Source organism: Thiocapsa sp. C2-2m (assembly GCF_041903745.1).
In the GTDB taxonomy this organism is placed as follows: domain Bacteria; phylum Pseudomonadota; class Gammaproteobacteria; order Chromatiales; family Chromatiaceae; genus Thiocapsa; species Thiocapsa roseilacustris.
The window spans coordinates 1-43,447 of record NZ_JBBWVD010000045.1 but is presented as its reverse complement, the minus strand read 5'-3'; the positions used below and the strand labels follow the sequence as shown (position 1 = coordinate 43,447).

Here is a 43,447-nt window from a genome sequence, read left to right as displayed (position 1 = left end):
GTTCGGGGTTCGGGGTTCGGGGTTCGGGTTCGGGTTCGGGTTCAGCCGTGTAGGTTGGGCAAAGCGTAGCGTGCCCAACCCGCGCCGCCATCACAGGGAGCTGTTGGGCACGCTGCGCTTTGCCCAACTACCTGATTATGCTGATACCAGTTCATGCACCTCATCGCACTGACACCACACCCCGGGCGTCCACCCGAATGGTGGCGATGCGTCGGCGCTCGCCCAGACGGGTCAGGCTGATATCGCTGAACACAGCGCTCCCGTCACGGTGGAACACCCGCCCTTTCACCACCACCGGCTTGCGGGCATCCCGAATCCCGAAGAGCTTCACCTCGATCTTGTACTCGCCGGCCGGGGCGTCGCGAATCTCCCACACCTCGTTGCCGGGACCGATGATGCTGTCCTCGCTCAGCTCGCCCGGACGTCCCCGGATGGTCTTGTGTCCGTCCCAATAGAACTCGGCGCCACTCGGATCCACCACATGCAGATCGACGTCGTCCAGTGTATCCCAGCGGACGTACAGCACCAGGAAGGTCCGGGCCAGTTGCCGCGCCAGGCCCTCTGCGCGCTGCGCCTGACGCTCCGCTTCCGCCTCTGCCCGGCCGGCCGGCCTTCGCGTCGGACGCCGCCGCATCGGCCCGAGCGGAGCGCAGGGCCGCCTCGAGGTCGGCGGCGCCGCGCCGCAAGGCATCGATCTGCGCCGGCTGGTCGACCTCGGTCTTGTCCAAAGCGCAGCCGAAGGCGCAGATTTGCAGGCCTTCAATCCCCGCCTGCTGGTCGACCGAGGTCTTATCGTAGTACGGCAGCAGGATCACCATGATGATCAGGAAGGCGGCCATCGCCCCCGCGATCACGTCCAGCATCGAGAGGCTCAAGGTGTTGAGGTCGCGCCGCTGCGGCCTCATGGCGGCGCGTCGCCCGCCCGGACCCAGACCCCGATCGCCGTGTAATTGTCCTGACCCGCGCGATCCCGCGCGATCAGAAGCCGCTCCATGCTCGACAACCAGTGCGTCGGGTCAGCCGCCTTGGCCAGGGCGATCTCCATCTCGCCCTCCGTCACACACTCCCAGAAGCCATCGCTACAGAGCAGAAAGGCATCGCCGGCCATCAGGCACAGCGGCGTCTCGACCAGGGTCGGACGCGATGGCTTATCCTCGCCCAGCGTGCGCAGCAGTCGATTGCGGTCCTCGTGAAAACGCACCGCCTCAGGTGCCAGCTCGCCGGCCTTCACCAGCGCCTGCGGCACGCTGTGATCCTCGGTCTGCGCGCGAATCCGCCCGTCGCGAAACCAGTACAGCCGGCTGTCGCCCACATGCCCCCAAAGCGCAAGCGCCCCGTCGCTGACCAGGATCACCACCGTGGTGCGCATCCCGCTCAACGCCGGCTCGGCCTGCTGGCGATCGCGCAGCGCGTGCGCCGCGACGCGCAAGGCATCGGCCAGGCAATCCGGACCGAGCCCCGCCGCCGGATCGATCGCCCCGAGCAGCGCCTGCACCGCGATCCCCGCCGCGACCTCCCCGCCGCCATGCCCGCCCAACCCGTCGGCGACGATCCAGACCCCGCCACGGCCATCCTCCCGCACACCGCACGCATCCTCGTTGTCGGCGCGCGCACCGGGCTTGCTGAGGGTCGCGCTGGTGAAGCCGAGGCCGGTCATGGCGCCTGGGTCCTGTCGCCAGGACCGCCGCAACCATCGGGAAGCCTCAGGCGCTCTCCAAAAAAAACGAACCCCGTAGGTTGTGCTGACGCTAGGAAGCACAACATACCCCGGACTCTACCCCGACCGGAACGCTGATCACCGACCCGAAGCACCCAGGTTTGAGACCGGCGCACATCGCCGGATGCCTTGAGCCAGATCGAGACGATTGGTGTGCGCGGAAGGCTGAACCCGATCATCGATAGCCCACCTCGAAGCAAATCGCCGGCGTCGCCAGACAGAATCGGTCGCCCGGACGTAGGGTCTGTTGATGACCGGGCGCCAGCGCCGCCCCCTTGGCCTCGCCGCGCATCAAAAAGACCCCGTTCGTCGACCAGCAGTCGCGCACAAAGAAATCGCGCCGCGCCGGATCGTACCCCACCAGGGCATGACGCTGACTGATCGCCGCCTGATCGCCCGGAATCACCAGTTGGACCAGCGCGGGATCACGCCCGATCGCGACGGACCCGCGCCCCAACGGGATCACCTGCCCGGCATAGGGACCGGCGAGTCCGCGCAAGATCGGCTGAGACGCGCCTGATACCGGAGGCACCCCGGGCACCGCCGGCGCTGCACGCCCGGTGCGCTGGATTCGGGTCAATTGGTCACGCACCAAGGCCCGACCGGGCGCGGTCGCGATCAGTCCGAGCGTCCCGAGAGCGAGCACGGTCACCAGCACCATGGCGATCAGTAGCCCTGGCTCGCGATGCCAGAACCGGGTCAGGGCAAACGGCCGACCGGTGTCGACCCGATACCGAATCCCGGCCCGGTCGAGCATCGGTAGAAGGCTATCGCTCAGCACTGCCCAACCCAGGCCCTCGCCGCTCGACATCAAGCGCATCACAACCTCGCCGTCATCGCCGAGCGTCGGCACCGCAACCTGCGGCTTGAATGTGTTGACGCCGACCACCCGCCCCAAATCGTCGAACAAGGGCCCGCCCGAGTTGCCCGGATTGATGGCCGCGTTGATCTGCACCAGACGCGGAACTTGGGTCGGATCGACGGGCGGCGGCAGCAGACGCCCGACGACGCCCACCGTCATGGTTGCGTCGGCCAGGGCCGCGAACGCCGCCCAGTCATCGGCATCGCCGGGAAAACCAACTGCGACCACCGGATCACGCTGCCGCAGGGTGGCCGCCGTGGCGAATCGGGCATCCGGGCGATCGGCCCGGCGCGCCAGGCGTAGGATCGCAAGATCCTTGTTCTCGTCATGCACTTGAACCCATGCCTCGACGAGCCCGTCGGCACCCGCGCGCAGCAGCACTGACGCCGCCCCGCCAGCCGCAGTGCAGGCGACCACATGCCAGTTGGTCACCGCGTAGAGACCGCCGCCGACGATGAATCCGGAACCGGTAGAGACGAAGTCCGACTCCTGACGACAGAGCACCCGCACGGTCACGGCGTTCATTGCAGCCGTGAAGTCCGCGCCGTCGGCCAAGGTACAGGGCGACCATGGGAGCGCCAGGATGCACCCGGCAAACAGGCACTGCGGGGTATGGAATATGCGACTCATGTCGCCTCGCCCATGCGCCCGTCGACAAGGTTTAGCATCTTTGCAACCATAAGAGCCCACCGGCCTCGCACTACCGATGGAGCAATGCATCGAGCGCTTGCTGGGCTTCAGAATGACCCTGCTCGGCGGCCTTGCGATACCAACTGACCGCCTCCCGGTCGTCTTGCGCCACGCCGCGACCTTCCGCGTACATCCAGCCGAGATTGGTTTGAGCTTGGGAGTTTCCTTGCTCGGCGGCCTTCCGATACCAGCTCGCGGTTTGCCCGTTATCCTGGGGATCCTTTCGAGCCGCAGACGGCGGCGGTGCGCTAGCCGGAGGCTTCTCTTTCGCGGTCTCGACCTCCCGCCATCCCTCCTGCAAGCCTTGCAAGCTCGGATACCGCGCGTCGGCCTTCACCGCCAACGCCTTGAGCAAAACCGCCTCCTGCGCCGCCGTGATGGCGAGCCCGAGCCGGGACGGGGCGACCAGATCATCCTGATCCAGCCGATCCAGCCGATCCAGCGCCTCGGGCGGCACGGTCCCGGTGATGGCACGATAGAGTGTCGCGGCCAGACCATAGACATCCGTCCAAGGCCCCTGCTTGCCGCGGCTGCGGTACTGCTCCTCCGGTGCATAGCCGGGTTTAAGGATGATCGAGAGGCTCTTGCTGTGCTCTCCCGCGGCAAAGCGTGCCGCGCCGAAGTCCAAGAGCTTCACCCGCCCGTCGCGCGTGATGTAGATGTTGTCTGGCGCCAGGTCGCGATGCAGCAGACCATCCTTATGCACCGCACGCAGTGCGTCCATGACCGGTTGCAGCAACCGCCACGCCTGCGCGACCGGGATGCGCCCGCCGGGCTGGATCTCCAGGTATTGTTTGAGCGTCAGCCCCACGACATAGTCCATCACGTAGTAGCCGGTGCCGTGGGCACGGAAGAAGCTCTTGACGGTGACGATGCCGGGATGCTGATCGAACCGCGCGAGTGCGCGGGCCTCGTCCAGAAAACGCTCCAGCCCATAGGCAAACTGTTCGCCTGCCTGACCGGAGTAGATCGCCAGGCTCACCCCATCCGGGGCGCGCGTCGCACAGTCGCGTGGCAGGTATTACTTGATCGCCAGACGCAGTTGGAGGTTGTCGTCCCTGGCCAGGTAGGTGATGCCGAACCCGCCGTGTCCGAGCACCCGCCCGATGCGGTAGCGTCCGTCGAGCAGGGTGCCCAAGGCCAGCGCCGGCGGCGGGTTGTTCGCGCCCGGCTGCCAGCCGCAGTGTGGGCAGCCGGTGGCGCTCAAGTCTCCGAAACAGTTGGGGCAGGCTGCCATCTTCGCGGTATCCATCTGGGCAATTGATCCTGAACTCGAAGCCAGTCGGGGCAAAGGCGGTCAACCGAGACGCGGCGAATTTTACACAAAGCAGGTCATGTGCTCGTCGTCCTCGCGCGTGACCGGTGACCGATGCCGGGGCTCTGATGTTCCGTTCCAAGCGGTTTGGCGATGGGCTGGCGCGGCGGAAATGAAACGATAAGCTCGGGATGCTTGGCCTGCTTCGCCATCAGGTCTTCGAACATGGCATCAATGTCGTCGTTGAACTGACTTGCGTATTCGTCTCTGAGGGCGCGCGTCTCCGCGACGATCGGGTCTTGCCACATTGGATTGAGTCCTCCATCAGTTCGATCAGTGTACAGATCACAGGGGGTTCGTAGCCAAGCGCTCTACAGGTCGCCTCGATGAAGGGTCGAGTACGGGCATTGGCAATATACGTACAGTTCCACGTAAGCAAATCGTCGAAACCATTCACGGCAGCAAGAGCGACGACTCAGCCCATCGACCGATCGCGCGGAACCGGCCTTGCTCATCGCTCGGGCCAATCCGACACGGGGCGCAGAGTGCCAGGGATATGCGTGATACCGCGGAGCTGGTGTCACGAGTTCTTGAGGGTTTGGGTGGCCGGTCCAATGAGCTGAACCCACAGAAGCCGAAGGGATGACGTGGCCGCGTCAATCAATCCTGTCGTGTGGAATCCGCTGAATTGTCGTCGCCCGCATAGCGGCGAATCAGGGCATCGCCATGCGCCTTGACCTTCGGAATCGCGGCGAGCAGCGCCGGAGTCAAGGCGGCAACGGCCCGAAAGATGTCCGGCATCTGGTCGCTGACATATTCGTGTGCGATCAGGTTTCTCAGCTCTCGAATGCGCATCAACTGGCCGGACTCCTCGAACCAACCGCGTTTTTCTGCACCTTGAATGCGGTCAAGCACGCTGCCGCGAGGCGCCAACTCCAGGTCATCAATCAGTCGCAGCACGCGCTGCACGAGCAGATCAGCGAGACGCGCAAAACGACTGGTCAAGGATTCCAGACGCTCGAGCTCCTCGAGTGACCACACCGGCCGGTCGATCAGCTCGCGTGTGCGATCCAACGAGAACCTTAAGTGGGTCGCGGCCAATTCCAGGTTCACCATTTCGTCGCGCAGCCATTGGACTTGATCTGATTTCATAGACGTATCCCCGTCTCGACCGCGATGCGTGCCAACGGACGAGAGGTGTCCGGCTCGATCATCAGATCGATTTTTTGCTCGCCCAAACGACGATGCAAGCGCGCCAGGAGGTCGAGCTTGGCCATGAAGTCGATCCGGTTCGACAGGACGAGCAGATCGATATCGCCACCCCGGGCCTGATCGTCGACGCGGGATCCGAACAGATAAATCTCGGCATCCGGGTCAATCGCGGCAATCGAATCCTGAATCAGTTGTCGTTCGAAGGGGCTCAAGCGCATCGTCGGGACCTTTTCCGGAGCATTGAGATGAATGGTTTTTGGTCCAGTCGCCGAAGAACGAACATGGATGGGTAGCACCGCGCTCTCGGAAATGAACGAGGCCGCCGACATCCATGGAGATGGATGGCGGAAACAGGCCGAGAGCACGACAACAAAGCAAAGTCACTGTCCGCCGCGCACGAAACGCACATGCCCGACAGAGTACTTGTAGCCGAAGCTGTCCACATCGCCATAGTTGAAGTTGACGCTCCAGACGTAGTCGGGATCTTCGGCATAGGGCGACGCCGACCAAAACCAGGAGTCTGGCGTAGTCGGGAAGGCGACGTGGACGATCGTCGGCCGCGCATACTGACCTTGACACATGGTACCCGTATCATTCCATGTCTTGGGCCGGCCGTTGGAGCAATAGACCAGGGTCAGCAGCTCATCCTTCGTCGGCACGCGCCAGTCCGTGTATCCCGCAAACGACCATCCCCGAGCCTGCCGCATCGCCTCCTCCCAGGTCAGCCTCGCCGCCGCACCGTCACAGGCAACGCCGTTCCACTGCTGACCTTGGCTGCATCGCATCCAGTGCAACCCGGTGGTGAGGTCTTCGATGATGGCGCCGTTCGGACCCAGCGGTCGGTAGCGACCGGAAATCAGTTGGGGCGATGTTGGCGGAGTCGGTGCGCCGGCAGGAGGCTTCGCCGGCGCGCTCTGGCTCTCCCGCCATCCATCCAATAAGTCTTGCATACTCGGATAGCGCGCGTCCGCCTTCACCGCCAAAGCCTTGAGCAAGACCGCCTCCTGCCCCGCGGTGATCGCAATCCCGAGCCGGGACGGGGCGACCAGATCATCCTGATCCAGCCGATCCAGCGCCTCCGACGGGACGGTCCCGGTGATGGCGCGATAGAGCGTCGCGGCCAGGCCGTAGACATCGGTCCACGGACCCTGTTTGCCGCGTGAGCGGTACTGCTCCTCCGGGGCATAGCCGGGCTTGAGGATGATGGAGAGACTGCGACTGTGCTCGCCGGCGGCGAAGCGCGCCGCGCCGAAGTCCAAGAGCTTCACCCGCCCGTCGCGCGTGATGTAGATGTTGTCCGGCGCCAGATCGCGATGCAGCAGACCTTCCTTATGCACCGCCCGCAGCGCGTCCATCACCGGTTGCAGCAGCCGCCACGCCTGCTCGACCGGGATGCGCCCGCCGAAGTAGATCGCCAGGCTCACCCCGTCCGGCGCGCGGGTGGCACAATCGCGCGGCAGATACTCCTTGATTGCCAGGCGCAGTTGGAGGTTCTCGTCCCGCGCCAGATAGGTGGTGCCGAAGCCACCGTGCCCGAGCACCCGCCCGATGCGGTAGCGTCCGTCGAGCAGGGTGCCCCCGGTTAATCCGAAAACCATCGCATACCACGCCCGGCGTGGTTTAACCGTATCAAAGAAGGTTCCTGAATTGCTCCACTGTTAAGCCAGCATCTTTGACGATTCCCCCGAGCGTGAACGCATCAACAGGGTTGCCTCTGGGAATAGTCAAGATCCGTATCCCATTGGACATGATGATGTGCTTGATTTCCCGGACAACACGGAAACCCGCTTTCTCTAAGGCACGAACAGCATCGCGATGATTGACCCCGGGAACCTTCGGCATTGCTATGCGGCCACTTCGACTTCCCGTACCTCGGCACCTTCTATTGCAGCCAATTCTGCCTAAACAGCGAGGTATCCGGTTATCGCATCCGCAATGTTTTCCAAAGCTTCTTCTTCTGTTTTCCCCTGAGACCAACAGCCTGGTAAGCCCAGGCAGGAAACGCTAAAACCTTCGTCTGTTCTGCGGAGAGCAACCTTGTATTTCATTGTTTGCCTCATGGGATGGAATGAGGACGATCATGTCGTGGCGCCAACGAACCGCGTATTCTGCCTAGCCGATACCGAAGCACTCTGCTGATATCGCGCAACGTGCACTATAACGGAACACGATGGCGTATTCGGGGAGACGCTAGCAGATGGTGAAGGTGCAGACAACATCGATAGCAGGGGCCACGGGCACCGACGGACTCGATCGTAGGAATGCGGACGGAAACTCGGGCGCGAGACGGGGTTTGAAACCCCATCCCGAACGGCTGGAGACTCGCGAACAACGCCGGGGCCACGGGCTCCAACGAGCGCCGGAACGTTCCGGACGGAGCGAATGCCCCGTCCGGCTTAGGCGCGTGGCTGACCCGCGCCAGATCTTGCGGTCATGCCGAGACCCTTGGTGTTGTCGCCGACGGTCGACGGTCAGCGCCGGCAAGCCACCGGTGTCATTCCAGGTCTTGGGCTGGCCGCTGGAGCAATTGACCAGGGTCACCAACATCATCCTTCGTCGGCACGCGCCAATCCGTGTATCCCGCCAGGACGACCGTGTCATCGATGGCGAAACCGGCCCCGAAATGCTCTTTCAGGCGATAGTGGAATTCGTCGAAGCCTAACCCCGCAAGGGAAGCGGCAGCGCTGAAACTGATTTTCCTGGCCTGGTAGAGGCTGGCGGCGAGGAAGAAGTCGATGGCGCCGGCCCTCAAGGGATGCAGGATTGGAGCGAATTCGGGGTTGATCCGGGGCGTGGACATGGGGTTCTGATTCCGGTGGGGTGACCCGCGATGGGTCGATACGGTGCTTTTAGGAGATTTCCGCAAACTTCCATGCCCGTAGGTTGTGCTGACGATAGGAAGCACAACTCGCGCCGACGGTTGGTTGTGCCTCGCACGGCTCGGCACAACCTACGCCATTGGTATGAGGGTTTCCGGTATTCGCCTTGAGCGTCAGCCCCTCGACATAGTCCATCGCGCAATAGCCGGTGCCGTGCGCGCGGAAGAAGCTCTTGACGGTGACGATGCCGGGGTGCTGATCAAAGCGGGCGAGCGCGCGGGCCTCCTCCAGAAAACGCTCCAGTCCATAGGCAAACTGTTCGCCGGCCTGACCGGAGTAGATCGCCAGACTGACCCCCGTCCGGGGCACGCGTCGCGCAGTCGCGCGTCAGATACTCCTTGATCGCGATCCGCAGTTGGAGGATGGGGCGCCGGTGGCAAGATTGGTCATCCCGCAAACCGCGGAGGAATTGCGCGCCGCACTGAATGTGGTGGACACCCCTTAGCGGCCAAGCCACTCCCACAAAGTACGCATACCGTTCAGGAGGTCCGTGATGATGCCCTGACTACGGCCGTCCGCCGTCAGGCTCTCGAAGGGCATCCAGTCGGGGTCGATGCACAGCCGGATCGGCCCCAGGCGATCCAGGAACGCCCGCTCCTCGTCGCTGAGCACGAGCTCGCAGGTGCCGCTCGAGGCGGTCAGCGGGGCCAGAAACCAGCGCGCCTGCAGGCGAGCTCACTCGGCCTCGCCCATCGCCGCAAGTCCCTCGTCGATGATCGCGGTGGCCTCCGGCCAGTCGTCGCGCACTGCGAACACAAGATCCAGCGATTCGTTGAGATCGAACGCAAATTGCAGAAAGGGCCGGCCGATTCGATTGGCCCGATACGGCAGCGATCCGTTGTCGAAGGTGGCGTCGACGGCACCGGTGGTGACCGCCTCGATGACCGCATCGACCGTCTCGAGCTGCAGGATGCGGGCGCGCGGCAAGCCGCGGGCAACCTGCTCCTCGAACAGGTTGCCGCGATGGATCGCGATCGTGCGCCCGTCCAAGTCGTCGCGGCCGCGCAGGTTCAGCGGATTGCCCTTGGGCACCGCCAGGTACTTGTGAAGTCGGATTTACGGCGCGGAGAATTTCAGATGATCGGCACGCTCCGGATGCACGACACCGGTACTGAGCCCGTCGATCGCACGGAGCCGTGCCTGGTTCTGGCGCTCGCGCCAGTCGCCCGGCAGCAGTTGCACGCGCAGCCCGGTCAATGCCTCGATCCGGGCCAATACGTCGGCGTCGTAGCCGCTGATGGCACCGTCCGCGTCGACGATGACGTAGGGTTCCCAGCTATCGTTGGTGCCGAGCGTGATGACTGGATGGGCGCGGATGAAGGCTTGCTCGGCAGGCGTGAGCACGACCGGGTAAGCCTCTTCCGACCGTGCCTCGGCGGACGCGGCCTCGAGCGACGATAAGGGCGACGCGGCGATGATCGCGGTCGTCAGCCTTCGGTACAGAAGGCATTGAGATCCGAGCTTGCCGAACCGCCATAGTTCAAGGCAACGAAACATTGACTCATCTTGCTGCTGCGCCAGACGAACGGTCAGGGTCATTGGAGTCGAGACATCATCCCGATCATGGTCAGTGTAGAAGAGGTTCCGCTGATGCCCTGCACACCGAAAGAGAACAAGCGATTCCTTGAGCGCTTGGTCGCGGAGCGTGAGCTCCCCCTACCCTCGGTCTTCGCCATCTTCGCCGACCGCAAAGGGCGGATCAATCGCGACGCAGCGGAAACAACCCTTCGCGGTCTGCAGAACGGTGAGCTTTTCACCCTCCTGAACGCGGAAGGTCACGAAGTCTGGTGGGAAGACCCGGTGTTCGAGCACCCTGATGACTACAAGATCCGGTTCAACGGCATCGACGGGATCGAGAACCTGATGGCTAAAGGCTTCAGCGACCTGATCGACGCGGAGCGAAGCACCGAGATCGCGCCCGGCTATGTCTGGACGACAATGCGGCGGCCGGAGCAACTGCGGATCGTGGGTAGCCGGGAGGGCGCCGATGTGCTCGCCGAGCGCATCCGATCCTTCGCCCATCAGTTTGCGTTCCACCGGTGACCGGGCTGCATGATCGCATCCATGGGGTGTTCTCGAGCCGTGCAACCAAGGGTCAGACCCTCGACACCCTGCTGACCCGCATTGCGAACCTGGAGAAGCAGCTCGGCCCGTTCGACTACTTCGACCATGTCGAGGTTATCGCCGTCTATAACGGCGACGTCGCAGACGTCGATGCCAGCGCCCACATGAGATTACCGAAGGGCGTCCACCGGGACGAGCAGCGGGGCGACGCGAGGTTCCAGATCATCAGCGTCCGCACGCCGAACGGCATGTTCGTCAACGAATACACCGTGTCGCTGGCCATCATCGAGGAAGAGGGCTTCTTCCGCATCGTCGACGCGAGCGCCTTTTCCGGTTACTGAGACGCGCCGCAGGCGCAATGTTTGCCATTCTCACCCGGCGAGCCATCCAGCTGATCCGCGCGTGGGGGAGCCCGCATCAACTCGGCAGCGACCATGGCGGAGCCCAATGCCTCAATCGGAACAGGTGCATAGTAGCCGCTTGATTTCTCGGCGCACTCGTGGCTCTCTTTCAGTCTACGGCCGATTGGCGGCAGGTAGCGGTATTGCATGGTCGAAGCTTGTGATCCCGGCCGTCTTCGACCTTTCCAATCGACCTTGACGAGGACTCAGATGCAAAACCCCATGACAGCCCAAGATGTGTGCGATCTTCTTGCGCTTGAGCCCAACCAGACCTGTGGGTTCGTACGGTCGACCTATTGCAGCGGTCTGCAGGTCCCTCAGGGGGTCTTGCCCGGGCCTTTCGACGAGGCGCACCCCGCCGGTTCGGGCCTCTATTTCCTCGTCACGCCAACCGCTCCCGTTCGTCCGCACCGCATCCGAAACGATCAGCTTTACCACTATTATCTGGGCGATCCCATTGAGCTGCTGCTTTTAAAGTCCGACGGAACCCACGATCGCGTCGTGATCGGCCCGGCCCTGGCCGACGGACAGCATGTGCAGTTTCCGATTCCGGAGAGCACCTTTCACACCGCCAGGCTCGTTGGCGATGGTCGGTGGTTTCTCGGCGGCAGCACCGAGTGGCCTGGGGTGATCCCGTCCGACGTCGAGATCGGCGACGTGGAGGAGCTTGCTCGGCGCTATCCCGATGCGGCAGACATGATCCGATCCATTGCCCGGTCCGTCGCCTAGCGGGGTTCCGGCTTGGGTTCCGCCGGCATCCGACGGCCCGCGACGGGTTGCGATCCGATCTACCGGTCGGGCGGACCCGGCAGTGGTCCCGGTCGACCGGGGAAAGGTCGCGGTAGGGGCGCCAACGCCCGCCGGCCTACGCCGGAACTCTCGCCGCGGTTCAGATCCTTGCGGTTCCTGCCGAGCTGCGCATCAAGCGTCGAGGCTTGTCTGAACTTCCGTATTACCCGACCAACACCGGCGAGGCGCAGTCGGCTAGGTCGGTGCAATGCCCAGCTAAAAGCGCTCACTGTTCTTTAAGCGGCGGCACATCGATCTGACGGTCAGTACCATTTTGGTCTGTCCCGAATGGCACTACTTGTTGTACCTTTCAATTTCCATTGAACCGTGGAAAATGCCGAGAATTTCGACAGTATCCCGCCTGATAACATAGGCAATTCTGTAATGGAGCCATTTTACAGCCTCCTCCGTCCACCTAATTTACGCCATGCGCCAATCCTTCGCTTCATTTCGTCCTTCGAGATTGTCTTCCCCTCCCTTGAGTCGTTTAATCCCGACGACACCATTTTCTCAAACGCGAGCTCTCTGAGAATTTCTTCATTCGTTGCGTCGTCAGGCTGATTCCGGATCACATCAGCCATCCTTTCTTTCACAGCAGACATAGTTCACCTCTTTATGTCTCCGGCATTAGGAGAAGAGTCGAGCGACCCAAACGACGCTCCGGGACAACCTAGAGGATATCCGCGGAGCTGTGCGCGCGATTTTAGGTCGGCTTGTACCTGCCGATTAGTCATGTCTTTCTTTCGGCGATACGGGAGACCCTTATCTGTCACGCCATCTCTCGATCAGCAACACCGCCGGGAACGGAGTGCTGGACGGGACCTCGCCGGCAGCACCCAAATCCCCAGGCATCGGGGGCCGCGTCGGAAACCGTGGTACGTCCCCGATTATTCCTCCCCGATTATTCCGAGAAGACGCCGTCCAGCAGCAGGATTGGCGCTCGGATACCCGACTCGCGCAGCTCCAGCCCCTCCTCGACATAAGCGACCGCAAAACCGTCGGCCTCCTCGGCAAGGGCACGCGCGACCGCCACCGCACCGTGCCCGTAGCCGTTGGCCTTGACCACGGCGAGCGCCCGCACACCCGGCGCCAGGGCCTTGGCTTGACGATAATTATGGCGGACCGCATCCAGATGAATGCGGGCGCGGATCGGACGGGGCATGGCGGGCTCGGCGTGGCTTGTCGGCGTGGGTCGGGTTGTCGCGTCAAGCCCGATGGCTCAAACTTGGTTGCAGCTTATCGCACCGGAGTTGCTCGGATCCGCCTCAGCGTCGCCCCAGCCGCTCGATCCGAAGCTGCGGCGCGAACGCATACAGGTCGACAATGCGTACCGTAGGAGTTTTATCGCGCCGCGCACCGGTCTCGACAATCCCGAGATCCTCCAGTGTCTTTAGGGCTACGGCCGGGTCGCTCTCGCCCGCCTGCTGCAACGCACTCAGGAAGTCTTTCCGATCTTGATACGACTTGAATCCGGCCAGTCGCTCGATGCGCGAGCGCTGCTCCTGACCGCTCTCCGTTATGAGCTCGTTCAGCCTGCTTTCAGAAACGTCCGGTATGGCGTCGCGCAGCGAGCGCGGGTCCAGAAGTGGTGGCGTATCAATCCGCTCGGACTTGCGGGAGCGCACGGCGGATTCGAGCAGCCAGAGCGCGGCACGCGGATAGAGACGCCCGTTGCCGTCTCGCAACCGCTTCGCTGCCCATACCGTGGAGCGGGTGTTGCTGGCCCCGGTGCCGAGCCGCTCGCCCCAAATCAAGGCCAGTGCGCCCTCCCAATCCTCCTTCGGGATTTCTTCCAGTTTGTGAATCCGGATGCCCTGTCCTTCGAGGTGCCCGCGAAACGCCGGTGATGCCGCTGCCATGGCGCGTACGATCAGGCGCCAGATGTCGTCGGCACGCCAGCTCAAGGTCACTTGACGCCGTTGGTATTTGGCCTGCTCCTCGGTCGCCAGACCATCGAAGATATCCTTGCGCATAAAGATCTTGACGCCGAGGTGGCGGCTCGATGTCCAGGACGCATTGGCCTGATCCAACAGGCCGACGATCATGCCGCGGCGTCTCGCGATGGCTTCGTGGCTCTCGCCGAGCGCAACATCCAGGTCGTCGAACAACAGCGTCACATGCTTGCCCTCGCGCTCGCACCAGGCATCCATCGCCCGCCAGGCGTCACTGATCAACAACGGCTGGTTATTGCTCAATAGCGCGGAGACGGCGTCCAATACAGCCTGCTCGCCATCCGCTTGCACAAGGCCATTGAGCGATTGGAGCATTGCCCGATCGGCAGCGGACAGGGACGCGGTCGCCGAGTAGGACCATTCGCGGTCAAAGACAGCGGTGCAACGCCCCAAGGCAAGCACCGACCACACCTCGCTCCAACGGCCCTCGACTCGCTTGTCCAGCTCGCGCAGCAGGTTCTGGGATGCCGGTGGCAACGCACCGCGACCGGCGCGCGGGCTGGCATAGCCCTCGACAAAGACCGTATTCTGAAGTGCCGGGACCTGCGCGCGATGTTGAAGAAGCGCCGGCTGCTCCAGGCAGATGCGCCGCAGATAGCTCTTACCCGTGCCCTTGGCCCCCAGCACGAGACAGGTATCTTGGCGGACGAAGCGGTCCAGATCGGATGTGCGCGTGAAGAGATCGGCCAGGATTTTCGAGTCCGGCTCGCTTTCCGCTTGGGGTACCGGAATCCGTGCCTCCCGGATGACCGTGGCAGCCCAACCCTCATCAATCTGGCGGAAGGAGAGTGGCAAGGGTGGGGGCTGGATGCGCTCGGCGAGTTCCCGATAGCCCTCGCCAAGACCGCTGACCAAGAGCCCGCCCTCGTTTTCGACGATCCGGGCTGAATAATCGATGGTGACGATGGACGCCTCGGGCGGTAGATCTGCGGACGGCGTCTCCAGCATCTCAGCAATTCCCTGGCGGGCCATTTCGAGCTGGAGCGCGAACTCTTCGACGCAATTCGCACGCGCATCGTCTCCGGCCGGTAGCATGCCGGCGACGAAGTGAATGGGTCCCGGCCGCCCGCGCGCCCGGCGGCTGCGCTCCAATGCGGCGACCGCGGGGACCAGTGATGGATAGGTCGACGGTGCAGGCGAGGCGAACAGCACCACCTCGTCCGCCAGGTCCAGAACAGCGACGGCCGATTCGTCGCAATAACCGGAGCGAGCATCCAGAAGGACAATCTGTGCCCCGGATGCGCGCACGGCCGCGCGCAGCAATCTGCGCAACGGGGGGCGGATGCCGCTGTACAAGACGCTCGGAGATAGCGGCCCCAAGAGCGCATGGACGAATGGGATATCCGCCCCGGCGGGACCGAGCACCTCGACTAGGCTGCCGGCACCGGAGGCTGGCAGGAGGCTGCCCTGCACGGCCCGCTCAAGGGCCTCGTCGCCGAGACTTGGGGCTGCGGCCATTCGCACCAAGTCCTCGAAGCGGGGGACGCCGCCCGAATATCCGGTCATGGCGCCAACCAAGGCCGGCGACTCCAGGTCCAGGTCTACCGCGAGGACCTTGACCTGTCGCTGCCCCAAGAGCAGCGCGACATGCGCCAGGGCCGTGGAGCGGCCAACACCGCCCTTCAGCCCCCAGAATGCAATCGTCTTGACCCCATCCGGTAGACCGCGATCGTCCAGCTCCGGCGTCTGGGGCTCAAGCATTAGCGCGTCGGCCCAATTGGGCGTGCCGATCAGGCGTTGGGAGAACAGCCGCTGCTCGTCGTCGTCCTCCAGATCGTCTGGGGACTTGAGCAGGGTTAGGGTGCGCTCGGGCAGATGCAGGTCCCGCTGCTCCAGCCGCTCGTTCAAGAGCCGCAGGGGATTTTCCGCATCGGCGAAGTCATCAGCCAGGACGCGCAGATCGACAGATCCGGCATGTCCGCGTCGGACCACGAGGCGCCGGGGGTGAAACAGGTCTTCGATGGCATGTCGCAGGTCGGACAGCGAGGCTTCGGTCGTCATGGTCGTGGTCCCGATCTAGGTCGGAAGCGCCCGCATCCAGTCGACCAGACATTCGGCCGATTGGATCAAGGGCTCGGCGAGACTGCGCAGGGGCTTCTTGGCCCCGTAGCGGTGCTCGTAAGGATTCGCCTGCCGCAAGAGGCTCAGGGCTTGGGATTCTGCTGGGGTCGCCAGTGCCCCGACGTTTGTCGGCAGGCCGCGCCATATCGCCAACAGATCGTGGCCTGTGGTGCCGCGAAATAGGTCCGCTTCGGATCGCCCCGCCAGATCGCCCACCGAGTTGGCCTGTAAGCCCTGGAGCAAGGCGGCCTTCAGCGCGCACTCGGCCGCGATCAGGGCCATGGTCACGGCCCCGTCGCGCTGCTTCTGGGACGTGGGATAGTCCAACAAGACCCGCGCCTCGCGTGCGCGACGCCGTGCCACGTCCATAAAGCACTGGCGGGTGTAGAGTGACCCTGTTTTCCCCATGTCCGTATTGCGGCACGTGAATGGATGGGTGGCTAGGATAACCCTAATTGGAGCCCCTTGGCGGCCAGTCGCCTCGCGTCGGCATCCTGCAGGAGGGCAGTTGTCGGTCGGCGTTACGTTCAAGCATGACCTGCGGGAGCTTGTGCTTGACGCCCCAAGCGGCCGGGCAAGAGACGCCGAAATGACGCTCGAGCACGAGGGCGGAGATGGCGTTTTTCTGTTGATGCAGCACGTGGAATCGCGCTCAGGTCCCAGGATCGCCAGCCAAGACCCACGCCGCCGCAACCGCCGCCTGGCCCAATGACAGCCCCCCGTCGTTGGCCGGCACCTGGCGCTGCAACAGCACCCGGAGTCCGACGGCCTCAAGTCCGCTCGTGACCGATTCGAGAAGCAGACGGTTTTGGAAGACCCCGCCGGAAAGTGCGACGGTCGAGAGGCCGTGACGGCTCGCCAGTTCCCGAGCGAGCCCGCCGAGCGCCGTCGCGAGTCCGACATGGAAGGCGGCAGCGATCTCCTCGGGCGGACGGCCGCGAGAGATGTCCGCGAGCAGGTGGTCCCAGAGCGGTGCCGGGTCCAGCACCTCGCCGGTCGACCCCGTCGAGCGTGCGAACGGATAGCCGTCGCCGACCCGATCCATGGCGACGGCGGCCAGCGACTCCAGCGCGATGGCGGCCTGCCCTTCGTAGGTCAGCACCTCGCCGCCGACGCCCAGCGCCGCAGCGACGGCATCGAAGAGCCGCCCGGCCGAGCTCGAGAGTGGTGCGTTGAGGCCGCGCGCGATCAGTGTGCTCAGGATCCCGAGCGGTTTGGCGTCGAGCCGTTCGATCGGCTCGAGCCCGGCGAAGCGCGCGCGCCAAGCCGCCCAACCGCCCGCGCTCTCCAGGTGCGCATAGAGGTTGCGCCAGGGCTCCAGGATCGCGCGTGTCCCTCCGGGCATGGCCACCGGCTTGAGGTGGGCGATCCGCTCGAAGTCCAGATAGTCGCCGAGCAGGAACTCGCCGCCCCAGAGTGTGCCGTCGCTGCCGTAGCCGAGTCCGTCGAGCAGGATGCCGAGCACGGGTCCGGCGTCCAAGGGCCAGCTATTGTCCGCCAGCGTCGAGGCGAGATGGGCGTGGTGGTGCTGCACCCCGATCAGCGGCACGCCGTCGCGCGCCGCCCGGTCGCGCCCGATCAGGCTGGAGCGATAGTCCTGGTGCAGGTCGACGGCGAGCGCCTCGGGGACGACCTGGAAGAGGTCAAGATAGAGGGCGAGGGTCCGCTCGTACTCGCGCGCCGTCTTGGCGTCCTCCAGGTCGCCGAGATGCTGGGAGAGGATCGCCTGACCGTCGCGGACCAGACAGAAGGTATTCTTGAGTTCTCCCCCTAGCGCCAACAGCGGCGGTACATCCTCGAAGCCGGGAGGCAATGGCAAGGGCGTGGGTGCATAACCGCGCGCACGCCGGAGCAGGCGCGGCTGCCCCGCCATGACCCGAACCACCGAGTCGTCGACCCGATTGAGGATCGCCCGATCGTGCAACAGCAGAACATCGGCGAGCTGCGCGAGCCGCCCGAGAGCGTCGGCGTTGTCGATACACTGCGGCTCCTCGCTGAGATTGCCGCTCGTCATCACCAGGGGCCGATCCCAGTCCGCCAGGAGCAGATGGTGGATCGGACTGTAGGGCAGCATGACACCCAAGGTCGTCTGACCCGGCGCGACATCCGGAGCCAAGGGTCGAAACACCGCATCGCAATCACGTAGGATGGGGAGAGCGCAGCGAAACCCATCAAGCGCCATCGCATCATCCGCCGATGTCCCGCCCCGCCCCGCCCCGCCCGAACCGGCCCGATCCAAGAGCAGGATCGGCGCAGCCGGACCTGAAAGCAGCGCCGCATCCCGCGCCGTCACCCGACAATAGCCCCGGATCACATCCAGGTCGCGCGCCATGAGCGCGAGCGGCTTGGCGTAGCGCCGCTTGCGCCGACGCAGCTCGGCGACCGCATCCGGGTTGGTCGCATCGCACGCGAGATGGAAGCCGCCGATCCCCTTGATGGCCAGGATTCGCCCCTCGGCCAGCAGTCGGCTCGCCGCGGCGATCGCATCCTCCGCACCGAGCGCCGTTGGTTCCAGGACGCACCCCGCGGCATCCTGCAGCCAGACCTTGGGGCCACAGACAGGACAGGCGTTGGGCTGGGCATGGAAGCGTCGGTCAGCCGGATCCTTGTACTCCGCCGTACAGTCCGGGCACATGGGAAATGCCGCCATGCTGGTACGGGCACGGTCGTAGGGGATCCCGGCGACGATGCTCAGACGCGGCCCGCAGTGGGTACAGTTGGTGAAGGGATAGCGATGGCGCCGATCGGCGGGATCCCGAATCTCGGCGACACATGCCGCGCAGGTGGCCGCGTCGGCGACGATCCCGGTATGCACGGCGGTCGCCGCGCTCTCCAGGATGACGAAGTCTTGCCTCCGCGCGAGGTCGGCCACCCCCTGCGCATCCGCGATCGGAGTACGTTCGATCGAATCGATGCGCGCCAGCGGCGGACATTCCTCATGCAGTCTCTTCAAAAAGCCGCTCACGCCGGGAGCGTCCTCGGCGACGTTCCCGCACACCCGAATCAGCACGCCCTCGCCGTCGTTGCGCACGTCGCCGCACAGGCCGCACGCGCGGGCCAGGCGCCAGACGGTGGGGCGAAAGCCCACGCCTTGGACCAGGCCGCGGACACGAATCGACTCGGCGGTCACGCTATTTCAGTCCGAAGCTTATCGAGATTCATGGCTCGCCCGGATAGAAGTTCCGGTCGAGGATTTCATCGAGCGAATAGGAACAGTCCTGCGGAAACAGATGCTCGGGGAGTCCTGTTTCGAAGACCGCACGCTCGACCGCATCCGGATACACATCGGTCAAGGCTTCCGGCAAGAAAGGCTTCAGGCTCGGGCTAAGCTTGATCGCTCGCGCGATTTGGCGGCGCTGCTCCCGGATCGTTCCGTCCCAGCTATTGGTTCGGCGGTCGGGCTGAAACGCCCACTTCAAGAGATGCGAAATCAACACGTCCAAACGGCTCATCAGCTCGCGGCGCTCTTTCGCTCCCATGCTGTCGAGCTCCTCGGCAAGATCCTCTAGATTAAGCGCGTCGAGCTTGTGTTGGCGTACCAGCTCCGCCGCACGACGGGTCCAGGCATGGAAGTCGTTCTTGTAGAGCTCGGACAGGGCACTCGCGGGTTGGTCGGGCTGCTTCGTCAACATCGAAGGGTGCTTCTCATGTGAGGATCGAGGTCGAAGAGGCTACCCCTGATCGGGAGCAGCGCCAAGGTGCGATTCGGTCGGCCATCGTCGTCCAAAAGTGTATCCCACGGCGTTTAGCCGGGGCGACCGGCGTGGCTGAATGGTGTCGGCGGCGTCTAGCTGTCCCCGGGGCTCATTGCCGGTTGAAGAACGATCCTCTGCGGCTGACCCGGCGGGTATGCGCTTATACCGGGAGTCGCCTACCGCAACCCCTAAGCGGGAATCCCGACGCGGATCTCGGTCTCGCCGTGCTTCGGGCAACAACAGGCTGTACCCGGGGCGTCTCCCTGCCCTATTCTCGGGCTCCGCACCGCCAGGAGTTGCCGCATGGCCCGCAAGAAGCTGCTCAGAAAGCGTCCGCATCGCAAGATCGGGGCACCGCCCGGGACGCTGGTGCATATCGGGGAGCCGAGTCAGGAGCCGATAACATTCGATATCGTCACCTACGACGCCGAGCATTTTTCCGAGGTCACCTTCGGCGTCCGCGAGGTCGACCGCTGCTGCGGATTCGCCAAGACCAAAGGGGTCTCCTGGGTCAACATCAACGGGATCCATAAGGTCGAGCACATCGAGACCCTCGGCGCCTGCTTCGGCCTTCATCCCCTGGTTCTCGAGGATATCCTGAACAGCGACCATCGGCCGAAACTGGAGGACTACGGCGTCTACCTGTTTCTGGTGCTGAAGATACCCTTTTACGACAAGGAAGGTGGGTTCCGGGTCGAACAGGTGAGTCTGATCCTGGGATCGAGCTTCGTACTCTCGTTCCAAGAAAAGAGCAGTCCGATCTTCGACGCCGTTCGCGATCGATTGAAGAGCGGCAAGGTTCGTGGCCGCGCCATGGGACCGGATTATCTGGCCTATGCGCTGATCGATGTCGTGGTCGACCGCTACTTCACCACGTTGGAGAGCATCGGCGACGACATCGAAGATCTTGAGCAGGAGCTCTTCGCTGTCCCCGGCACCAATACCCTGGAGTCGATCCATAACTTCAAGCGCGAAATGATTCAACTCCGCAAGTCGGTCTGGCCGTTACGCGAGGTGATAGGCGGTCTGCAGCGCGGGGATTCGAAGCTGGTCGGGGAGACCGCACGGGTCTTCCTGCGGGATGTCTACGACCACACCGTCCAAGTGGTCGACACCGTCGAGACCTTTCGAGACATTATCTCGGGGATGCTCGATCTCTATCTCTCGGGCATCAGCTATCGCACCAACGAGGTGATGAAGGTCTTGACCATCACGGCGACCATCTTCATACCCCTGACCTTCCTGGCCGGTATCTACGGCATGAACTTCGAGTACATGCCGGAGCTTGCGTGGCACTGGGGCTATTTCGGGCTCTTGGGGGTGATGCTGATCCTAGCGGTGGGAATGCTGGTGTTCTTCCGCATCAAACGCTGGTTCTAAACCGCGCCAAGGCCCGTAGGTTGTGCTGACGATAGGAGGCACAACTCGCGCCGGCGGTTGGTTGTGCCTCGCACGACTCGGCACAACCTACGACACAACTCATTGTTCAGAAGCGCTATCCAGGATTCCTTTTTCGAGTGCACCCCGGTCGCAGAGGCGACTCGTCGGTCAGGAGATGCTCTGGTAGTAAAGGTTCTGCGGATGCTTGCCCTCGGCGAAAAAATACCAGCGCTCGGCGATAAGCCCGAGGTACTGGATCACGAAGGCGAGGACGGGGAGCGTCGTCGACTCGATCAGGTAGGCGCCGGAGATCAAGAGGATCGGAATCGGGAAGACCAGGACGAGGAAGCTGTTGCGCACGAGTCGAACCGTCTCGGGACTGCGGCCGTGGAAGAACTCGCGCGTGTTGAAGCTGCCGCCCATCGCGCCTTGCGCCTTCTGCACGACGGCGGTGTGGCGCACACCGATGGCGGTCTGAACTGTACTCTTGTGCTTGAGCCGGGCGTTGCGCATGAGATGGGCGCCGCGCGAGAGGAGTGCCGCCAAGGTCAGCACCACTGCCCAGGTGCCGAAGAAGGACACCAAGGGATTGCCGATGTACGCCGAGTAGGCGGCGGCCAGCATGAATCCGGAGGCCAGCCCCAAGAACGTGAAGTTGGTGACGGTGAAGGTCGAGTGCCATTCCTGGAGGAACTTGACGCTCGCATAGATCATGGCGGTCGAGACGAAGAGCGCGAAGGAGGCAATCGTCCCGAGCAGCCCCAGGATGAGGGTCGCATCCACGCCAAGCGCCTCGCCGATGCGGAACCAGGGCTGCGTCCACTGCATCAAGTGCGCCACGCTGTAGGCAAACACGAGCGCCATGAGGATCGGCAGGATAATGACCTCGCGCGACAACCAAGAGGTGCGCCACATCGCGGCGGAGCGCCAGGCCCGCTCGGGACGCCCGAGATGAAAGAAGGATGCACCGAGACCGATCACGAGCAAGAGGAGCGCAACCAGGCTCCCGATCGCGTAGAACTGGTCCTCCTGCGCCGGGAGGAACCGTGCGAGCGCATAGAGTTGACCGGTAAACATGGCCAGAAACAGACCCTGACCGGCACCGAGCAGCGTGGTCAGAAAGATGACGGAGAATGCGGGGTGCATGGGTAGATGCCTTTGTCCTGTAACAAATGTCCGGTAACGAATGTCGTATCGGCGAGTCGGATTCATCCGGACCGGCTCGGAGATCGAAGACGGGTGTTGCTCTGCTCGACCCGTCCAGTACGCTCCGACCCGCGGGCATCCCTACCAGGCCACGTCGTCCAAGGTCTCCTCACCCGTGTAGGTGGTGAGGTCCTCTTTGCGTAACGGGTTGTCGACACGCGTCAGCTCGTCCGGACTGATGTACATCCGGGTCTTCTGACGCGGTAGATAATGGTTCGCCGGCTTGGTGCCCCATTCAGGCATCAGCTGGTATCCACCGCGCTCGCGGATCGCCACCGAGACCTCCGAATCCGGGTCATGGACATCGCCGTAGAGCCGCGCACTGGTCGGACAGGCCAGCACACAGGCCGGCTGACGGTCACGATCCGACAGCGTGGCATCGGTGATGCGATCGATACAGAGGGTGCATTTCTTCATCACCTTCTCTTGCTCGTCCAACTCACGAGCACCATAGGGACAGGCCCAAGAGCAGTACTTGCAGCCGATGCACTTGTCGTAATCGACCAGCACGATCCCGTTGTCGGCCCGTTTGTGCGAGGCGCCGGTCGGGCAGACCGGGACGCAGGGCGGCTCCTCGCAGTGCAGACAACTCTTCGGAAAATGAACCGTCTCGGTGTTCGGGAAGACACCGACCTCGAAGGTCTGCACCCGATTGAAGAAAGTCCCCGTCGGACTGCCGTCATAGGGGTTCTGGTCCACCATAGGGCCTGCCCAGCCGGAGGTGTTCCACTCCTTGCAGGACGTTACGCAGGCATGGCAACCGACGCACACGTTCAGGTCGATGACCAGGGCGAGTTGAGTCATGTCTAAATCTCTTCGTTGTCGGCCGTCAGCCGCGGTATCGGACGTCGGCTTGCGAACCTGCGATGGCGTTCATCGCCGGACCCGGAACCGACCGCTGAGGGCCGAAGCTACTTCTTCCCGAACACGCCGGCCATATAGGCCTGCCACTTGCCGCGCTGCTTCTCCTGGCCGGGCAGCCGCGGCATGGCGTCGAACTGGGGCGAAGACACACGCGGCTCGTTGGAACCGGCCTTATAGACCCGGACCCGAACATCGAACCAAGCGGCCTGACCCGTGACCGGATCCGAGTTGGAGAGATGCGCGCCAGCCGCGCTGGGCGGAAGCTCCTCGGAAATCAGATGATTCAGCAGGAAGCCTTTGCGCGACTCGTCCGCGTTGCTCCCGAGCCCCCAGGCACCGTTGGCTTTACCGATCGCGTTCCAGGTCCAGACCGTACCCGGCTCGACCGCCTCGGAGAAGCGGCACATGCAGCGCACTTTGCTCAGCGTGGACTCCACCCAGATCCAGTCACCGTCGGCGAAGCCGTGCTTCTTGCCCACGAGCGGATTGACGAAGAGATAGTTGTGGCTGTGGATCTGACGCAGCCAGGCGTTCTGGCTGTCCCAACTGTGATACATGGCCATCGGACGCTGGGTGAGTGCGTTCAGCGGATAGCGCACGGTGTCGACCAGCTGGTCTTCCAGGGGGCGATGGAAGAAGGGCAAGGGGTCGAAATAGGTCTCGACGCGCTCGCGCAGCCGATCCGGCGGCTGGCGCCCGGGCCATTTGCCCTGCGCAGCCAACCGGAACTTCTGCAGGACCTCGGAATAGAGATGGATGGTGATGGGCTCGGCATAGCGGACCATGCCGTGGGCACGCGCCCAGTGCAGATAGCCCTTGTTCCAGTTGCGCATGTACTGGTAGCTGGGCGGCAGCTCGTGGTGGAAAACGCAGCCGTTCTTGGCATACATCTCCCACTGCTTGGGGTTGGGCTCCCCTTTGAGCACCTGATCGCCGTTCTTGCCGCGCCAGCCGGCCAGGAAGCCGATTCCGGATCCAGGGGATGTCTCGTAGTTGACGATGAAGTCGGGATAGTCGCGGAACTTTCGCTTCCCCTCGGCGGTGACGAAGGCCGGAAGTTTCAGGCGCGTTCCCAGCTCGATCAGCACATCCTGGAAGGGTCTGCACTCGCCCTTCGGCGGCAGCACCGGGATGCGCACCGCATCCACCGGGCCGTCGAACTCGGAGATCGGTCGGTCAAGCATCGACAGGGCGTCGTGACGTTCCAGATAACTGGTATCGGGCAACACCAGATCGGCGAAGGCGACGGTCTCGGAGGAGAAGGTGTCGCAGACGACGATAAAGGGGATCTTGTATTTCCCCTCGACATCCTTGTCCACCAGCATCTTGCGCGTCTCGCTGGTGTTCATGGAGGAGTTCCACGCCATGTTGGCCATGAAGAGGAACAGGGTGTCGATCGGATAGGGGTCGCCGCGCCAGGCGTTGGTGATGACGTTGTGCATCAGACCGTGCACCGAGAGCGGATACTCCCAGGAGAAGGCCTTGTCGATGCGCACCGGTCCGCCGTCGGCGTCGACGAAGAGGTCCTCGGGCTTGGCGGGCCAACCGAGCGGCATGCCGTCGAGCGGCGTGTTCGGCTGGACAGCATCGGGACCGTGAGGCGGCTTGGCGCAGGGCGGGATCGGACGCGGGAAGGGCGCCTTGTGGCGGAAGCCGCCGGGGCGGTCGATGGTGCCGAGCAGGGTCATGAGCACGGCGAGCGCGCGGATGGTCTGGAAGCCATTGGAATGGGCGGCCATGCCGCGCATCGCGTGAAAGGCCACCGGGTTGCCGGTCACGGACTGATGCTCGTTGTCCCAGCAGTCCGTCCAGGGGATCGGCAGCTCGATCTTCTGATCGCGCGCGGTCACGCCCATTTCGTGGGCGAGCCGGCGGATGGTCTCGGCCGGGATACCGGTGATCTCGGCGGCCCATTCCGGGGTGCAGGACTCCAGACGCTCCTTGAGCAGTTGGAAGGCCGGTTTGACCGGGATGCCCTCGTCCATGTCGAGCTTGTAGCTGCCCATCAGACGCGGCGCAGCACCGGGGGTGTGGGTACTAATGGGGCCGTCGATGTTGCGATCCCACCAGAGCTTGTTCTCCGGATCGAAGCAGCCCTCTTCCACGTGCATCTCGGCACGGTAGAAGAGACCGTGATCGTTGCGTGCCGGATCGTCGATGACCAGCTCGGCCGAGTTGGTGTAGCGGATCAGAAAATCGCGATCGAACAGACCCTGCTTGAGGATCTCATGGGAGATCGCCATCAGCAGCGCGCCGTCGGTGCCGGGCTTGATCGGCACCCACTCGTCGGCGATGGCCGAGTAGCCGGTGCGGATCGGGTTGACCGAGATGAAACGACCGCCGCGCCGCTTGAACTCGGAGATGGCGATTTTGAGCGGGTTGGAATGGTGATCCTCGGCGGTGCCGATCATCACGAAGAGCTTGGCGCGATCCAGATCCGGCCCGCCGAACTCCCAGAAGGAGCCGCCGATGGTGTAGATCATGCCCGCGGCCATGTTCACCGAGCAGAAGCCGCCGTGTGCGGCATAGTTCGGCGTACCGAACTGTTTGGCGAAGAGACCTGTGAGGGCCTGCATCTGATCGCGACCGGTGAAGAGCGCGAACTTCTTTGGATCCTCGGCGCGCAGGCGGCCGAGGCGCTCTTCGAGCATCGCGAACGCCTCGTCCCAGGAGATCGTTTCGAACTCGGAGGCGCCACGCTCGGCTCCCGCCTTGCGGCGCAGCGGCTTGGTGATGCGCCCAGGCGAGTACTGCTTCATGATCCCTGAGCTGCCCTTGGCGCAAATCACCCCCTTATTCAAGGGGTGATTGGGATTGCCGTCGATATAGCGGACCTCGCCGTCGCGCATGTGAACCCGGATGCCGCAGCGGCACGCACACATGTAGCAGGTGGTTTCCTTGACCTCGACTCGCCCCACCGTGCTGTCGGAGTGAGCAATAGGATCCTGCATGTGAGCACCTTTAAGCGAGGTAATGAGTCGGACGATTACCGCATTCTAATATTGTGGGTGTCTATGTTTCAATCTTGATGCCAGCCCGGGAAATGGGAGACCAAGGAGACAGAACACAGAAGGGATCCGGTGAAGGTGACGCTCGTAGGCGGAAAAGAGTCAATCGAGGGGAATGCTGTTTCAAGCGTGAGCCGATGCAGCGGCAGGAACCCGCTCCACTGCTTCAAATCGAACTACGCACCCCCGGCGCTTACGGTCCGGAGATGCGTGCCTTAACGAGCCTGACGAGCGCCGGGGCCCGACCCGAACGGCGTCGCGGACTAGGCCGCTTCGGCCAGCGTGACCGGGAGCCACGCGGCAAGACGCTCGCGCTCCTGGGCAACGTCGATCGCGAAGAAGTGATTCAGCACCTCCAGCGCCTCGTCGAGATCCTCGCACTGCCACTCGTTGGTGATACTGCGGAAGGTCCAGTCCTCGACGTGGAAGCAGCAATGCCCGCCCTTCGCCGCACCCTCGGCGTCGTAACGCAGCCTGAAGCCCGTGTAGGTTCTGGGATCCCATTTGTAGCGGATCGTGTTTTCGTTTTGCTCGAACATGTTTCTCTCAGTGGAATTTGTTGTTTGGACGCCGATCATCCCGCCCGGGAGAGTCGGTTGAGCTGCCCGCTCGGCAACGCGAGGAAACATGCCGACAACAGACCGTTTCCTTTTCGTCACACACTGCATCTCATGTGCTCAGTTTAGTATCAAAATGCAACAAACGACAACCGGGCAACCGCTTTTTTTCGCTAAATCGATCACGTGACGCGAAAAAATCATCGAGTCGCTCGACGCACTTTGCCAGACAGAGGGATGCGCCTGTTGTCGAGATGCAACACCGAGAGATTCAAGCAGCCCGAAATCTCAACCCGTTCGCCCATCGGTGCTTAAGAACCACTGAACAGGGCAGGCTCGATTCAACCGCGCGGTCGACGCCAACTCAGCGCAAGCGGATCGTCGGGATCCACGTGCGACATGAAGGGCAGCCTGCGGTCGTTGTGGGTGACCTGATAGATCAGCCCCATCCAGTTGCCGAGGACGCCTTCCCCGCTGTCGTGCCAGGTGTTGTCGAGCCGATCGACGATGTGCTGCTCGGGGAAGGCCGGCAGATCGCGCCCCTGATCGAGTGCATCGAGGATCCGCTCGCGGTGCTCGTCCAAGATAGCGCGTGACTGGACGCCGAAATAGTTCTCGGGGACAGGCGGGTACTGGTCGCGCTCTCCGGCGGCGAAACGGTTGACCTCGCGCTTGTACTCCTTGAGCAGCGAGATGATGTCGTACTCGGGGTGGCCCTGGAAGAACACCTGGCGGAAGCCGTCCGGGCTGACCGCGAGATGCACGCCGGCCTCCTCGCTCTCGGCGAGGATGTGCAGACCTGCCGCCTCGAATTGGTCGCGACCGATCTCGTTGAAACGCGAATGCGGCACGTCGAAGCGCGTATTCACACTGCTCACCAAGGGATGACTGCGGTCGATGACGCGATGCACATAGACACCCCAGCGTTTCTCGCCCAGCGGACGGCGCCGCTGATCGTAGCGAAACTGCAGCACCGCATGGGTCGCCAGGCAGGAGCAGAGGGTCGAGCTGACGTTGTGATAGGCCCAGTCGACCACCTCGATCAGCGGCTCCCAAAAGGTCTGGCTCGCGAGGTCCGGGCCCGTGACATTGGCCCCGGTAATCACCAAGGCATCCAGGCCCTCGGCTCGAATCGTCTCGAACGGCTCGTAGTAGCGTTCGACATACTCGCGGATGATGGGGCCTCGGTCGAGCGCGTCGAGCGTGAAGGGGTGGACATAGAACTGTGCGATCTGATTGCTCTGACCGATCAGCCGGAAGAACTGACGCTCGGTTGCCGCAAGCGCGGCATCCGGCATCATATTCAGCAGGCCGATATGCAGCTCGCGGATATCCTGCTGAAGCGCGTGATCGGGCTCGAGGATCTTGTGGCCTTCTTCGCGCAGACGCTCGAAGGTAGGCAGGTCATTGTGGGCGACGATCGGCATGGGGTCGGTCCTGTCGTTCCGGTTACTGCATCTCGGGATCGAAGACCGGCGTCTCGGCCTGTCCGATCGCCGATTCGATCAACTGCAGGAAATCCTGCTCGTCGCGCACCTGCGCGACATCCTCGGACGAGACCGTATAGCCGTGGGGCCGAGTGATCGCCTCGTAGCGCGGCACCCGTGAATGGAACAGGCGCGGGAAGACCCAGCGCGTAAAATCGTCCGGGTCCACTTGAGCGACATAATCCAGACCATGGACCGACAAATAGTCCTTTAGCGCGGCACGCAGGAAGTCGGGGCGATAGTAGAGCGGCTTGGGATCGGCCTGTGCGCGCTGGATGAGCTTGATCTCGTCCGCCTCCGGGACCCGGATATAGAGGATCAAGCTGTGCTTGGCGAGCAGGTCGATGACTCGCGGCTCGTCGAGCTCGCAGAGACTCCCGCCGACGTCGTTGATCAGATGCGGATAGCTGTAGATCTCCCGGGCCTTTCGCACGAAATCGGGCACGTCCATCATGGCCGCGATCTCCGCTTCGCGATACAGGGCCTGGCGACGGTTGAACTCGCCGAGCGGCAGCCCCCCGCGCTCGGGGTTCCCGAGCTTGCCGACGAAGCTCAGGACAGGCCCCAAATCCTTGATCTTGATATTGTTGTGGATGGCAACCCAATCGTGGCGCAGGAGATCGCGCAGGAAGGGATCGCGCATCGCGTGCGCCTTGATCAGGTCGAGGATGTGCTCGTTGAGATAACGGGTCCCGATCCTGTAGTCGCCGGAGTAGTGGAACCAGTCGTTGCGGCGCAACATCTCGGAGAGATAGGTCTTGCCCACCCCCGACATCCCGAGCAGCGTGATGCACTTGTGCTTCCAGCTTCGGAATTCATCGACCTTAAACTTCATGGATTGAACCGCGTCCTGAGTGACAACCGATGTTTGGCGGGAAACGGCCGCTTGATGAGACCGAGAAAACCGTGCCTGACGCGGTTCATGAGTTATACCGAGCGCAGGCGTCAAGCGGGAACCGGGGCATCGATCATCGTTTCGGCCACATCGGCAGTGTCCAGGTCGCCGGCCGCGACCGCCCGGGTACGCCGACTTTAGTCGGCATCCCCGGAGAGGCGGACTTCAGTCCGCCGCGCGGGCGCACTCGGGCGACTGAAGTCACCCGCCCCCGGGGAGCCGACTGAAGTCGGCATACCGGCTCATGCGGCCGGAGTTTCGTGTCCGGTTGGGGAACCCAAGAGGCCTGGACGAAACCATGATCAAAGCCGGAACCCGCAGCGAACCGGCCCGGACCAAATGGCGATGTTAGTTCAGGACGCGCACGGCGACAAACTCGCCGCCCGTACAGCCATTCCAAATTTGACTCCTCGCGGCGAGCAAGACCCCGGGACCGCCGACTTCAGTCGGCGAGGATCGCCGAACACCGGGCAGGCCCGGTCACTTGGGGAGCGCTCGCCCCTCGCGCCGACTGAAGTCGGCGGTCCCGGGCAACGGGCTTCCTACCCGGGCGACCGAGTTGGGCGGCACACTTGGAATCGCTTACGCCGGATCAGCGCCGCGCCTCGAGCGACTCCCAGCGCGCGTATGCAGTCTCGAGATCGGACTCCAAGCTCGCTAGACGCCCCTTGACCGCAGCCACTTCCTCTCGGGCGGCCTGATAGAAGGCTGGATCGGACAAGCGTTCATGCAGCTCGGCTTGCGCGCCCTCCAGTGCCTCGATTCGCGCCGGCAGCTCGGCGAGCTCGCGCGTCTCTTTGAAGCTCAGCTTCTCGCCCTTGGGTGCAGCCTTGGGCTGAGTCGGCCCGCCCGTGGGAGCCGACGCCGGTGTCGCGGAGTCCACCGGTTTCGTCTTGAACTCGCCCGAGCGCCGCGGATCGCGTTGACGCACCCAGTCCTCGTATCCGCCGACATACTCGCAGACCTGCCCTTCGCCCTCGAAGACCAGGGTGCTGGTGGCGACATTGTCGAGCAGTGCCCGGTCGTGGGAGACCAGCAAGAGGGTGCCCTGGAACTCGACGAGCAGGTCCTCGAGCAGCTCCAGCGTCTCGGTGTCCAGATCGTTGGTCGGCTCGTCGAGCACCAGCAGATTGGCGGGACGGGTGAAGAGCTTGGCCAGCAGCAGACGATTGCGCTCCCCTCCCGACAGCGCCTTGACCGGCTGGCGCGCACGCTCCGGGGTAAAAAGAAAGTCTTTCAGATAGGACAGGACGTGCCGACTCTGGCCGTCGACCTCGATCTTGTCGCTGCCGCCCGCGACGTTGTCCTGGACGCTTCTGTCCAGTTCGAGCTGGGCGCGCAGTTGATCGAAATAGGCCACCTGCAGGTTGGTCCCCCGTCGGATTTGGCCGACCTGTGGCTCCAGGCCACCGAGCAGCAGCTTCAGCAACGTGCTCTTGCCGGCGCCGTTCGGGCCGATGATGCCGATCTTGTCGCCGCGCAGGATCAGGGTGCTGAAGTCGCGGATCACCGGGGTGTCGCCCCAGGCGAAGCTGATCTCCTCGGCCTCCACCACCAGCTTGCCGGAACGATCCGCCTCGCTCAGGCGCAGACGCGCCGTGCCCTGTAGCTCGCGCCGCTCGAGCCGCTCACGCCGCATGGATTCGAGCGCGCGCACGCGGCCTTCGTTGCGGGTACGCCGCGCCTTGATGCCTTGGCGGATCCAGACCTCCTCCTCGGCGAGCTTGCGGTCGAACTGCGCCGCCGCCTGTGCCTCGGCATGCAGACGCTCCTCGCGGCGACGCAGATAGTTGGCGTAGTCGCCGGGCCAGTCGGTGATCCGCCCGCGGTCCAGCTCCAGGATTCGGGTCGCGACCCGCTGCAGGAAGCGCCGATCATGGGTGACGAAAAGCAAGGAGCCGGGAAAGTCGATCAGGAAGTCTTCGAGCCAATCGATGGCATCGATGTCCAGATGGTTGGTCGGCTCGTCGAGCAGCAGCAGATCGGGCTCGCTCACGAGGGCACGGGCAAGCAAGACGCGACGTTGCAGACCGCCCGAGAGCGCCGCGAAACGGGCTTCGGCGTCGAGCCCGAGCCGCGAGATGACGCGTTCGGTGCGTTGCTCGATCGCCCAGCCGCCGCCGTCCTCCAATTGCTGCTGGACCCGTGCCAGTCGAGTCAGGTCCTCCTCGCTCGGGTCGCTACCCAAGCCGTGGGAGAGCTTGAAGTAGTCGCTCAGAAGCACCCCGAGATCGCCCAGGCCGGCCGAGACGACCTCGAAGACACTCCCCTCCTCCCCGCGCGGGATCTCCTGCGTCAGGCGCGCCACCTTCAGCCCGGCGGCTGCGCGGATCTGACCCGAGTCGGCTTGGATCTCCCCGTCGATGATCCGCAGCAAGGTCGACTTGCCGGCGCCGTTGCGGCCGATCAGACAGATCCGCTCTCCTCGCTCGATGCTGAAGGAGACGTCCTCCAGAAGCGGCGGCAGGCCATAAGAGAGGGCGACGGAGTCGAGGCTGAGCAAGGTCATCGGGATACCTGGTCGGAGGGGACGTGTGGGCAACGGCGCGCGGCGGACGGGCAAGCAACGGTGGCTCTCGTTGGTGGCTCACGTTAGAGAGGGCGACGACGATGCGCAACCCCGCGCGCGAAATGATCTCTTCGATGCGATGGGCTACACTGAGCCATCAGGCGCTTTAGGCGCCCCGAACGACGAGATTCAGACGAGCCCAATGGTCAAAAGTGTCACGCTGCGGGATGCCTGGTCGGGCGAGGCCGATTGCCTCAATTGCTCGCTCCGAACCACCGTCCTATTCGCCGGTTTGGCCGAGGCCGATTTCGAGCGGATCCACGACCCGATCGACCAATTCGCCCTGAAGCCGGGGACCAGTCTTTACCGGACTGGTGATCCGGCCGATCACATGTTCACCGTGCGCACCGGTGTCCTGAAATTGGTTCAGTATCTCCCGGACGGCAGTCAGCGGATCGTGAGGATCGCACGGACCACCGACGTCCTGGGCCTGGAGGCCATGCTCGAGGGCGGGACCTACCAGCACGACGCCATCGCCCTTCAGCCGACCGAGGTCTGCCGCTTCCCCGCCCGGTTGGTCCGCAACCTTGGCTGCAACAATCCGGAGTTGCACCGCGAGCTGATTTCGCGGTGGCAACGTGCCCTGAACGAGGCCGACGCCTGGCTAACCGAGCTCTCGACCGGCTCCGCCCGTCAGCGCATCGCCCGGCTCTTGTTGCGCTTGGTCCGCGATCGCGAGAGCAGTGCCTGCCAATTGTTCAGCCGCGAGGACATGGGCGCCATGCTCGGCATCACCACCGAGACCGCCAGCCGCACCATCGCCGAGTTCAAGCGCCAGAGCCTTCTGGTCGAAACCAACCCCAACCGCTTTCTGCTCGACATCCCCAACCTCAAACGCATCGCGGAGGGTTGAAACGCGTCCGGTGCGATATGCGCTGTTCTCCGTGATGATCGGCATCGCGCACACCCGAGAGCGCCGCGGAGACGCGTTTCAAGAAACTAATTGATTTTATTATCCTGAACCGCGTCCCCACCGACACCTCCGGCGCGCTCCACCGCCTTCATCCACGACCGAGATCCGCACACACCCCAGACGCGGTTCAGCGGGGTTGATCGATTTCAATGCCCCGAGCACCCCCCACCCCCAATGATGGTGCATTCGGCGGTACCGCATCGCCGCTTGACCAAGGCCGGGAGGGCAGATCATGAAACAGACCGTGCTGCAGGAGACCTTTCCGGTCTACGTGCTGGAGATCGACCGCGAGGAGACCTCCTTCAGCTCGGTCGATGCCGTTTGCGGTTATTTCAGGGCATGCATCGAGGCACACCCGTCGGCCGTCTTCATCGCCGAGTTCGATCATTACGAGCACACCCGCTCGCTCCCGGACGGACGGATCGGCGAGGGTGTCCGAGCGGCCAGGAATCTGGTCTTCTGTTTCGGCATCACATTGCCGAACCCGCAGGCGCTCGCAACACGCCCCCGTTCGATCGGGATCGCCGAGACCGCCAAGGGCTTCGTGGTCACCTTCATTGAATCGCCGATGCCGGTAGCGAACGCGGCGATGGAGGACTGGGCGATGCGTCTGCGCCAATCAGAGGCGACACCGGCCTAAACCGCGTCCAGAGCGACATGCGTCGTTGTCATGTTGTATTCGGCCTTGAGGATTCCACCGACCTCGGCGGAGACGCGGTTTGGAGTTTTATATTTTTAAAATTTTTAACTGCGCCAGCTCCGAGAATCGTCGAGTCTGCCGAGGCCGATCCCATCCATTTTGAATCGTTCCTACGTCCCGCGGCAGGACATTCCGACCACACTCACGAGATCCGACATCCATGACTACTCGAAGCGTCTTCGCCGTTTTGAACACGGGGAAATCCATGCGTATCGCCGTCACCAGCCAGAACTTCAAGACCATCACCGGACACGCCGGCAAGAGCCGCCGATTCATCGTGTACGAGGCGGACGCCGACGGCAATCCGACCGAGATCGATCGGCTCGATCTGCCGATGGAGTTGTCCCTGCACGAGTACCACGGGGACGATCACCCCCTCTTCGAGCTCAATCTCAACGCCATCGTCACCCAGGGCGCCGGGCAGGGCTTCCTGCAGCGCATGGCGCGCCACGGGATCGCGGTCCACACCACCAGCGCGAGTGACCCCATCCATGCGGTCGGCGCGATTCTCAACGGTCAGCCGCTACCTGCCGCTGCGCCGCACACCCATGACCATGACCACGGGCATCCGCAGGGGCACGCGGAATGAGCACGGCCATAGTGCGAAGCTGATCCCCCTCGGGCGCACCCGCTGCGTGCGATACAAGGTCATGTCGGTTCGCCGGACCGCCAGTCGTGCGCTCTTAAGGTGATTTCCGGGAAAGGATCTACCGGCGTGTAGGTGCGAATTTATTCGCACGCATAGCCACTCAGGTCTTCCGGGCATGCGCAGCCGGGATGCGTATTCCCGGAAATCACCTCAGACCCATCTGCGCGTCGTGGGGCGACTTCAGTCGCCACATCACCCGAAACCACCTCAGTGCAGTTGGCTCGGCCGCGTCAGACCGTCCCAGTCCAGCTCGATGGATCGATGGTAATCAGAACGGCGGTCCGAAGACCCTCCGGAGAAGCACGCGACAACGCCCCCCAAAATGGCAGGTTGCGATTCGTCATTTCCGAATACTGCTCGTGCGGCATAACCTACGCGCTTCCGACCGGCGGGCCAGACTGACCCGGGCCGCGGCGCTCTCCACGATCGCCGAAACACCCTGCCCGGCGCCCGAACGCCCTCCCTCCCGTTCCTGGTTTCCAACCTCGGGAATATCGCAATGCTTGACAGCACCATGATCGAGCTCTCGCGGTGGCAGTTCGCCATGACCGCGATGTACCACTTCCTCTTCGTACCCCTCACACTCGGCCTCGCCTGGATCCTGGTGATCATGGAGAGCGTCTATGTCATGACCGGACGCGAGATCTACCGGGACATGACCAAGTTCTGGGGCAAGCTCTTCGGCATCAACTTCGCGTTGGGCGTGACGACCGGGCTGACCATGGAGTTCCAGTTCGGGACCAACTGGGCCTACTACAGTCACTACGTCGGCGACGTCTTCGGCGCACCGCTCGCCATCGAGGGCCTGATGGCCTTCTTTCTGGAATCGACCTTCATCGGTCTCTTCTTCCTCGGCTGGGAGCGGCTCTCCAAACGCCAGCATCTGACCGTCACCTTCCTGATGGCGCTGGCGTCCAACCTCTCGGCGCTCTGGATCCTGGTCGCCAACGGCTGGATGCAGAACCCGGTCGGTGCCGAGTTCAGCTACGAAACCATGCGCATGGAGATGACCAACTTCATGGATGTCGTGCTCAACCCGGTTGCGCAGGTCAAGTTCGTGCACACGGTGGCGGCCGGCTATGTGACTGCGTCCATGTTCGTGCTCGGCATCAGTTCCTGGTACATGCTCAAGGGGCGGGATCTGGCCTTCGCCAAACGCTCCTTCTCGGTCGCGATCGGCTTCGGTCTGGCGGGCATCCTCTCGGTCATTCTGCTCGGCGACGAGTCCGGCTACGAGGTCGGCGACGTGCAGAAGGTGAAGCTCGCGGCGATCGAGGCGGAATGGCACTCGGAGCCTGCACCGGCCGGCTTTACGATCATCGGCTTCCCGAGCAACGAGGACGAGGAGACGCACGGCGCGATCAAGATCCCCTGGCTCTTGGGGCTGATCGCCACGCGCTCGCTCGACACCGAGGTGAAGGGACTGAAGGACCTGATGGTGGACCACGAGATCCGCATCCGTAGCGGCATGATCGCCTACGACTATCTGCAGCGCCTGCGAGGTGATCAAGACACCCCGGAGAACCGCGCAGTCTTCGAGGACCACAAAGACGATCTCGGCTATGGGCTCCTGCTCAAGCGCTATACGGACGATCCGAGCCAGGCGACCGAGGAGCAGATCCGCATGGCGGTCAAGGATTCGATCCCCGAGGTTGCACCGCTCTTCTGGAGCTTCCGTGTCATGGTCGCGGCCGGGTTCTGGATGCTGGCCCTAATGATCCTGGGCTTCTACTTCAACGCCAAGCGCGTCATTCAAGAGAAACGCTGGCTGCTGCGGCTCTTCCTCTGGAGCATCCCGGTGCCTTGGATCGCGGCGGAGACAGGCTGGTTCGTGGCCGAGTTCGGTCGCCAGCCTTGGGCGATCGGCGAGGTCCTGCCGACAAGCATCGCGGCCTCGAGCCTCGCACCGAGCGACCTTATCATCAGTCTCTCGGCCTTCATCCTCTTCTACACCGTGCTCTTGATCATCGAGATGTATCTGATGTTCAAGTTCGGCCGACAGGGACCCAGCTCGCTGCATACGGGCCGCTACCAGGATGAAGAGGCAGCCACGGCGTCCCGTTCAAACACCGCAGGCGGCCCGGCACCCGTGCTCGCACCGCAGAAACGGCAAGACTAGGGGACCGATCATGATCATCGACTACGAAGTCCTAAAGTTCATCTGGTGGGTGCTGGTCGGCGTGCTCTTGATCGGCTTCGCCGTGACCGACGGCATGGACATGGGCGTCGGCGCACTCCTGCCCTTCTTGGGCAAGACCGACGAGGAGCGGCGCGTCATCATCAACACCATCGGCCCGCACTGGGACGGCAATCAGGTGTGGCTAATCACGGCCGGCGGCGCCATCTTCGCCGCCTGGCCGCTGGTGTATGCGACCGCCTTCTCGGGGTTCTATTTCGCGATGTTGCTCGCGCTCTTCGCGCTCTTCTTCCGGCCGGTCGGCTTCGACTACCGCAGCAAGATCGCGGATCCGCGCTGGCGCAACGCCTGGGATTGGGGGCTCTTCATCGGCGGCGTTGTCCCGGCGCTGGTGTTCGGGGTCGCCTTCGGCAATCTCTTGCTCGGCGTGCCCTTCCATCTGGACGACATGCTGAGATCCTTCTATACAGGCAGCTTCTTCGGCCTTTTCCACCCGTTCGCGCTCTTGGCGGGCATCCTGAGTGTGACCATGCTGACGATGCACGGCGCGGTCTGGCTCCAGGTACGGACCGCCGAGCCCATCGCTTCGCGCGCCAAGGCAGCGGCTCGGATCTTCGCACTCATCAGCATGGCCGTGTTCGCCCTTGCCGGGGTCTGGCTGATTATCGGTGTCGACGGCTTCAAGGTCGTCTCCATGCCCGCGCTCGATGCGACACCTAACCCGCTCACCAAAGAGGTCGTCGCGGATTCTTGGGCCTGGTTAGCCAACTACGGCGCCCACCCCTGGACGCTGCTCTTCCCGGTACTCGGGTTCGCAGGTCTCTGGGCGACGATGAAGCTCGCCGCCGCCGATCGTCCCGGCTGGGGGCTGGTGACCGGCAGCCTGGCGATCACCGGCATCATCGTGACCGCCGGGGTGAGCCTCTTCCCCTTCATCCTGCCCTCGCGCACGGATCCCAACAGCAGTCTCATCGTTTGGGACGCCGTCTCAAGCCACCTGACCCTGACGGTCATGTTCTGGGCCGCGGTCATCTTCATCCCGCTGATCCTGGCCTATACCACCTGGACCTACACCAAGATGTGGCGGCGTGTGACGGTGGAGGAGATCCGGGAGCAGGAGCATTTGGCTTACTGATGCCGTAACAAACGCCGGAGTCCGGCGGTCGCTTCGGACGACCCCGGACGATGAGCATCGATCACCGAGAGGACAATCCCATGTGGTATTTCGCTTGGCTCCTGGGTGTGCTGCTGGCACTCGCCCTCGGCATCATCAACGTCATGTGGTATGAATCGGAAGAGTGTTTCAGACACACCGGGGATGCACGGCCGGACAACTAAGGCGCTTTCCGGAAATAAACATCCCGACCTCCCATGTCCGGAAGACCTGACGGACTCTGCGTGCGAATAAATTCGCACCTACACGCCGGTCGTTCCTGCCCCGGAAATCGCCTAAGGTGATTTCCGCAAACTTCCATACCCGTAGGTTGTGCTGACGATAGGAAGCACAACTTGCGCCGACGGTTGGTTGTGCCTCGCGCGGCTCGGCACAACCTACGCCGTTGGTATGAGGGTTTCCGGCATTCGCCTAAGCACTCCGACTGCGCATGCCCCGAAGACCTGAAGGGGCGTAGGTGCGAATTTATTCGCACAGATACGCCGGTATTTCCTTTCCCGGAAATCGCCTTAAGGTAATCCCCGGGAAATTCCGTACCCGTTGTGCTGACGATAGGAAGCACAACGTCTGCCGACGGTTTCCGGAATTCGCTGTTCCGGCGCTCGAATGGGTGCCTTGGCCGCGTTCATCGGTCGGGCGAAAGCACTTTCGGTGCGATACCCGGAAATGTCGCGTTGTGCTCGCCCCCCTAGCCGTCAGGAAAGCGGAAGAAGACGACTGCAAGTCGTCGATCCCGGGGACACGGCCGCTTCGCGACGATCGCCTGCGTCGATCCCGGTCCATCACGTATGGCCCATCGCCTCCGGCCCGTCAAATAAACGAAGCCCGTACCTTATCGACCGTTCGAGCCTCGGCCGAGCCGCCCCGGCGAAGTTTGACTGCGCCGCACCCAATCCATCTGCATCTGCAGGCGCTGGCTCTGTTGCTGCGCCTCCAACTCCATCAACTGACCCTGCATTCGCATCTGACCGGCCCGAATGTCCGGCATTCCATCTGCCCCGCCGCGAGGCACCAACCGATCCTGCCGACGGGCCGAGTCGATGGCGCGATTCTGCTGCTGAAGAAGCTCACGGTAACGGATCGCCTCGTTCCACTCAAGCGACTGCTGCCGAGCCGCCTCGGGGGGCGACCGCGGGCCGGCCTGTTGTCTCGCCGCACGTTGATCCTGCTGCAATCTCAACCAACCGGCGGCGGCCCGCTGCGACTGAATCCCCTGCACGCGCATCGCGTCCGTCTCTGCAGCGCCAGGTATCGCGAGCATCAGTGTTGCGATGAGGACAAAGAGACAGGCCATTTGTCGCAGATGTCGCACCGTTGCGGTGCGGAAGGGGCCTTCGACCGTCTGAAACCTGTGCATGGCTGGGCTCCCATCATCGACTCCACTGGATCGCGTCTTCGCAACCTATTGTTTCCATAAGATTAAGACCGGAAACAGAAAGTTGGCATCCGTTCTGCATTAGAAAGGTTAAGACGACGCTTCCGTTCTTAGGTTTCGTTCTCTGACCTCCTCAGTGGTGATTCGCCCCGCGTCAGCGGGGTTTTTTTTATCTAAACCGCGCCCGGTGCGGTATGCGTCATCTGTTGAAGTGGATTGGCCCGTCAGCTCCGACGACTGTCGGAGCTGACGGGCCGACCTCTCGCCGCCGCCCATCCTCACTCCAGAATCGCAGCGAGCTTCCCCAGCACCTCATCCATGACGACGGTCGGCACGCTTTCGAGCTTGCGTGCGTTGCGCGACCCCAGATCCATAGCACGAGGTTGATCGCACCGCACGACGCCTGTCGTGCTCGTTCCCGCCGCCATCAGCGATACGGCAAAACCGGCCGTGCGCGCGAAATTGCCTCCGCGGGTGATGGGCAACACAACCGGCGTTTTCGTCAGTTGGTTGAAGGCCGAAGCCGAAACGACCAGGACCGGCCGCGTGCCACGCTGTTCATGTCCAGAGGTTGGGTCCAGCGAGACAAGGTAGATATCGCCGCGCTCCATTACAGCAACTCACTGCCGACCGGCCTATCATCGAGCCAGGCGCGATCTTCCTCACCGATCTCGGCCGACGCGTCGCATTGGGCCAGCAAGTCGTCCAGGCTGTAACGTTCCCGTGGCGACGGATCAATCACCAGGCGACCCGCGTCGACGCTCAAGCCGACGGTCGCGCCGGCGCGCAGGTGCAGCAGATCGAGGATGGCGGGCGGGACTGCCAGCATCACCGAGCCGCCGACCTTTCGCAGATTGGTTTGGTGCATGTTGTACCTCAGTTGGCAAGATTATATGAAAATATAACTCTTGATCACCCGAACCACAAGCCCGCGCTGCTCGGAAAACGACTGCTTTTCGGGTCGGGTGATGACAGACCAGATCAGCCCGTTGCCGACCGGACGGATTCACGCCTTGATCGGTCGGGCTACCAATTTGACGCCCAGCGCATGACAGACGCGGTTGATCGTCTCGAAGCGCGGCTGTGCGTCGGGGCGCAATGCCTTATAGAGTGCCTCGCGCGCGATCCCGCTCGCCTTGGCGATCTCGGTCATGCCACGCGCGCGTGCAGCGGTGCCGAGTGCCTGCGCTAAGGCCGCCGGGTCGTTTTCTTCCAGCACGATGGACAGATACTCGGCGATCGCCTGGTCGTCTTCCAGGTGCTCGGTGATGTCGAGCTCGGACAGATCGGCGATTTGGATTTTCTCGCTCATGACTCACTCCTCCGGGATTCCGATGATTTCGCGACTCTCCACCATCTGCCAGACCATCGACCTCGGCTTGTTCCTGCCCACGGCCGGGTTGCTGCTCATCGGCCTGTTGGTCAACCGCTCGCTGAGTCTGAGCGACCCCATCGCCTTCTACGCCGAGGACTCGACCTTGGCCTGGGGCCATGCCTTGCGCGCCGGCTTTGCACTGCTGCTGATGGTCGGTGTGATGTCGGTCCCACCCGAGCGCGTTCAGCGCGCCGGGCTGGTGCTGTATCTGCTCGCGCTCGCCGTTCTGATCACCGCCTATTTCGATGCCTTTCATCGGTTCGGGTTCGGCGTGATTCATCGGCCTTGGATCTCGTTCGATCTCCCGCTGATCGGGGAGCGTAGCATCGAGTGGCTGTCCTGGGTGCAACTGGCCATCCCGCTTGCGCTGGCTGCCTGGATGGCGCGGGCGGGCGAGGAACGCTGGCCCGTCGCCGTGGTGACCGCGGTCGCTCTTTTGGTGCCGGTGTTTCTCGATGGTCTGGAGTTTCCGTATCGGTTCGGGTGGGTGCTGATCAGCGTCTTGCTGATGCTCGCGGTGGCGCGCTGGTGGCGCTCGCTGCTGCTGGTCGTCTTGGGCCTTCCGGTGGTGCTCTGGGCGGTCGTCGCGACGATGGTTGTCAGGATCGACCGCCGGAACTTTTACTTCCCGGATCGCATCGACAGCGCGTGGACCCCGCTCGGACGCTCGCTGGAGGCCATCGGCTCGGCCGGCCTCCTCGGCAGTGGCTGGGGTCAGGGCCTGGTGTCGCACTGCGTGGATAGCCGTCACTTTCCGGAGTTGGGGTTCGATCGCGCGGCGATCATGGGGTTCACCGTCTTCACCGAGGAGTTCGGTGTGGTCGGGGCGGTGGTGCTGATCGCGCTGGTGCTGGCGGTCAGCCTGCGCGGCTTGCAGATCGCGGCGCAAGCGCAGGGCTTCGCGCGCTTCGCGGCGGTCGGGCTGTCGCTCATGCTGTTCGGCTCGTCCTTCCTCCACATCGCGAGCCTGACCCATCTGCTCGACGCGAATGCGCTCGGGAGTCCCTTCAGCCCGCGCGGCCTGGCCCTGCCGCTGGTCGGCGCCGGCGGCAACGTGATGGCAATCAACCTGATCGCCATCGGGCTGCTGTATCGACTCGGGCGCAGTGCGTCGCCGCCCGGGCCGCCGCCCGCGCCGGCTCAGACATCGACGGCGCGCACGCGCAACCGCGGCCTGCGGGTGGTGGCGGGGCTCCTGATCCTCGCCAGCGCGCTGCTGGTGGCACGCACGCTCGACCTGCAACGCGGCGAGTATCGCTACGGCAAGGGCGGGCCGGCCGCGCCCACCTGTCGGGCGAATGAACGGCTCTCGATCGCGCAAGCACAGCGGAACAACGCGCAACAGCGCACGCTTGCGACGGAGCGGCTGCTCCTCTGGCTCGCGCAGCTTCAGACCTTCGAGACGACCCCGCCGCCGCGACTGCTGGCCGAGGGCGAGCCGGTCGACTTCAGACCGGTCATTCCGATCGCGTCCGGCGGCGCTGCCGGCGAGCCTTCGGCGGGCGCCGAGGAGCCGGGCGCACCGCCGCGATGGCTCCAGGCGTCGCTGTCGGGGATCCTGAATTCGCCCTTCCCGCCGCCGTCGCGCCCGGAGGACCTCACCGGCGAGCCTTGGACTTCGCATCGCGATCCGGATTTGGATGCTTGGTGTGCGGAGCTCGGCACGCGCAAGCTTGCGGCCTGTCTCGACGCGATGGCGCCCGAGCTGGTCCCCTGGTTCAGCACCCTGAATGACTCCGCCAAGCGGGCGGATGCATTGAGCCGGGCGCTCTCCGCGACCGACGCCGTGCGGCGGATCTTGCGGAGCCGGGCCGATGGCGATGCGCACGCGCCGGGCCTGGAGATCGCGAGCGTGCCCCCACGCAGCGGCACCCACCTGGTCGCGGTCGCCTTCCCGGACACCCGCCCGACCTGCGGGCGCGGCGCCTGCCGCACCCCGACACTCCTGTATCGCGTGACCACCGCGCCCGATGGGCAGGAGACGCCGACGCTGATCCTGATCTCGACGCAGGATCATCTCGAGCTTGATCCGGACACCTGGTTCTGGGATGAATTCAGCCTGTTCGCCTACAGCCGGCAACACGACGGGATCAATGTCCAGATCGACAGCATCGACATCTACCGGTGCGAGCACGTCTGCTGGCCGACGGCCGATCGTCGGCTGGAGACGAGGCGCCATCCGGACCGGGTCTGGCTCGACCCGTGAGAACCTTGTTCGAGCGTCGTCTATCTTCCACCCAAAGCGTACCGTGGCAGTGGGATATCGCATCCGGTCACGGCAGTGCCTTGTTCAATCGCCGAGACGGACCCAGCGTTCCAGGGTCGCTGCCGAGTGCGATCGGCGTCTCGGGCCGCAGGATTCCGCGGCTTCGGGCGACGTTCACGGAGCAGCGCCCGGACGACCGACCGAGTCCGCGGTCGTCTGGATCACCTCCGGACGGCTTGAGGCACGATTGCAGGTCTTTTGATCTTCAAACCCGACGGGGCGATCCACCCCGGGAGAGACACCGATGAAACCCTTTGTCTTGCTTGTCGCCGTCGTCCTGGGTCTGGCTTACGTCGCTTCGAGTGCGCAAGCCTGTGAGCGGGTCAATGACTGCGCGAAGCCTGCACCTGAGGCCCTGCTTGATCAGCGCGTCTACTGGTAGCCATCGCCGCGTCGGTCATCACCGGACCCAGCCGGCGGGTCGTCTGGATCGCATCCGGACGGCTTGAGACACGCTTGCAGGTCTGTTGATCTTCAAACCCAACGGGGCGATCTACCCCAGGAGACGCCTGCGCCAGGGGTGCCGGGGTTCGCAAGCTCACCCCAGCCTAAGCATGATTCAAGGTGTTCACCTTGTGTCCGAATCGTCACTTATGGCGCGGCATCGCGCTCTTCCGCGTCCAGCCGGTCTAGTATGGCCAACGCATCCTGCAGATCGCCGGTCGCCGCCAGCGCCCGAAAATGGTTCTCGGTATCCCAGGCCGACAGCGCTTGGGCGCTCAATTCTTCCACCAACTTGTTCATGCTCATTCCCCGGCTGCGGGCGAGAGACTTGAGGCGTTCGGCGGTATCGTCTGGCAAACGGATGGTCAAGGTACTCATAGCGCGTTGCCGAACAAGGGTTGTAGGCGTCCCTCGAACACCAGCCGCAAGACCTGACGGGACGCCCCTCCGGCAGAACGGAGTCCCGCGACGAAAACATTGGTATCGATAACGACCGGTGTCATAGTGATAGCGTATGTGCTGTCGCTAATGATCACAAGCTGCCCCGCTCGGATGATTCGGGGGCTGGCAGGGTTCCGCCGGAGCGCCACCGCGTGTCCGGGGATTCCACGGGGCCAGGCAAATTCCGGCCCCGGCGGATCGGACGACCCGCCGGGCAGAGGACGCGGTTTACGCCAGATGCAAGACACCGATGAAACCCTTTGCCTTGCTTGTCGCCGTCGTCCTGGGTCTGGCTTACGTCGCTTCGAGGTAACTTCTCAAAAAGTAGTGGCAAGGAAACCAGTAAGCTACGAAAATAAACTTCACTGCAGGACAAACTGTCGCCCCTGAATACTTCATCTGTCGAGCATGGCTGATCCGAATCCACTGC

At 63.5% G+C, this 43,447-nt stretch carries 44 protein-coding genes and 1 pseudogene; 12 read left to right on the top strand and 33 right to left on the bottom strand.

Annotation, left to right across the window (positions count from 1 at the left end):
* Positions 1 to 160 precede the first annotated feature (160 nt).
* The 16 genes from AADX97_RS25135 to AADX97_RS25060 form a co-directional block, all read right to left on the bottom strand.
* Positions 161 to 634 (bottom strand): YfaP family protein, encoded by a 474-nt coding sequence (locus AADX97_RS25135; protein ID WP_374236795.1) that lies wholly within the window; start codon positions 632 to 634, stop codon positions 161 to 163.
* Between the two features lie 267 nt (positions 635 to 901).
* Positions 902 to 1,657: a PP2C family serine/threonine-protein phosphatase gene (locus tag AADX97_RS25130; protein ID WP_374236797.1), complete on the bottom strand. Its 756-nt coding sequence runs from the start codon at positions 1,655 to 1,657 to the stop codon at positions 902 to 904.
* A 235-nt stretch (positions 1,658 to 1,892) separates the two neighbouring features.
* Positions 1,893 to 3,209 carry a trypsin-like peptidase domain-containing protein gene (locus tag AADX97_RS25125; protein ID WP_374236799.1) on the bottom strand — a complete coding sequence of 439 codons (1,317 nt, stop codon included), beginning with the start codon at positions 3,207 to 3,209 and terminating at the stop codon, positions 1,893 to 1,895.
* 70 nt (positions 3,210 to 3,279) lie between these two features.
* Positions 3,280 to 4,251 (bottom strand): serine/threonine-protein kinase, encoded by a 972-nt coding sequence (locus AADX97_RS25120; protein WP_374236800.1) that lies wholly within the window; start codon positions 4,249 to 4,251, stop codon positions 3,280 to 3,282.
* Positions 4,252 to 4,290: 39 nt separating this feature from the next.
* A complete protein-coding gene (locus AADX97_RS25115) occupies positions 4,291 to 4,521 on the bottom strand; it encodes a hypothetical protein (protein WP_374236801.1) in 231 nt (76 codons plus the stop codon).
* Between the two features lie 80 nt (positions 4,522 to 4,601).
* The gene (locus AADX97_RS25110) at positions 4,602 to 4,832 is read right to left on the bottom strand and encodes a hypothetical protein (RefSeq protein WP_374236802.1); all 231 of its coding nucleotides are present in this window, start codon (positions 4,830 to 4,832) and stop codon (positions 4,602 to 4,604) included.
* Between the two features lie 352 nt (positions 4,833 to 5,184).
* Positions 5,185 to 5,676, bottom strand: coding sequence for a hypothetical protein (locus AADX97_RS25105; RefSeq protein ID WP_374236803.1), 492 nt, complete (start codon positions 5,674 to 5,676; stop codon positions 5,185 to 5,187).
* Positions 5,673 to 5,954, bottom strand: coding sequence for a nucleotidyltransferase domain-containing protein (locus AADX97_RS25100; RefSeq protein ID WP_374236805.1), 282 nt, complete (start codon positions 5,952 to 5,954; stop codon positions 5,673 to 5,675). Before AADX97_RS25100 ends, AADX97_RS25105 begins: the two co-directional genes overlap by 4 nt.
* A 162-nt stretch (positions 5,955 to 6,116) precedes the next feature.
* Complete coding sequence (locus tag AADX97_RS25095; protein WP_374236807.1) at positions 6,117 to 7,334, bottom strand: DUF1566 domain-containing protein; 1,218 nt, start codon at positions 7,332 to 7,334, stop codon at positions 6,117 to 6,119.
* Positions 7,335 to 7,365: 31 nt separating this feature from the next.
* A complete protein-coding gene (locus tag AADX97_RS25090; RefSeq protein ID WP_374236808.1) occupies positions 7,366 to 7,578 on the bottom strand; it encodes a type II toxin-antitoxin system HicA family toxin in 213 nt (70 codons plus the stop codon).
* Positions 7,579 to 7,637: 59 nt separating this feature from the next.
* A complete protein-coding gene (locus AADX97_RS25085) occupies positions 7,638 to 7,784 on the bottom strand; it encodes a type II toxin-antitoxin system HicB family antitoxin (RefSeq protein WP_374238657.1) in 147 nt (48 codons plus the stop codon).
* A 446-nt stretch (positions 7,785 to 8,230) separates the two neighbouring features.
* Positions 8,231 to 8,536, bottom strand: coding sequence for a hypothetical protein (locus AADX97_RS25080; RefSeq protein WP_374236810.1), 306 nt, complete (start codon positions 8,534 to 8,536; stop codon positions 8,231 to 8,233).
* Positions 8,537 to 8,585: 49 nt separating this feature from the next.
* A complete protein-coding gene (locus tag AADX97_RS25075; protein WP_374236811.1) occupies positions 8,586 to 8,924 on the bottom strand; it encodes a hypothetical protein in 339 nt (112 codons plus the stop codon).
* A 132-nt stretch (positions 8,925 to 9,056) separates the two neighbouring features.
* Positions 9,057 to 9,227, bottom strand: a complete 171-nt coding sequence (locus tag AADX97_RS25070) for a hypothetical protein (protein ID WP_374236813.1) — start codon at positions 9,225 to 9,227, stop codon at positions 9,057 to 9,059.
* A gap of 63 nt (positions 9,228 to 9,290) precedes the next feature.
* Positions 9,291 to 9,647 carry a hypothetical protein gene (locus AADX97_RS25065; protein ID WP_374236814.1) on the bottom strand — a complete coding sequence of 119 codons (357 nt, stop codon included), beginning with the start codon at positions 9,645 to 9,647 and terminating at the stop codon, positions 9,291 to 9,293.
* Positions 9,648 to 9,671: 24 nt separating this feature from the next.
* Positions 9,672 to 10,112 (bottom strand): transporter substrate-binding domain-containing protein, encoded by a 441-nt coding sequence (locus tag AADX97_RS25060; RefSeq protein WP_374236815.1) that lies wholly within the window; start codon positions 10,110 to 10,112, stop codon positions 9,672 to 9,674.
* A 9-nt stretch (positions 10,113 to 10,121) separates the two neighbouring features.
* Here AADX97_RS25060 and AADX97_RS25055 point away from each other — a divergent pair, with 9 nt between their 5' ends.
* From AADX97_RS25055 to AADX97_RS25045, 3 genes are all read left to right on the top strand, one after another.
* Positions 10,122 to 10,658, top strand: coding sequence for a hypothetical protein (locus AADX97_RS25055; protein WP_374238656.1), 537 nt, complete (start codon positions 10,122 to 10,124; stop codon positions 10,656 to 10,658).
* Complete coding sequence (locus AADX97_RS25050) at positions 10,655 to 11,020, top strand: hypothetical protein (protein ID WP_374236817.1); 366 nt, start codon at positions 10,655 to 10,657, stop codon at positions 11,018 to 11,020. The genes AADX97_RS25055 and AADX97_RS25050 overlap by 4 nt, the downstream gene beginning before the upstream one ends.
* 282 nt (positions 11,021 to 11,302) lie before the next feature.
* A complete protein-coding gene (locus tag AADX97_RS25045; protein WP_374236818.1) occupies positions 11,303 to 11,809 on the top strand; it encodes a cupin domain-containing protein in 507 nt (168 codons plus the stop codon).
* A 967-nt stretch (positions 11,810 to 12,776) separates the two neighbouring features.
* Here the strand turns inward: AADX97_RS25045 and AADX97_RS25040 are convergent.
* The 5 genes and pseudogenes from AADX97_RS25040 to AADX97_RS25020 all read right to left on the bottom strand — a co-directional run.
* Positions 12,777 to 13,031, bottom strand: a pseudogene (locus AADX97_RS25040) (alanine racemase); the annotation flags it as partial.
* A gap of 103 nt (positions 13,032 to 13,134) precedes the next feature.
* Positions 13,135 to 15,822 (bottom strand): P-loop ATPase, Sll1717 family, encoded by a 2,688-nt coding sequence (locus AADX97_RS25035; RefSeq protein WP_374236819.1) that lies wholly within the window; start codon positions 15,820 to 15,822, stop codon positions 13,135 to 13,137.
* A gap of 15 nt (positions 15,823 to 15,837) precedes the next feature.
* On the bottom strand, positions 15,838 to 16,290 hold the full coding sequence (locus tag AADX97_RS25030) for a hypothetical protein (RefSeq protein WP_374236820.1): 453 nt from the start codon (positions 16,288 to 16,290) through the stop codon (positions 15,838 to 15,840).
* 244 nt (positions 16,291 to 16,534) lie between these two features.
* On the bottom strand, positions 16,535 to 19,012 hold the full coding sequence (locus tag AADX97_RS25025; protein WP_374238655.1) for a carbamoyltransferase HypF: 2,478 nt from the start codon (positions 19,010 to 19,012) through the stop codon (positions 16,535 to 16,537).
* A 28-nt stretch (positions 19,013 to 19,040) separates the two neighbouring features.
* A complete protein-coding gene (locus tag AADX97_RS25020; RefSeq protein ID WP_374236823.1) occupies positions 19,041 to 19,514 on the bottom strand; it encodes a DUF29 domain-containing protein in 474 nt (157 codons plus the stop codon).
* 366 nt (positions 19,515 to 19,880) lie between these two features.
* Here AADX97_RS25020 and corA point away from each other — a divergent pair, with 366 nt between their 5' ends.
* Positions 19,881 to 20,957 (top strand): magnesium/cobalt transporter CorA, encoded by a 1,077-nt coding sequence (gene corA, locus AADX97_RS25015; protein ID WP_374236824.1) that lies wholly within the window; start codon positions 19,881 to 19,883, stop codon positions 20,955 to 20,957.
* 168 nt (positions 20,958 to 21,125) lie between these two features.
* On the opposite strand, the gene soeC is transcribed toward corA, so the two are convergent.
* From soeC to AADX97_RS24980, 7 genes are all read right to left on the bottom strand, one after another.
* Positions 21,126 to 22,103 carry a sulfite dehydrogenase subunit SoeC gene (gene soeC / locus AADX97_RS25010; RefSeq protein ID WP_374236825.1) on the bottom strand — a complete coding sequence of 326 codons (978 nt, stop codon included), beginning with the start codon at positions 22,101 to 22,103 and terminating at the stop codon, positions 21,126 to 21,128.
* 141 nt (positions 22,104 to 22,244) lie between these two features.
* Positions 22,245 to 22,967: a sulfite dehydrogenase subunit SoeB gene (soeB, locus tag AADX97_RS25005; RefSeq protein WP_213461894.1), complete on the bottom strand. Its 723-nt coding sequence runs from the start codon at positions 22,965 to 22,967 to the stop codon at positions 22,245 to 22,247.
* A 107-nt stretch (positions 22,968 to 23,074) separates the two neighbouring features.
* A complete protein-coding gene (soeA, locus tag AADX97_RS25000; protein ID WP_374236826.1) occupies positions 23,075 to 25,978 on the bottom strand; it encodes a sulfite dehydrogenase subunit SoeA in 2,904 nt (967 codons plus the stop codon).
* Between the two features lie 320 nt (positions 25,979 to 26,298).
* A complete protein-coding gene (locus tag AADX97_RS24995; protein ID WP_374236827.1) occupies positions 26,299 to 26,574 on the bottom strand; it encodes a hypothetical protein in 276 nt (91 codons plus the stop codon).
* Positions 26,575 to 26,933: 359 nt separating this feature from the next.
* Positions 26,934 to 28,019 (bottom strand): homoserine O-succinyltransferase, encoded by a 1,086-nt coding sequence (locus AADX97_RS24990; RefSeq protein WP_374236828.1) that lies wholly within the window; start codon positions 28,017 to 28,019, stop codon positions 26,934 to 26,936.
* 22 nt (positions 28,020 to 28,041) lie between these two features.
* Entirely contained in the window at positions 28,042 to 28,914 is an 873-nt protein-coding gene (locus AADX97_RS24985) for an ATPase (RefSeq protein WP_374236829.1), read from the bottom strand.
* A 652-nt stretch (positions 28,915 to 29,566) separates the two neighbouring features.
* A complete protein-coding gene (locus AADX97_RS24980) occupies positions 29,567 to 31,483 on the bottom strand; it encodes an ATP-binding cassette domain-containing protein (RefSeq protein WP_374236830.1) in 1,917 nt (638 codons plus the stop codon).
* A 202-nt stretch (positions 31,484 to 31,685) separates the two neighbouring features.
* On the opposite strand from AADX97_RS24980, the gene AADX97_RS24975 reads away from it, so the two are divergent.
* The 6 genes from AADX97_RS24975 (at position 31,686) to cydX (ending at position 37,280) form a co-directional block, all read left to right on the top strand.
* Positions 31,686 to 32,396 (top strand): Crp/Fnr family transcriptional regulator, encoded by a 711-nt coding sequence (locus AADX97_RS24975; protein ID WP_374236831.1) that lies wholly within the window; start codon positions 31,686 to 31,688, stop codon positions 32,394 to 32,396.
* A gap of 292 nt (positions 32,397 to 32,688) precedes the next feature.
* Entirely contained in the window at positions 32,689 to 33,096 is a 408-nt protein-coding gene (locus AADX97_RS24970; RefSeq protein ID WP_374236832.1) for a DUF6858 family protein, read from the top strand.
* A gap of 220 nt (positions 33,097 to 33,316) precedes the next feature.
* Positions 33,317 to 33,745, top strand: coding sequence for a NifB/NifX family molybdenum-iron cluster-binding protein (locus AADX97_RS24965; protein ID WP_374236833.1), 429 nt, complete (start codon positions 33,317 to 33,319; stop codon positions 33,743 to 33,745).
* A gap of 559 nt (positions 33,746 to 34,304) precedes the next feature.
* Positions 34,305 to 35,924 carry a cytochrome ubiquinol oxidase subunit I gene (locus AADX97_RS24960; RefSeq protein ID WP_374236834.1) on the top strand — a complete coding sequence of 540 codons (1,620 nt, stop codon included), beginning with the start codon at positions 34,305 to 34,307 and terminating at the stop codon, positions 35,922 to 35,924.
* Positions 35,925 to 35,934: 10 nt separating this feature from the next.
* Positions 35,935 to 37,077 carry a cytochrome d ubiquinol oxidase subunit II gene (gene cydB / locus AADX97_RS24955; RefSeq protein ID WP_374236835.1) on the top strand — a complete coding sequence of 381 codons (1,143 nt, stop codon included), beginning with the start codon at positions 35,935 to 35,937 and terminating at the stop codon, positions 37,075 to 37,077.
* Positions 37,078 to 37,127: 50 nt separating this feature from the next.
* Positions 37,128 to 37,280: a cytochrome bd-I oxidase subunit CydX gene (gene cydX / locus AADX97_RS24950; RefSeq protein ID WP_374236836.1), complete on the top strand. Its 153-nt coding sequence runs from the start codon at positions 37,128 to 37,130 to the stop codon at positions 37,278 to 37,280.
* 668 nt (positions 37,281 to 37,948) lie between these two features.
* Here cydX and AADX97_RS24945 read toward each other — a convergent pair.
* The 4 genes from AADX97_RS24945 to AADX97_RS24930 all read right to left on the bottom strand — a co-directional run bounded on the left by AADX97_RS24945 (position 37,949) and on the right by AADX97_RS24930 (position 39,803).
* Positions 37,949 to 38,473: a hypothetical protein gene (locus AADX97_RS24945; RefSeq protein ID WP_374236837.1), complete on the bottom strand. Its 525-nt coding sequence runs from the start codon at positions 38,471 to 38,473 to the stop codon at positions 37,949 to 37,951.
* A 296-nt stretch (positions 38,474 to 38,769) separates the two neighbouring features.
* Positions 38,770 to 39,102 (bottom strand): type II toxin-antitoxin system PemK/MazF family toxin, encoded by a 333-nt coding sequence (locus tag AADX97_RS24940; protein WP_374236838.1) that lies wholly within the window; start codon positions 39,100 to 39,102, stop codon positions 38,770 to 38,772.
* Positions 39,102 to 39,359 carry an antitoxin gene (locus tag AADX97_RS24935; protein ID WP_374236839.1) on the bottom strand — a complete coding sequence of 86 codons (258 nt, stop codon included), beginning with the start codon at positions 39,357 to 39,359 and terminating at the stop codon, positions 39,102 to 39,104. The genes AADX97_RS24940 and AADX97_RS24935 overlap by 1 nt, the downstream gene beginning before the upstream one ends.
* Positions 39,360 to 39,497: 138 nt before the next feature.
* Positions 39,498 to 39,803, bottom strand: coding sequence for an addiction module antidote protein (locus tag AADX97_RS24930; RefSeq protein ID WP_374236840.1), 306 nt, complete (start codon positions 39,801 to 39,803; stop codon positions 39,498 to 39,500).
* On the opposite strand from AADX97_RS24930, the gene AADX97_RS24925 reads away from it, so the two are divergent.
* Both AADX97_RS24925 and AADX97_RS24920 read left to right on the top strand, forming a co-directional pair.
* Complete coding sequence (locus tag AADX97_RS24925) at positions 39,802 to 42,072, top strand: FtsW/RodA/SpoVE family cell cycle protein (protein WP_374236841.1); 2,271 nt, start codon at positions 39,802 to 39,804, stop codon at positions 42,070 to 42,072. The genes AADX97_RS24930 and AADX97_RS24925 overlap by 2 nt on opposite strands.
* A gap of 304 nt (positions 42,073 to 42,376) precedes the next feature.
* Positions 42,377 to 42,514, top strand: a complete 138-nt coding sequence (locus AADX97_RS24920) for a hypothetical protein (protein ID WP_374236842.1) — start codon at positions 42,377 to 42,379, stop codon at positions 42,512 to 42,514.
* A 209-nt stretch (positions 42,515 to 42,723) separates the two neighbouring features.
* Here AADX97_RS24920 and AADX97_RS24915 read toward each other — a convergent pair whose 3' ends face one another.
* Positions 42,724 to 42,954, bottom strand: coding sequence for a ribbon-helix-helix protein, CopG family (locus tag AADX97_RS24915; RefSeq protein WP_374236843.1), 231 nt, complete (start codon positions 42,952 to 42,954; stop codon positions 42,724 to 42,726).
* Between the last annotated feature and the right edge of the window lie 493 nt (positions 42,955 to 43,447).

Excerpts from the sequence above, each read along its gene's own strand:
- AADX97_RS25090 (WP_374236808.1), bottom strand. The coding sequence starts at position 7,578 with ATGCCGAAGGTTCCCGGGGTCAATCATCGCGATGCTGTTCGTGCCTTA.
- AADX97_RS25030 (WP_374236820.1), bottom strand. The coding sequence starts at position 16,290 with ATGGGGAAAACAGGGTCACTCTACACCCGCCAGTGCTTTATGGACGTG.
- AADX97_RS25035 (WP_374236819.1), bottom strand. The coding sequence starts at position 15,822 with ATGACGACCGAAGCCTCGCTGTCCGACCTGCGACATGCCATCGAAGAC.
- AADX97_RS24935 (WP_374236839.1), bottom strand. The coding sequence starts at position 39,359 with ATGCACCAAACCAATCTGCGAAAGGTCGGCGGCTCGGTGATGCTGGCA.
- AADX97_RS24985 (WP_374236829.1), bottom strand. The coding sequence starts at position 28,914 with ATGAAGTTTAAGGTCGATGAATTCCGAAGCTGGAAGCACAAGTGCATC.
- AADX97_RS25110 (WP_374236802.1), bottom strand. The coding sequence starts at position 4,832 with ATGTGGCAAGACCCGATCGTCGCGGAGACGCGCGCCCTCAGAGACGAA.
- AADX97_RS25135 (WP_374236795.1), bottom strand. The coding sequence starts at position 634 with ATGCGGCGGCGTCCGACGCGAAGGCCGGCCGGCCGGGCAGAGGCGGAA.
- AADX97_RS25100 (WP_374236805.1), bottom strand. The coding sequence starts at position 5,954 with ATGCGCTTGAGCCCCTTCGAACGACAACTGATTCAGGATTCGATTGCC.
- soeA (WP_374236826.1), bottom strand. The coding sequence starts at position 25,978 with ATGCAGGATCCTATTGCTCACTCCGACAGCACGGTGGGGCGAGTCGAG.
- corA (WP_374236824.1), top strand. The coding sequence starts at position 19,881 with ATGGCCCGCAAGAAGCTGCTCAGAAAGCGTCCGCATCGCAAGATCGGG.
- AADX97_RS24980 (WP_374236830.1), bottom strand. The coding sequence starts at position 31,483 with ATGACCTTGCTCAGCCTCGACTCCGTCGCCCTCTCTTATGGCCTGCCG.
- AADX97_RS25020 (WP_374236823.1), bottom strand. The coding sequence starts at position 19,514 with ATGTTGACGAAGCAGCCCGACCAACCCGCGAGTGCCCTGTCCGAGCTC.
- AADX97_RS24965 (WP_374236833.1), top strand. The coding sequence starts at position 33,317 with ATGACTACTCGAAGCGTCTTCGCCGTTTTGAACACGGGGAAATCCATG.
- AADX97_RS25105 (WP_374236803.1), bottom strand. The coding sequence starts at position 5,676 with ATGAAATCAGATCAAGTCCAATGGCTGCGCGACGAAATGGTGAACCTG.
- AADX97_RS24990 (WP_374236828.1), bottom strand. The coding sequence starts at position 28,019 with ATGCCGATCGTCGCCCACAATGACCTGCCTACCTTCGAGCGTCTGCGC.
- AADX97_RS24920 (WP_374236842.1), top strand. The coding sequence starts at position 42,377 with ATGAAACCCTTTGTCTTGCTTGTCGCCGTCGTCCTGGGTCTGGCTTAC.
- cydX (WP_374236836.1), top strand. The coding sequence starts at position 37,128 with ATGAGCATCGATCACCGAGAGGACAATCCCATGTGGTATTTCGCTTGG.
- AADX97_RS24970 (WP_374236832.1), top strand. The coding sequence starts at position 32,689 with ATGAAACAGACCGTGCTGCAGGAGACCTTTCCGGTCTACGTGCTGGAG.
- AADX97_RS24915 (WP_374236843.1), bottom strand. The coding sequence starts at position 42,954 with ATGAGTACCTTGACCATCCGTTTGCCAGACGATACCGCCGAACGCCTC.
- AADX97_RS25095 (WP_374236807.1), bottom strand. The coding sequence starts at position 7,334 with ATGGTTTTCGGATTAACCGGGGGCACCCTGCTCGACGGACGCTACCGC.
- AADX97_RS25130 (WP_374236797.1), bottom strand. The coding sequence starts at position 1,657 with ATGACCGGCCTCGGCTTCACCAGCGCGACCCTCAGCAAGCCCGGTGCG.
- AADX97_RS24975 (WP_374236831.1), top strand. The coding sequence starts at position 31,686 with ATGGTCAAAAGTGTCACGCTGCGGGATGCCTGGTCGGGCGAGGCCGAT.
- soeC (WP_374236825.1), bottom strand. The coding sequence starts at position 22,103 with ATGCACCCCGCATTCTCCGTCATCTTTCTGACCACGCTGCTCGGTGCC.
- AADX97_RS25125 (WP_374236799.1), bottom strand. The coding sequence starts at position 3,209 with ATGAGTCGCATATTCCATACCCCGCAGTGCCTGTTTGCCGGGTGCATC.
- AADX97_RS24925 (WP_374236841.1), top strand. The coding sequence starts at position 39,802 with ATGACTCACTCCTCCGGGATTCCGATGATTTCGCGACTCTCCACCATC.
- AADX97_RS24940 (WP_374236838.1), bottom strand. The coding sequence starts at position 39,102 with ATGGAGCGCGGCGATATCTACCTTGTCTCGCTGGACCCAACCTCTGGA.
- AADX97_RS24960 (WP_374236834.1), top strand. The coding sequence starts at position 34,305 with ATGCTTGACAGCACCATGATCGAGCTCTCGCGGTGGCAGTTCGCCATG.
- AADX97_RS25060 (WP_374236815.1), bottom strand. The coding sequence starts at position 10,112 with ATGTTTCGTTGCCTTGAACTATGGCGGTTCGGCAAGCTCGGATCTCAA.
- AADX97_RS25085 (WP_374238657.1), bottom strand. The coding sequence starts at position 7,784 with ATGAAATACAAGGTTGCTCTCCGCAGAACAGACGAAGGTTTTAGCGTT.
- AADX97_RS24930 (WP_374236840.1), bottom strand. The coding sequence starts at position 39,803 with ATGAGCGAGAAAATCCAAATCGCCGATCTGTCCGAGCTCGACATCACC.
- AADX97_RS25115 (WP_374236801.1), bottom strand. The coding sequence starts at position 4,521 with ATGGATACCGCGAAGATGGCAGCCTGCCCCAACTGTTTCGGAGACTTG.
- soeB (WP_213461894.1), bottom strand. The coding sequence starts at position 22,967 with ATGACTCAACTCGCCCTGGTCATCGACCTGAACGTGTGCGTCGGTTGC.
- AADX97_RS24945 (WP_374236837.1), bottom strand. The coding sequence starts at position 38,473 with ATGCACAGGTTTCAGACGGTCGAAGGCCCCTTCCGCACCGCAACGGTG.
- cydB (WP_374236835.1), top strand. The coding sequence starts at position 35,935 with ATGATCATCGACTACGAAGTCCTAAAGTTCATCTGGTGGGTGCTGGTC.
- AADX97_RS25080 (WP_374236810.1), bottom strand. The coding sequence starts at position 8,536 with ATGTCCACGCCCCGGATCAACCCCGAATTCGCTCCAATCCTGCATCCC.
- AADX97_RS25045 (WP_374236818.1), top strand. The coding sequence starts at position 11,303 with ATGACAGCCCAAGATGTGTGCGATCTTCTTGCGCTTGAGCCCAACCAG.
- AADX97_RS24995 (WP_374236827.1), bottom strand. The coding sequence starts at position 26,574 with ATGTTCGAGCAAAACGAAAACACGATCCGCTACAAATGGGATCCCAGA.